This window comes from Actinoplanes lobatus, from assembly GCF_014205215.1.
Classification (GTDB): domain Bacteria; phylum Actinomycetota; class Actinomycetes; order Mycobacteriales; family Micromonosporaceae; genus Actinoplanes; species Actinoplanes lobatus.
In genome coordinates, this window is sequence record NZ_JACHNC010000001.1 from 3,637,755 (window position 1) to 3,694,228 (window position 56,474).

54 protein-coding genes, 1 tRNA gene and 1 other RNA gene (2 of these 56 cut by a window edge) are annotated in these 56,474 nt (G+C 70.4%); 31 read left to right on the forward strand and 25 right to left on the reverse strand.

The window, feature by feature from the left end; genetic code table 11:
• Positions 1–284: the start of a PucR family transcriptional regulator gene (locus tag BJ964_RS17145; protein WP_188126997.1), read on the reverse strand. The gene continues 871 nt to the left of window position 1, outside the view; 284 of the gene's 1,155 nt are visible here — the first part of the coding sequence; it begins with the start codon at positions 282–284; the stop codon falls past the left edge of the window.
• 325 nt (positions 285–609) lie between these two features.
• Between BJ964_RS17145 and BJ964_RS17150 the strand changes: the two genes are divergently transcribed.
• Both BJ964_RS17150 and BJ964_RS17155 read left to right on the forward strand, forming a co-directional pair.
• Positions 610–834, forward strand: coding sequence for a hypothetical protein (locus BJ964_RS17150; RefSeq protein ID WP_188121593.1), 225 nt, complete (start codon positions 610–612; stop codon positions 832–834).
• A gap of 68 nt (positions 835–902) precedes the next feature.
• Positions 903–1,499 (forward strand): TetR/AcrR family transcriptional regulator, encoded by a 597-nt coding sequence (locus BJ964_RS17155; RefSeq protein ID WP_188121594.1) that lies wholly within the window; start codon positions 903–905, stop codon positions 1,497–1,499.
• Here BJ964_RS17155 and BJ964_RS17160 read toward each other — a convergent pair.
• From BJ964_RS17160 to BJ964_RS17175, 4 genes are all read right to left on the reverse strand, one after another.
• Complete coding sequence (locus tag BJ964_RS17160; RefSeq protein ID WP_188121595.1) at positions 1,480–2,142, reverse strand: hypothetical protein; 663 nt, start codon at positions 2,140–2,142, stop codon at positions 1,480–1,482. The genes BJ964_RS17155 and BJ964_RS17160 overlap by 20 nt on opposite strands.
• Positions 2,143–2,438: 296 nt before the next feature.
• Complete coding sequence (gltX, locus tag BJ964_RS17165) at positions 2,439–3,848, reverse strand: glutamate--tRNA ligase (protein ID WP_188121596.1); 1,410 nt, start codon at positions 3,846–3,848, stop codon at positions 2,439–2,441.
• A gap of 77 nt (positions 3,849–3,925) precedes the next feature.
• Complete coding sequence (gene aceE / locus BJ964_RS17170) at positions 3,926–6,664, reverse strand: pyruvate dehydrogenase (acetyl-transferring), homodimeric type (protein ID WP_188121597.1); 2,739 nt, start codon at positions 6,662–6,664, stop codon at positions 3,926–3,928.
• A 169-nt stretch (positions 6,665–6,833) separates the two neighbouring features.
• Positions 6,834–7,238, reverse strand: coding sequence for a secondary thiamine-phosphate synthase enzyme YjbQ (locus BJ964_RS17175; protein ID WP_188121598.1), 405 nt, complete (start codon positions 7,236–7,238; stop codon positions 6,834–6,836).
• 186 nt (positions 7,239–7,424) lie between these two features.
• On the opposite strand from BJ964_RS17175, the gene BJ964_RS17180 reads away from it, so the two are divergent.
• From BJ964_RS17180 to BJ964_RS17195, 4 genes are all read left to right on the forward strand, one after another.
• Positions 7,425–9,668, forward strand: a complete 2,244-nt coding sequence (locus BJ964_RS17180) for a transketolase C-terminal domain-containing protein (protein ID WP_188121599.1) — start codon at positions 7,425–7,427, stop codon at positions 9,666–9,668.
• A 99-nt stretch (positions 9,669–9,767) separates the two neighbouring features.
• Positions 9,768–10,199: a DUF3052 domain-containing protein gene (locus tag BJ964_RS17185; protein WP_188121600.1), complete on the forward strand. Its 432-nt coding sequence runs from the start codon at positions 9,768–9,770 to the stop codon at positions 10,197–10,199.
• Between the two features lie 79 nt (positions 10,200–10,278).
• Positions 10,279–10,743: a peroxiredoxin gene (locus BJ964_RS17190; RefSeq protein WP_188121601.1), complete on the forward strand. Its 465-nt coding sequence runs from the start codon at positions 10,279–10,281 to the stop codon at positions 10,741–10,743.
• Between the two features lie 42 nt (positions 10,744–10,785).
• Positions 10,786–10,860 (forward strand) — tRNA-Val (locus BJ964_RS17195).
• A gap of 73 nt (positions 10,861–10,933) precedes the next feature.
• Here BJ964_RS17195 and BJ964_RS17200 read toward each other — a convergent pair.
• From BJ964_RS17200 to BJ964_RS17210, 3 genes are all read right to left on the reverse strand, one after another.
• Positions 10,934–11,407, reverse strand: a complete 474-nt coding sequence (locus BJ964_RS17200; protein ID WP_229807108.1) for a tyrosine-type recombinase/integrase — start codon at positions 11,405–11,407, stop codon at positions 10,934–10,936.
• Between the two features lie 46 nt (positions 11,408–11,453).
• On the reverse strand, positions 11,454–12,053 hold the full coding sequence (locus BJ964_RS17205) for a hypothetical protein (protein ID WP_188121603.1): 600 nt from the start codon (positions 12,051–12,053) through the stop codon (positions 11,454–11,456).
• Positions 12,054–12,506: 453 nt separating this feature from the next.
• Positions 12,507–13,424: a hypothetical protein gene (locus BJ964_RS17210; RefSeq protein WP_188121604.1), complete on the reverse strand. Its 918-nt coding sequence runs from the start codon at positions 13,422–13,424 to the stop codon at positions 12,507–12,509.
• 89 nt (positions 13,425–13,513) lie between these two features.
• Between BJ964_RS17210 and BJ964_RS17215 the strand changes: the two genes are divergently transcribed.
• Positions 13,514–14,050, forward strand: coding sequence for an NUDIX hydrolase (locus BJ964_RS17215; protein ID WP_188121605.1), 537 nt, complete (start codon positions 13,514–13,516; stop codon positions 14,048–14,050).
• A 62-nt stretch (positions 14,051–14,112) separates the two neighbouring features.
• Here the strand turns inward: BJ964_RS17215 and BJ964_RS17220 are convergent, their stop codons facing one another.
• A complete protein-coding gene (locus BJ964_RS17220) occupies positions 14,113–14,637 on the reverse strand; it encodes a DUF402 domain-containing protein (protein WP_188121606.1) in 525 nt (174 codons plus the stop codon).
• A gap of 288 nt (positions 14,638–14,925) precedes the next feature.
• The gene (locus BJ964_RS17225) at positions 14,926–15,561 is read right to left on the reverse strand and encodes a bifunctional DNA primase/polymerase (protein WP_188121607.1); all 636 of its coding nucleotides are present in this window, start codon (positions 15,559–15,561) and stop codon (positions 14,926–14,928) included.
• Positions 15,562–15,783: 222 nt separating this feature from the next.
• Here BJ964_RS17225 and BJ964_RS17230 point away from each other — a divergent pair, with 222 nt between their 5' ends.
• The 8 genes from BJ964_RS17230 (at position 15,784) to mctP (ending at position 23,724) form a co-directional block, all read left to right on the forward strand.
• A complete protein-coding gene (locus BJ964_RS17230; protein WP_188121608.1) occupies positions 15,784–17,010 on the forward strand; it encodes a helix-turn-helix domain-containing protein in 1,227 nt (408 codons plus the stop codon).
• Between the two features lie 16 nt (positions 17,011–17,026).
• Entirely contained in the window at positions 17,027–17,605 is a 579-nt protein-coding gene (locus BJ964_RS17235; protein ID WP_188121609.1) for a flavoprotein, read from the forward strand.
• 19 nt (positions 17,606–17,624) lie between these two features.
• The gene (locus BJ964_RS17240; protein WP_188121610.1) at positions 17,625–18,464 is read left to right on the forward strand and encodes a Nif3-like dinuclear metal center hexameric protein; all 840 of its coding nucleotides are present in this window, start codon (positions 17,625–17,627) and stop codon (positions 18,462–18,464) included.
• The gene (locus BJ964_RS17245) at positions 18,461–19,195 is read left to right on the forward strand and encodes a zinc ribbon domain-containing protein (RefSeq protein WP_188121611.1); all 735 of its coding nucleotides are present in this window, start codon (positions 18,461–18,463) and stop codon (positions 19,193–19,195) included. Before BJ964_RS17240 ends, BJ964_RS17245 begins: the two co-directional genes overlap by 4 nt.
• Before the next feature lie 73 nt (positions 19,196–19,268).
• Positions 19,269–20,369: a bifunctional RNase H/acid phosphatase gene (locus tag BJ964_RS17250; RefSeq protein WP_188121612.1), complete on the forward strand. Its 1,101-nt coding sequence runs from the start codon at positions 19,269–19,271 to the stop codon at positions 20,367–20,369.
• 80 nt (positions 20,370–20,449) lie between these two features.
• A complete protein-coding gene (locus tag BJ964_RS17255) occupies positions 20,450–21,736 on the forward strand; it encodes a glycoside hydrolase family 18 protein (protein WP_188121613.1) in 1,287 nt (428 codons plus the stop codon).
• Positions 21,737–21,865: 129 nt separating this feature from the next.
• Entirely contained in the window at positions 21,866–22,081 is a 216-nt protein-coding gene (locus tag BJ964_RS17260) for a DUF3311 domain-containing protein (protein WP_188121614.1), read from the forward strand.
• Positions 22,078–23,724 carry a monocarboxylate uptake permease MctP gene (mctP, locus tag BJ964_RS17265; RefSeq protein WP_188121615.1) on the forward strand — a complete coding sequence of 549 codons (1,647 nt, stop codon included), beginning with the start codon at positions 22,078–22,080 and terminating at the stop codon, positions 23,722–23,724. The genes BJ964_RS17260 and mctP overlap by 4 nt, the downstream gene beginning before the upstream one ends.
• A 6-nt stretch (positions 23,725–23,730) precedes the next feature.
• Here the strand turns inward: mctP and BJ964_RS17270 are convergent, their stop codons facing one another.
• Entirely contained in the window at positions 23,731–24,474 is a 744-nt protein-coding gene (locus BJ964_RS17270; protein ID WP_188121616.1) for a DUF6301 family protein, read from the reverse strand.
• Between the two features lie 605 nt (positions 24,475–25,079).
• On the opposite strand from BJ964_RS17270, the gene BJ964_RS17275 reads away from it, so the two are divergent.
• Positions 25,080–25,865 (forward strand): GntR family transcriptional regulator, encoded by a 786-nt coding sequence (locus BJ964_RS17275; RefSeq protein ID WP_188126998.1) that lies wholly within the window; start codon positions 25,080–25,082, stop codon positions 25,863–25,865.
• Positions 25,862–26,614: a PP2C family protein-serine/threonine phosphatase gene (locus tag BJ964_RS17280; protein WP_188121617.1), complete on the forward strand. Its 753-nt coding sequence runs from the start codon at positions 25,862–25,864 to the stop codon at positions 26,612–26,614. The genes BJ964_RS17275 and BJ964_RS17280 overlap by 4 nt, the downstream gene beginning before the upstream one ends.
• A gap of 411 nt (positions 26,615–27,025) precedes the next feature.
• On the opposite strand, the gene rnpB is transcribed toward BJ964_RS17280, so the two are convergent.
• Positions 27,026–27,429: RNase P RNA component class A (gene rnpB / locus BJ964_RS17285), an RNA gene on the reverse strand.
• Between the two features lie 199 nt (positions 27,430–27,628).
• Between rnpB and BJ964_RS17290 the strand changes: the two genes are divergently transcribed.
• A complete protein-coding gene (locus tag BJ964_RS17290) occupies positions 27,629–28,396 on the forward strand; it encodes a sulfite exporter TauE/SafE family protein (RefSeq protein ID WP_183226106.1) in 768 nt (255 codons plus the stop codon).
• Between the two features lie 129 nt (positions 28,397–28,525).
• Here the strand turns inward: BJ964_RS17290 and BJ964_RS17295 are convergent, their stop codons facing one another.
• Positions 28,526–28,924 (reverse strand): toll/interleukin-1 receptor domain-containing protein, encoded by a 399-nt coding sequence (locus tag BJ964_RS17295; RefSeq protein ID WP_188121618.1) that lies wholly within the window; start codon positions 28,922–28,924, stop codon positions 28,526–28,528.
• A gap of 205 nt (positions 28,925–29,129) precedes the next feature.
• Between BJ964_RS17295 and BJ964_RS17300 the strand changes: the two genes are divergently transcribed.
• The 4 genes from BJ964_RS17300 to BJ964_RS17315 all read left to right on the forward strand — a co-directional run bounded on the left by BJ964_RS17300 (position 29,130) and on the right by BJ964_RS17315 (position 32,431).
• Positions 29,130–30,188 (forward strand): type I glyceraldehyde-3-phosphate dehydrogenase, encoded by a 1,059-nt coding sequence (locus tag BJ964_RS17300; RefSeq protein ID WP_188121619.1) that lies wholly within the window; start codon positions 29,130–29,132, stop codon positions 30,186–30,188.
• Between the two features lie 9 nt (positions 30,189–30,197).
• Complete coding sequence (locus BJ964_RS17305; RefSeq protein ID WP_188121620.1) at positions 30,198–31,097, forward strand: serine/threonine dehydratase; 900 nt, start codon at positions 30,198–30,200, stop codon at positions 31,095–31,097.
• Positions 31,098–31,198: 101 nt separating this feature from the next.
• The gene (locus BJ964_RS17310) at positions 31,199–31,807 is read left to right on the forward strand and encodes a GTP cyclohydrolase II (protein ID WP_188121621.1); all 609 of its coding nucleotides are present in this window, start codon (positions 31,199–31,201) and stop codon (positions 31,805–31,807) included.
• Between the two features lie 42 nt (positions 31,808–31,849).
• The gene (locus BJ964_RS17315; RefSeq protein ID WP_188121622.1) at positions 31,850–32,431 is read left to right on the forward strand and encodes a M15 family metallopeptidase; all 582 of its coding nucleotides are present in this window, start codon (positions 31,850–31,852) and stop codon (positions 32,429–32,431) included.
• A gap of 15 nt (positions 32,432–32,446) precedes the next feature.
• Here the strand turns inward: BJ964_RS17315 and BJ964_RS17320 are convergent, their stop codons facing one another.
• Positions 32,447–33,244 (reverse strand): class I SAM-dependent methyltransferase, encoded by a 798-nt coding sequence (locus BJ964_RS17320; RefSeq protein ID WP_188121623.1) that lies wholly within the window; start codon positions 33,242–33,244, stop codon positions 32,447–32,449.
• A 102-nt stretch (positions 33,245–33,346) separates the two neighbouring features.
• On the opposite strand from BJ964_RS17320, the gene BJ964_RS17325 reads away from it, so the two are divergent.
• Entirely contained in the window at positions 33,347–34,372 is a 1,026-nt protein-coding gene (locus BJ964_RS17325; RefSeq protein WP_188121624.1) for an aspartate-semialdehyde dehydrogenase, read from the forward strand.
• A 131-nt stretch (positions 34,373–34,503) separates the two neighbouring features.
• Complete coding sequence (locus tag BJ964_RS17330; protein ID WP_188121625.1) at positions 34,504–34,707, forward strand: hypothetical protein; 204 nt, start codon at positions 34,504–34,506, stop codon at positions 34,705–34,707.
• Between the two features lie 566 nt (positions 34,708–35,273).
• On the opposite strand, the gene BJ964_RS49525 is transcribed toward BJ964_RS17330, so the two are convergent.
• Positions 35,274–37,094, reverse strand: a complete 1,821-nt coding sequence (locus BJ964_RS49525) for a pentapeptide repeat-containing protein (protein ID WP_407650845.1) — start codon at positions 37,092–37,094, stop codon at positions 35,274–35,276.
• Positions 37,095–38,408: 1,314 nt separating this feature from the next.
• Here BJ964_RS49525 and BJ964_RS17340 point away from each other — a divergent pair.
• Positions 38,409–39,911, forward strand: a complete 1,503-nt coding sequence (locus BJ964_RS17340) for an RNB domain-containing ribonuclease (protein ID WP_188121626.1) — start codon at positions 38,409–38,411, stop codon at positions 39,909–39,911.
• Positions 39,912–40,004: 93 nt separating this feature from the next.
• Here BJ964_RS17340 and panB read toward each other — a convergent pair whose 3' ends face one another.
• Entirely contained in the window at positions 40,005–40,835 is an 831-nt protein-coding gene (gene panB / locus BJ964_RS17345; protein ID WP_188121627.1) for a 3-methyl-2-oxobutanoate hydroxymethyltransferase, read from the reverse strand.
• A gap of 61 nt (positions 40,836–40,896) precedes the next feature.
• Entirely contained in the window at positions 40,897–42,639 is a 1,743-nt protein-coding gene (locus tag BJ964_RS17350) for an NAD+ synthase (RefSeq protein WP_188121628.1), read from the reverse strand.
• A gap of 112 nt (positions 42,640–42,751) precedes the next feature.
• Here BJ964_RS17350 and BJ964_RS17355 point away from each other — a divergent pair, with 112 nt between their 5' ends.
• Entirely contained in the window at positions 42,752–44,104 is a 1,353-nt protein-coding gene (locus BJ964_RS17355; RefSeq protein ID WP_188121629.1) for a glutamine synthetase family protein, read from the forward strand.
• A 200-nt stretch (positions 44,105–44,304) separates the two neighbouring features.
• Here BJ964_RS17355 and BJ964_RS17360 read toward each other — a convergent pair whose 3' ends face one another.
• Both BJ964_RS17360 and BJ964_RS17365 read right to left on the reverse strand, forming a co-directional pair.
• Positions 44,305–45,036 carry a hypothetical protein gene (locus BJ964_RS17360; protein WP_188121630.1) on the reverse strand — a complete coding sequence of 244 codons (732 nt, stop codon included), beginning with the start codon at positions 45,034–45,036 and terminating at the stop codon, positions 44,305–44,307.
• Positions 45,033–45,668: an RNA polymerase sigma factor gene (locus tag BJ964_RS17365; RefSeq protein ID WP_188121631.1), complete on the reverse strand. Its 636-nt coding sequence runs from the start codon at positions 45,666–45,668 to the stop codon at positions 45,033–45,035. The genes BJ964_RS17360 and BJ964_RS17365 overlap by 4 nt, the downstream gene beginning before the upstream one ends.
• Before the next feature lie 167 nt (positions 45,669–45,835).
• Here BJ964_RS17365 and BJ964_RS17370 point away from each other — a divergent pair, with 167 nt between their 5' ends.
• Positions 45,836–46,261: a DUF350 domain-containing protein gene (locus BJ964_RS17370; RefSeq protein ID WP_188121632.1), complete on the forward strand. Its 426-nt coding sequence runs from the start codon at positions 45,836–45,838 to the stop codon at positions 46,259–46,261.
• Position 46,262: 1 nt separating this feature from the next.
• On the opposite strand, the gene BJ964_RS17375 is transcribed toward BJ964_RS17370, so the two are convergent.
• On the reverse strand, positions 46,263–47,414 hold the full coding sequence (locus tag BJ964_RS17375; protein WP_188121633.1) for a low temperature requirement protein A: 1,152 nt from the start codon (positions 47,412–47,414) through the stop codon (positions 46,263–46,265).
• Positions 47,415–47,472: 58 nt separating this feature from the next.
• Between BJ964_RS17375 and BJ964_RS17380 the strand changes: the two genes are divergently transcribed.
• Positions 47,473–48,189 (forward strand): helix-turn-helix transcriptional regulator, encoded by a 717-nt coding sequence (locus BJ964_RS17380; RefSeq protein WP_203832535.1) that lies wholly within the window; start codon positions 47,473–47,475, stop codon positions 48,187–48,189.
• On the opposite strand, the gene BJ964_RS17385 is transcribed toward BJ964_RS17380, so the two are convergent.
• Positions 48,170–48,538 carry a VOC family protein gene (locus BJ964_RS17385; RefSeq protein ID WP_188121635.1) on the reverse strand — a complete coding sequence of 123 codons (369 nt, stop codon included), beginning with the start codon at positions 48,536–48,538 and terminating at the stop codon, positions 48,170–48,172. The two genes, BJ964_RS17380 and BJ964_RS17385, sit on opposite strands and share 20 nt — an antisense overlap.
• Before the next feature lie 107 nt (positions 48,539–48,645).
• Between BJ964_RS17385 and BJ964_RS17390 the strand changes: the two genes are divergently transcribed.
• Positions 48,646–49,431, forward strand: coding sequence for a type 1 glutamine amidotransferase (locus BJ964_RS17390; RefSeq protein ID WP_188121636.1), 786 nt, complete (start codon positions 48,646–48,648; stop codon positions 49,429–49,431).
• Positions 49,431–52,385: a bifunctional [glutamine synthetase] adenylyltransferase/[glutamine synthetase]-adenylyl-L-tyrosine phosphorylase gene (locus BJ964_RS17395; protein ID WP_188121637.1), complete on the forward strand. Its 2,955-nt coding sequence runs from the start codon at positions 49,431–49,433 to the stop codon at positions 52,383–52,385. The genes BJ964_RS17390 and BJ964_RS17395 overlap by 1 nt, the downstream gene beginning before the upstream one ends.
• Here the strand turns inward: BJ964_RS17395 and BJ964_RS17400 are convergent, their stop codons facing one another.
• Positions 52,386–53,123, reverse strand: a complete 738-nt coding sequence (locus BJ964_RS17400) for a hypothetical protein (protein ID WP_188121638.1) — start codon at positions 53,121–53,123, stop codon at positions 52,386–52,388.
• Positions 53,124–53,178: 55 nt separating this feature from the next.
• Positions 53,179–53,619 carry a MarR family winged helix-turn-helix transcriptional regulator gene (locus BJ964_RS17405; protein ID WP_188121639.1) on the reverse strand — a complete coding sequence of 147 codons (441 nt, stop codon included), beginning with the start codon at positions 53,617–53,619 and terminating at the stop codon, positions 53,179–53,181.
• A 65-nt stretch (positions 53,620–53,684) separates the two neighbouring features.
• Between BJ964_RS17405 and BJ964_RS17410 the strand changes: the two genes are divergently transcribed.
• Positions 53,685–53,918: a hypothetical protein gene (locus BJ964_RS17410; protein WP_188121640.1), complete on the forward strand. Its 234-nt coding sequence runs from the start codon at positions 53,685–53,687 to the stop codon at positions 53,916–53,918.
• Here BJ964_RS17410 and BJ964_RS17415 read toward each other — a convergent pair.
• Entirely contained in the window at positions 53,834–55,873 is a 2,040-nt protein-coding gene (locus tag BJ964_RS17415; protein ID WP_188121641.1) for a HEAT repeat domain-containing protein, read from the reverse strand. The genes BJ964_RS17410 and BJ964_RS17415 overlap by 85 nt on opposite strands.
• 9 nt (positions 55,874–55,882) lie before the next feature.
• A protein-coding gene (locus tag BJ964_RS17420) for a hypothetical protein (RefSeq protein WP_188126999.1) crosses the window boundary here: on the reverse strand, positions 55,883–56,474 show its end. The gene runs 1,196 nt beyond the window's last position; only the last 592 of its 1,788 coding nucleotides appear in the window; its start codon lies beyond the right edge, outside the window — the gene reads right to left on this strand; the stop codon is at positions 55,883–55,885.

The window sequence follows — 56,474 nt, forward strand, 5'->3', positions numbered from 1 at the left end:
TTGATCAGCTGGACGGTGTGGGTCAGCGTGATCACCCGGGCCAGCGCCCGGGGCGCGGCGGCGAACACCTCGTCGGAGATCTCGGTGCTGGCGGCGACCGTGCCGCCGGAGCGCAGCCACTCGACGAGCGACCGGACGCCGGCCTGTGCGACGAGCATCACCCAGGAGCGCTGGTCGGCCGGGAGCGCCCGGAACCACGGCAGCGTCTCATCCATGCGGGCCACGGCGGCGCTGGCGAGCGCGCCGGCGTGCCGTTCGATCCGGCGCAGAGTGCCGGGGAGCAGCGGATTCCCCGGCGTCTCCGGTCGCCCCGAAGGCGCGGGAGTGGCGCCGGTCTCAGTTTCTGCCACGGGCACAGCGTGCCACGGCGCCCCGGGTGTCCGGCATCCGGATGACAGGTGACGGAAGCGGAGACGGCATGCATCTTAGGGGTTTTTATGACATTTGACCGGCGTAGCGGTGCGCCTCTCCCCCGATTTCGGTCGGTGACCTGGCAAGGTGTCGGACTAGTGCGCTCCGGGCCGGGGTTAACGCCGGGCGTCACAGTGCCGATGAGGAAGCGGTGCCGGGAGCAGCCCGGCGCCGTGGGTATGTGATCGAGGAGGCGAGATGATGGAACGGGACGACGCGTTCGCGTACACCGACAGGGATCCCGCCCTCGACGACCTGCCGGCAGTGCCGCCGGCCGACGAGGAGCAGATCATCGACCCGGGCACGGGACGGGTCGGATGCCGTACCGAGCTGCGCGGCTGGGCCGGGGCCCACCTGCACGGCGCGGTCCGCCCACGCCGCCGGGCCGCCGGGCGGGGACGCCCACCGGGCCGCTGGTGCTGAGTCTCGTACGGGTGAGTGGCGGGCGCGTTTCCCCGTCCTGAGGGCCCCGGCCTGGTCAGGTGGAAACGGTGGACGACAAGAGACGGCAGATCCTCGACCAGGCCCTCGCGCTGGTCGACGAGCGCGGGCTGGCCGCCATGTCGATGCGGGCGGTGGCCGAACGGGTCGGGCTCACCTCGATGGCGCTCTACCCGTACGTCGGGGGGAAGGACGCCCTCCTCGACGGGCTGGTGGATCTGCTGCACCTGGAACTGGGTGCGGCGTTCGGCGACGACCTCGCGAGCATCGGCTGGCGGCAGCGGCTGTGCGCGCTGGGCCGGGCGGTCCGCTCGCTGGCGCGGGCCCATCCCAGCGCCTTCCCCCTGCTGCTGAACCGCTCCGCGGCCGGCCCGTCGGCGGCCTGGCTCACCGGAGCGCTCCAGGGCGTCCTGAGCGACGCCGGGGTGCCCGGGCCGGACGTGCCCCGGATCGCCCGGATGATCTGCGCCTTCCTGCTCGGCTACACGACCGGCGAGGTCACCGGCGGGCTGCCCGGATCGACCCCGGAAATGCTGGAGGGCGCCGCCGAGTTCGACGCCGACCTGGAGGACCTGGTCCGCCTGGTGGAGAACTCGGCAGCGCCCGCCACCGTTCAGGAGAGCGCGATCACACTCGGCGGCGAATGAGGAACGCCATGCCCGCCAGACCGGTCAGGATGACCAGCAGGACCGCGCCGTTGAGCAGGAACAGCCGGCGCATCTCGGTGAACATCTCGGACATCTCCTCGACCGGGTTCACCTCGGCCCGGAGATCCTCCCCGACACCGCCGCCGATGCCGCCGTGCACCACGTCCGGTTTGGTCTCCAGCGGGGCGCCGCCGAGCCGCAGCGCCTCCGGCATGGACATCCGGCCGTAGAACCAGCCCTCGGCCTTCTTCCCGGACGGCTGCTTGGCCGGCCGGTGCGCCCGTGGGCCGCCGGCGGCCAGCGGGTACAGGTGGTAGATCTGGTTCGGCGCGTCCTTGACCAGCAGGGTCACCGTGTATTTCGGCCCCAGCTTCGCCGCCTTCGGCGCCGACGTCGACGCCGTGGCCGTGGCGAGCCAGCCGACCTCGCTGACCAGCATCTCGAAGAGCTTCGGCCGCTCGTCCTCGCGGACCAGGATCGGCTCCGGGATGTCCGTGCCGGTGAGCTGCAGCGCCGTCGGCTTCGGTGGCGCCTTCGGCGCGGCCCGCACCGCGCCCGGTGCCGCCCCGACCGCCAGCGCGAGCGCCACGGCAATCGCCGTCGCCGCTGACGCCAGCCTCCTGATCGTCGTCCCCCGCACCATCCGACCTCCCCGCCCGTGGATGGACATGGCCCCACTCAACCTGCTGCTCGTGCCCGGCGGTGGAACCGCGCACGGCCCAGGCCTCCAGCCTTCCCGGACACCGGCCCGGCCGCATCTCGAGGCAGGGTGAATTGGAGCCATGTGGGGGATGGCCGCGGAGACGGAACGGCCGTTGATCAGCGGCCGAATAGTACCCACCCCGCGCAAACGGCGGGGGTGGTGGTCACCCTCGTGACGGAGAGCATCACCGATTTCGGCGACCGCCTGTGGCAGCCGGCCGCCGAATACGGTAGGCGTCAGCTCAGGCGTGCACGAGCTGCGGAGATGCGAGCCAGCGTACGCTCGCGGCCGAGCAGCTCGATCGACTCGAACAGCGGCAGGCCGACCGTGCGGCCGGTCACCGCCACCCGTACCGGTGCCTGAGTCTTGCCCAATTTGAGACCTCGCGCCTCACCGACCTGCTCGAGCGTGGTCTTGAGCGCCTCGGCCGACCAGTCGGGCAGGGCGGCGAAGGCGGCCGCCGTGCCGTCCAGGATGTCGTCCGCGCCGTCCTTCATCGCCTTCGCCCAGGACGCCTCGTCGTGCACCGGCTCGTCGAGGAAGAGGAAGTCGACGTTGTCGACGATCTCGGCGAGCACCCCGATCCGGGTCTGGGCGAGTGGGGCGATCGTGGCGAACACGCTCGCGTCGAAGGCGGCCGGCGACCACGGCGGGGCCGGGATCGTCTCGGTGCCGGTCAGCCACGGCGCGCACACCTGGGTGAACTCGCTCACGGTCAGGGCCCGGATGTACTCCCCGTTGAAGGCGCGCAGCTTCTTGACGTCGTAGAAGGCCGGGGCGTGGTTGACGTCCTCGATCCGGAACTCCTCCTCGATCACCGACCACGGGACGATCTCCCGGTCGCCGGTGGGCGCCCAGCCGAGCAGCATCAGGTAGTTGCGCATGGCGGCGGCCAGGTAGCCCTCGTCCCGGTACTGCTCGAGAGCGACCTTGTCGCGGCGCTTGGACAGCTTCTGCCGCTTCTCGTTGACGATCACCGGGACGTGGCCCCAGACCGGCGGCGTGGCGCCCAGCGCCTCCCACAGCAGCTGCTGCTTCGGGGTGTTGGGCAGGTGCTCCTCGGCGCGGAACACGTGGGTGATGCCCAGGCTCATGTCGTCGACCACGTTGGCCAGCAGGAAGACCGCCGAGCCGTCGCTGCGGGCGATGACGAAGTCCTCGATCAGCCGGTTCTCGAAGGTGGGCTTGCCGCGGACCAGGTCCTCGACCACCGTCTCGCCCTCGTCGGGGGTACGGAAACGCAGCGCGCGGCCCTCGCCCGGGCCGAGTGCCCGCTCCCGGCAGAAGCCGTCGTAGCCGGTGTGCTTGTTGCCCGAGCGGGCCACCACGTCGTCGCGGGTGCAGTCGCAGTAGTACGCCCGGCCCTCGCCGTACAGCCGGGTGGCGGCGGCGGTGTGATCGGCCGCGTAGGAGGACTGGAAGTGGGGACCCTCGTACGCCCCGCGTTCGATGCCGATCCAGTCGAGCGCCGAGATGATGCCCTCGGTCCACTCGGGCCGGTTACGGGCTGCGTCGGTGTCCTCGATCCGGAGCACGAAGACACCGCCGTGCTGCTGGGCGTAGATCCAGTTCTGCAGCGCGGTGCGGGCGCCGCCCACGTGGAACATGCCGGTCGGAGAGGGAGCGAAGCGTACGCGAACAGTCACCGCCCCAGACTACCGACGTGGACGAGTGAGTTACGGGGAAGGGCCCGCGCTCGGAGCCGAACGCGGGCCCGGCCCTCTTAGGAGTCGCCGCCGGTCTCGCCGACCGGAGCCGCGTTGACGTCGTCGATCGCGTACTTCTTGGCCGCCTCGGCCGGAACGTGCGCCGGCACCAGGCCACGCAGCGCCAGCTCGCGCAGCGTCGCCACGGTGACCGACTCGCCGTCCACGTGGAAATGGCGGCGCAGGGCGTGCCGGGTGTCGCTCATGCCGAACCCGTCGGTGCCCAGCGAGGTGTAGCCGTTCGGCACCCAGCGGGCGATCAGGTCGGGCACCGCCCGCATCCAGTCGCTGACCGCCACCGACGGACCCTCGGTCGCCTCCAGCTTCTGCTGGATGTACGGCTTGCGCGGGGTGTCGCCCGGGTGCAGCAGGTTGTGCTCCTCGGCCTCGATGGCGTCGCGGCGCAGCTCGGTCCAGGAGGTGACCGACCAGACGTCGGCGCTCACCCCCCAGTCCTGGGCGAGCAGCTCCTGAGCCTTGAGTGCCCACCGCATGCCGGTGCCGGAGGCGAGCAGCTGCGCCTTCGGGCCGTCCTCGAGCGAGCTCTCGTTGAACCGGTAGATGCCCTTGAGCAGGCCCTCGGTGTCGAGGCCGGCGGGTTCGGCGGGCTGGATCGCCGGCTCGTTGTAGATGGTGAGGTAGTAGAAGATGTTCTCCTGCTTCTCGCCGTACATGCGGTGCAGGCCGTGCTCCATGATGTGGGCGATCTCGAACCCGAACGCGGGGTCGTAGGCCACCACGGCCGGGTTGGTCGCCGCGATCAGCAGCGAGTGCCCGTCCTCGTGCTGGAGGCCCTCACCGTTGAGCGTGGTCCGGCCGGCGGTGGCGCCGAGCAGGAAGCCGCGGGTCATCTGGTCGGCGGCCGCCCACAGCTCGTCGGCGGTGCGCTGGAACCCGAACATCGAATAGAAGATGTACAGCGGGATCATCGGCTCGTCGTGCGTCGCGTACGACGTGCCGGCCGCGATGAAGCTCGCCGTGGAGCCCGCCTCGTTGATGCCCTCGTGCAGGATCTGGCCGTCCGTCGACTCCTTGTAGGACAGGAACAGCTCCCGGTCCACGGAGGTGTAGGTCTGGCCGTGCGGCGAGTAGATCTTCTTGGTCGGGAAGAGCGAGTCCATGCCGAAGGTCCGGGCCTCGTCCGGGATGATCGGCACCCAGCGGGCCCCGAACTCCTTGTCCCGCATGAGGTCCTTGAGCAGGCGGACGAACGCCATCGTGGTGGCGATCTTCTGCTTGCCGCTGCCGCCCTTGAGGCCGCTGAACGCCTTCGACTCCGGGATCGCCAGCGACTTCGCCTTGGTCCGCCGGGTCGGGATCGACCCGCCCAGCTCACGGCGGCGCTCGATCATGTACTGGTACTCGTCGGACTTCTCGCCGGGGTGGTAGTACGGCGGGAGGTACGGGTTCTCCTCGAGCTGCTTGTCGCTGATGTCGAGGTAGAGGCGGTCCCGGAAGCCCTTCAGGTCCTCCAGGGTCAGCTTCTTCATCTGGTGGGTGGCGTTGCGGGCCTCGAAGTGCGACCCGAGCGTCCAGCCCTTGACCGTCTTGGCCAGGATCACGGTCGGCTGGCCGGTGTGCTCGGTGGCCGCCTTGTACGCCGCGTACAGCTTGCGGTAGTCGTGCCCGCCGCGCTTCAGGTTCCAGATCTCGTCGTCGGTCATGCCGTCGACGAGCTTGCGGGTCCGCGGGTCGCGGCCGAAGAAGTGCTCCCGCACATAGGCCCCGGACTCGCCCTTGTAGGTCTGGTAGTCGCCGTCGGGCGTCACGTTCATCAGGTTGACCAGCGCGCCGTCGGTGTCACCGGCGAGCAGGCCGTCCCACTCGCGGCCCCAGACCACCTTGATCACATTCCATCCGGCGCCGCGGAAGAAGGCCTCCAGCTCCTGGATGACCTTGCCGTTGCCGCGCACCGGGCCGTCGAGGCGCTGGAGGTTGCAGTTGACCACGAAGGTGAGGTTGTCCAGCTCCTCGCGGGCGGCCAGGCCGATCGCGCCGAGCGACTCGACCTCGTCCATCTCGCCGTCGCCGAGGAACGCCCAGACGCGCTGCTGGCTGGTGTCCTTGATGCCGCGGTTGTGCAGGTAGCGGTTGTACCGGGCCTGGTAGATCGCGTTCAGCGGGCCGAGACCCATGCTGACCGTCGGGAACTCCCAGAAGTTCGGCATGAGGCGCGGATGCGGGTACGACGGGAGGCCGCCACCCGGGTGCGACAGCTCCTGCCGGAAACCGTCGAGCTGGTGGGTGGTGAGCCGGCCCTCGAGATAGGCCCGCGCATACATACCCGGGGAGGCGTGGCCCTGGTAGAAGATGTGGTCGCCACCGCCCGGGTGGTCCTTGCCCCGGAAGAAGTGGTTCATGCCGACCTCGTAGAGGCTGGCGCTCGACGCGTACGTCGAGATGTGACCGCCGACGCCGATCTCCGGGCGCTGCGCCCGGTGCACCAGCATCGCCGCGTTCCACCGGATGTAGGCCCGGATCCGCCGCTCGACGAACTCGTCGCCGGGGAACCAGGGCTCACGCTCCGGCGGGATGGTGTTGATGTAGTCGGTGGACGTCAGTGGCGGAACGCCGACCTGTCGCTCCCGGGCCTTCTCGAGAAGGCGCAACATCACATAACGGGCTCTTTTCGCGCCTCGTTCGTCGATGACTCCGTTGAGCGACTCGACCCATTCGTTGGTCTCTTCAGGGTCGATGTCGGGAAGCTGGCTCGGCAGGCCATCGCTGATCACCGGGCGCTTGCGCTCCGTGGCCACAGGCAATCCTCTAGGTGTGAGTGACGGGATCCGTGCGACCCAAGGTGGCGAATCGCTCGGAATAGGTCTCCATCCTGCCCCCTCACGGTGTGACTCGTCACGCCTACCGGCCGTCTCAGCGATGCTCGACACAGGTACTGACCAGTAACTTTGTGACCCGGCGGGGACGTCAGCCCTTGACGAACGAGAAACGCACCTGACGGGACGGATTGTCGCCGTTCGGGTCGACCAGGCAGATCGACTGCCACGTGCCGAGCGCGATCTGGCCGTCGATCACCGGCAGGGTGGCGTACGGCGCGATCCACGCCGGAAGGACATGGTCCCGGCCGTGACCCGGAGAGCCGTGCCGGTGCTGCCACCTGTCGTCGGTGGGCAGCAGTTCGCCGATCGCGGTCAGCAGGTCGTCGTCCGAGCCGGCCCCGGTCTCGATGATCGCCACGCCGGCGGTCGCGTGCGGGACGAAGACGTGCAGCAGGCCGTCCTTCTCGGACTGGACGAACCGGGCCGCCTCCCGGGTGATGTCCGTGACGGTGGGCGAGCGGCCGGTCCGGACGGTGATCACTTCGGTGCGCATCCGCCGAGCCTAGGTGTAAAGATCGAGCACCAGGAACACCGCCGCCGTGCAGAGCAGCCAGCCCATGCATCGGGCGGCGGCCAGGGCGGCGGCCGACAAGATCATGTCACTGAGTACACCATCGGGTGACGCCATGTGTGCGTAGATCGAACTTTCTCGCAGTGGCACGGCTGGCGCGGGTCGGGAATGCTGAACTCCGTGACCACTCCGCAAAGCCTCGACGAGCGGTTCCGCGATGCGGTCTCGGCCCTTCGGCCACCGGAGTCCGGGCGTGCCCCCGGCGATCCGGTCCGCGACGGCAGCACCCTGACCGGCGCCCGTGCCCGGGACCTCTTCGACGCCCAGCTCACCAGCCGCCACCTCGACCTCGCCGCGCGCTGGCTGCGCAGCTTCAACGAGGGCTTCCACACCGGCGGGTCGGCCGGCCACGAGGGCAACGCCGCGGTCGCCGCGGCGCTGCGCGCCGACGATCCGGCCCTCCTGCACCATCGATCATCGGCCTTCTATTGCGTACGGGCGGCGAGCACCGCCGGGGGAGGCCCCCCGGACGCGTCCCGGCGGCTCGAGGAAGCCGCCCGCGACATCCTGCGGGGTGTGGTCGCCTCGGTCCGCGACCCGATCACCGGCGGCCGCGACAAGATCTTCGGCAACCCGGCGCTGCACCTCATCCCGGCGCTCTCGGCCGGCGGCGGCCACCTGCCCCGGGCGGCCGGGCTGGCGCACGCCCTCACCCGGCCCGGAGGAACCGCCCCGTGGCCGGAGGACGCCATCGTGGTGGCCTCCTTCGGCGACGGCGCGACGGCCCGCCCCGGCGCGTCGGTCGCCCTCGACACGGCCGGCCGGCTCGGGCACGCCGGGCAGCCGGCGCCACTGCTGCTGATCTGCGAGGACGACGCCCCCGGCGGGGCCGGCCCGGACGGCTGGGTGGCCGGCGTGCTGCGCGGCCGACCAGGCCTGCGGTACTCGTTCGCCGACGGATGCGACCTGGCGGCGGCGTACGACGCGGCGGCCGAGGCGACCGAGTTCGTCCGCCGCGAGCGCCGCCCCGCCGTGCTGCACCTGGCCACCCTGCACCTGCTCGGCCTGCCCGGCGACCCCGATCCCGGCGACAGCCTGGACCGCGACCCGCTGATCGGCACCGCCCGGCTGCTCGTCGAGGCCGGCCTGCTCGGCCCGGACGAGGTGATCACCCGGTACGACGAGGTCGGCTGGCAGGTCCGCAAAGCCGCCGAGGAGGTGCTCGGCGAACCGAAACTCGCCTCGACGGGTGAGGTCGTCGCCTCGCTCGCGCCGCGCCGTCCGCTGCGGGTCGCGCACGCCGTCGCCGAGGCGGCCGGGCACGCCCTCGGCGCCGGGGTGCCCACCCGCCTGCGCGCCTTCGGCGGCCGCCTCCCCGAGGACGCCGGGCCGATGACCCTGGCACAGGCCATCGGCGCCACCCTCACCGACGCCCTGCTGGCCGGCCCCGGCACGCTGGTCTTCGGCCCCACGGTCACCCGCGGCGGACGGCACGGCGTCACCACCGGCCTCTCCGAGCACGCCGCCGACCGGGTCTTCGACAGCCCGCCGGACGCCACCACGATCCTCGGGCTGGCCCTCGGCGCCGGGCTCGCCGGGCAACTGCCGGTGCCCGAGCTCGACGGCCTGGCCGCCCTGCACAGCGCCATGGAGCAGCTGCGGTCCGAGGCGGCCACCATGGCGTACCTGTCGGCCGGCGCCTACCGCAACCCGCTGGTGCTGCGCGTGCCCGGGCTCGCCCAGCCGTACGGGATCGGGGGTCACCTGGACAACGACAACGCGCTCGCCGCGCTCCGGGAGATCCCCGGTCTCGTGGTCGCGGCCCCCGCGCGGGCCGCCGACGCGGCGCCGATGCTGCGCTCCTGCATCGCCGCGGCGGAGGTCGACGGCAGCGTCTGCGTCTTCCTCGAGCCGGCCGCCCTCTACCAGACGAGGGACCTCTATCAACAAGGCGACAACGAGTGGCTGGCGCCCTATCCGGCCCCCGGCGGATGGGCCGAGGAGCACGTGCCGATCGGCCGCGCGCGGATCTACGGGCTGGGCACCGCGCAGGACCTGACCATCGTGACGTACGGCAACGGCGTCCGGATGTCGCTGCGGGTCGCCGCACAGCTGGCCGCCGAGGGGTACGGCTCCCGGGTCGTCGACCTCCGGTGGCTGAACCCGCTGCCCACGGCCGATCTGCTGCGTGAGGCCGCGGCCACCGGGCGGGTGCTCATCGCCGACGAGACACGGCGCTCCGGAGGGGTCGGCGAGGGGGTGCTGGCAGCCCTGGTCGATGGGGCTTTTGTCGGTTCCGTACGCCGGGTGGCGGCCGCCGACGTGCCGGTTCCGCTAGGTCCCGCCGCCCAGCAGGTCTTGGTAGGAGAGGATGCCATCACACAGGGTGCCCACGCCCTGCTGGCACGGTAAATTGCCACACACTCGGTGCGCCACTTGCGTACCGGCCCCGGAATGTGTGGACTACCCCCAGGTTCCGGAACATTTTTGACGGCTAGGAGGATTTGGACAGTGAGCGCGACCGCGGGTCAGGCCGACGGCGTACGTAGCCTGGCGGACCGGTTCGGCTTCGAGCCGAACATGGTGGTCATGGAGATGGGTTACGACGAGGACGTCGATGACGATCTCCGTGACGCCCTGACCGAACGCGTCGGAGAGCTGGTCGACGAGGACACCGACGAGGTCGTCGACGCGGTGCTGTTGTGGTACCGCGACGGCGACGACGACCTTTTCGAAATCTTGACCGACGCACTCGGCCCCCTCGCCGACAACGGCGTGGTGTGGCTGTTGACCCCGAAGGCCGGGCGTGACGGGCACGTCGAGCCGAGCGAGATCAGCGAGGCGGCCCCCACCGCGGGCCTCCAGCAGACCTCGACGGTGAACGCCGGCAAGGACTGGACAGGCGCACGCCTGGTCTCCCCACGGGGCGCCAAGAAGAAGTAGCTCACTGCCTTCTCCCCATCTCTGGTCGGCGCCCGGCGGGCGCCGACCATGCGGCGTTCGCCTGGTCTAGGCTGGGCGGATGCCGATCGAGCTGGGCGTGCCGGCGCCGGACTTCGTCCTCAAGGACCAGAACAACCAGGAGGTCCGCCTCAGCGACTTCCACGGTCGCAAGGCGGTCCTGCTGGTGTTCTACCCGCTGGCGTTCAGCCGCCGCTGCCACGGCGAGCTCACCGAGATCCAGGAGAACCTTCCGGCGTACGCGAACGACCACGTCCAGGTGCTGACGGTGAGCGTCGACTCGGTCTACGGTCACAAGGTCTGGGCCGAGCAGGAGGGCTTCGACTTCCCGCTGCTCGCCGACTTCTGGCCGCACGGCGAGGTGGCCCGCGCCTACGGTGTCTTCGACGACGAGCGCGGCTTCGCCAACCGCGGCACCTTCCTGGTCGACCCGGCGGGCCGGATCACCTTCGCCGAGATGAACGGCCCCGGCGAGGTCCGCGACCAGGCCCCCTGGCGCGCCGCCGTCGCCACCCTGAGCCGCTGATCCCCGGCAGGGTACGATGGCGACTCCGGCTTTCGCCGAGCCGGGCGCGTAGCTCAGTGGGAGAGCACTCGCCTTACAAGCGAGGGGTCGTAGGTTCGAAACCTACCGCGCCCACCACGATAACCAGCGGAGACGCTGGCCACATGATCCAGCGGGCGACCGTTGACAGCAACGGTGACAGCTACGGCGCTCACGACAGCCGCCCGTCGAGTTTCCCGAGGGCCTGGCGCATCGCTTCGAGGTTGGTGTGCGAGTACACCTTGAGAGTGATCTTCACGTCCGCGTGCCGGGCGATCGCCTGGACCACATGCGGCGGGACGCCGAGGTCCATCAGGATGGACACGACGGTGTGACGGAAGTCATGTAGCCGGACCTCGGGAAGGCCGGCTGATACGCGGAGCCGGGCGAAGTGGCGGTTGAGGTTGCGGGGCTCCATCGGAGTTCCGAGTTCGGACGGGAAGACCAGGCCGTGGTCGGTCCAGACCTCCGTGAGCTTGGTACGTTCCCGGGCCTGGGCTTCCTGGTGCTCCAGCAGGACCAGCCAGGTCCAATCCGGCAACGGCAGAACACTCTCCGAGTCCTCCGTCTTCGCGCCAGCCACGACAAGCTGTCCACCGACGCGCTGAACGGTCTGCTCGACCGAGAGTGTGACGGCACGTGTCAAGACGAGATTGACACGTGCCACACACAGCTGAGTGAACACTCAATATCTAGTCCTCGGCCAGGATGTTCGCCACCACGCCACCGAATCCGATATATAGATGACTCAAGCCTCCGACCGCCTCCAAAAATCTAAGCTGGTTCCAGGCAGAGTCGAATTCAGTCCTACCGAGCGCACTCAATTCTTGACGTTTGCTTCCCCAATGGATTAGATCACCATAGTTGTACGTTGAAATAATCTCTTCAGGATACGGAGGCCCATCGCCAGGAACTCCAATAGCACCGCGATCTGGAAATAGCTTCTCGCTGGAAAGAACCTTCAAAGGTTTTGCGCGAAGCTTACCGTGAGCCGCTCGCCACTGCGCCAGAGCCTGCCAATTCTCGTCGTCACCCCACTGCGGCCGGGCCTGCCGAGCAACTGCGTTATACGCTTTGAGGAAAGATGCAGATTCGCCCGGCTCATAGAGTTGCCGAAATGCCACGGCAAATCCGCGCGTGACTTCCCGTGAAACAAAGTCGGTAGTAAGTGTCTCTTCTTGGGTACCGTCAGGAAGGGTCTGCACCTGAATTGTCAACCCTCCTGAATCATTGAGCAATGAGCTTGTGGCCAGCTCCGCCGCCTCTTCAACGTATCGATCCAAGATCTCCACGTCGCTACCGAATGAGGCCCTAGGGATTCTCGGGAGGACCGCAGGGTCCGTCAAAGGGAAAACAAATGTCAGCAAACGCCACCAGAACTCGAATCCTTCCCGGCTGCTGGACCGCTCAATAAATGGAGGCGTGAAGGGCAAATTTGCTGCCCAACTTGACGACGTCAAATCCCACTCCGGCACACTTGTAACCAATCACCCGGGTTAAGTACGGGCTCAGACCATCTAACCGCACCTAGAGCACAAGCCGAAGGCCAATTATGCCCAGGTGCTACTGGGGGACCGTGCCTGACCGACGGAGCCACACCGGTCATCAGCGGGCAACAACGCGCCTCCGAACCCTGCCCCATCAGGCTATGGACGGCTTAAACGTACTGGTCCCAGGACTCCAGCAGGAAGTCTCCCGGGCGGCTGGTGATCATCTTCCAAACTGATCACGCCAGCTTCGACGGTTCAGCTTACGACGGATAGTTGAGGCGCTGGTGACGGACTGCTCGGAGAGGATGGGGCTCCGCTCGGAGCCGAACTCGAAGGGCTCGGCAGCGGGCCCAGTTTCTTCTCGTTATCCAGAAGCGGGCATGGAGGCAAGCTGCGAACCTTATTTTTGAATATGGGGGCTACCGTGCGTAGAGTGCAGTATTGCCTTTCGGTGATTCGTGCCTTGTCGACTCTAATTACTGCTGATTCGGCTGGAAAATAGGCGACGAATTCCTTTTCGGAGCTGTTAAGGACGAAGGCCTGTCTCTTCTGTCCGTCGACAACAAGTTGCTCTGCTGGAAGCCAGGACTGTGTGGAAGCGACCATCGACCAGATCGCCGAGAGACTGAGCGCCAGGGCAACCCTGCGGTTCTCGGCCCGAGACTGCTCAGTTGACCTGCCCCGGTCGATTCGCCCAAAAATCCATATTGCGACGAGTGGAAAAATGGCAATAGGGAAAAGTTCGAACCAGCTGCGTACCATGGTAGCGCCGATAAATGATATCAATAAGATCAGAAAGATGTTCCGGCCTCTATTGGTGGATTCAGGGCTGGCGGCGTCCATGGCCAGAAAGATGTTGGTGATATATAGCCATGTTGGAATCGCTAGTAGGAAGAACGCGACGGCTAGGCTTCCGATGGCGGAATTGGATATTATCGCCAAAGCTGTGGTCTGGTTCCAGTTGGCAACCGCCAGCATGCGGATCGCCACAAAAGGAACTGACAAAATGCCTACCACTCCGGCAATCTCAATGAATGGCTTTACCGATGCTGCCGTTTGTGTAGCGCTAGCGACGATAGGGATCTGCGCCTGAGTGCCCGCAGGTGCCGATGGCGGCACGTCGGCCGCCTTGCGTCTGGGCTGGATCCGCGCCTGCCTCTTGATGCGTTCCACGCGAACAGAGCCTAGGCGCTCGTGAAGCGTGGCGAAGCACCTGAAAGGATGATCTACGCGAGACGGTCTTAGCGGTGTATCGATGAGCCATGCCTGCGAATAACGAAGATCAGGCGGTCGTCGCAGCCATCGTTGTCCAGAGCGGCCGAGTTTTGTTGATCCGACGTGCCGTAGTGGAGGGCCGGCTCTCGTGGCAGTTCCCAGCTGGGAAGGTCGAAGTTGGCGAGCGCACCGACGAGGCCGCGGTGCGGGAGACACTTGAGGAGACCGGGCTTGCGGTGCGGGTCGTTGATGACCTCGGAATGCGAATACACCCGGACACGGGTCGGACCATGTTCTACCTCGCGTGCGAAGTCGAGGGCGGGAACGCCTATCCGGCAAGCCGGGCGGAGGTGGCGGAGGTGGCATGGTGTGACCGACAGACCGTCGCCGTGCTTGTTCCTTACCCGCTCTACAGTCCGGTCCAGCGGTACTTGGATGATCGTCTCGAACGCGGGCAGGCCAGTAGAACGATGGCCGAGCTGACAGCAACGCTGACAGCAACCGGGGCAGATGATCTCGATCGGAGCGGTCTTGCGCCGGACGATGTTCCGAGGTCGCAGCCTTGTACGGACGAGGCCGGATGAGCCGCCCGGAACTTACAAGCGAGGGGTCGTAGGTTCGAAACCTACCGCGCCCACCAGTCAATTCACGTTCGTGGCGGCGTTGCGCCCAGGCGGGTCATCCAGGTCAGGGCATGTGTGCCGAAGGGCTCGTCCGCTCCGGTCAGCGCGTCGCGTAGGTGGGTCGCCGCGGCGGTGGCCTGCGTGACCACCTCGGGTGGGTAACCGAGTTCCCGGCGGTGGGCTTCGAACTCGTCCTCGTCCTCGATCAGGACCCGGCCGTCGGGGCGGGAGCGGGTCACGTCGATGTCCAGGTCGACGACCGTGATGCGGCCGGGGGAGTGTTCGGCCGGGGTGGTCACGTCGCAGTAGACCTCCTGGGCGGAGGGCTCGGCCAGGAACATCGCCATCCACCAGCCGTCGTGCGGGATCAGGCGGACCGCGTCGTGGCGGGTGTGCTCGACCGGGCTGGCGCCGTAGCTGAAGCGGACCACGCTGCCCCTGGGGGTGCCGATCCAGGTGCCGTGCTCGTCGTCGCCGAGCAGCAGGCCGGTGACGCTGCGGTGCGGGCGGCCGTCGTATTTGCGCAGCACCAGCTCGACCCTGTCCACGAGGGCAGAGACTAGCCGCAACCGGGGCGCAACGGGGTGGGCGCTCAACCGGGGGCGGGCCGGACCGATCACTGTTGGTGTCCGCGGGGAACACCCGCGGTGGGCGGGTCCCGGCCGGTTTCCCCTTGGCGGCCAGGGCCCGCCCGGACGTACCAAAGGCCGTGATCATGGCCTGCCGGGATGTCGCCATCTGAATTCATTCACGAGTCTCACCCCTTCGGGGGACGCGCGGATCACCCCGGTTCGGGATAGGGTTGTCGGGTGACATGTGTACCCGTGCAAAGACCTTCAGGCGGCCCGGCGAGCGGTGGACAGCTGCCGGGGGATGTCCGGTTGTCCCGGCCGGCGAGCCGGGCCCAGTGCGATCACCAGTCGCTCCTGCACCCGGGCCGAGTCCGGCAGACGCCACTGTGACCGGCCGGGCGGCACTTCCCAGCGGACCGGTCCGTCGGCCGTGCGGCTGGGCGGCACCGGGATCCACGAGCCGGTTCCGTGCCGCACCACGTCGAGGCGCCGCTCCAGTTCGGGTCGCAGTGCGGTGCCCGGCTGGACGAGGAACATCCAGCTCCCGGCCGGGGTCACGGCGACCGGTCCGGCGTCCGGGCCGTGCCGGCCCAGCGACGCGGGCACCTCCAGGACGTCGAAGGCCGTTCCCGTGGTGAGGAGAACGGTGTAGGGGTGCCGCCGCCACCAGTCGGTGATCCGGGCCGGATCGTCGGTGGCAGAGGTGACCCAGGAGTCGATCGCCGGATGGCATCCGGTGATGGGACAACCCGGCCGTCCGCAGTCGAACCGGTTTCCGGTCAGGTACGAGCCGGGCATCACGGGCCACCCGTGTGCCGCATACCGCAGGGCGGCGCGGCGCAGGAGTGGCCGGTCGAGGATTGACGGTGGGACGAACGGCTGACGGCTGGTCCACTGCATAGCTCGATACCCCCGGGATCGGGCGGGAGTGCCGTTACCCGTCACGACAACCATCGTTGGGCTCGGCGGATCCACCCTTTGCAACTTGCAAGAAAACTACGAGCATCGGTGAGCAGGCGATCACACACGCTGTGCGATCTGTGCACACGTGAGCGGTCCACACTGCGAGTGACACCGGATGGCTCGCCGGCGGAAAGACCGCCGGTTGAGTGGGGAGGCACCGTGGACGAGCTGCCGATCGGCCGTCGCGTCGCCTACTGGCGGGGCCGACGCAAAATGTCCCAGCAGGTCTTCGCGGACCGGCTGGGTAAATCGAAGAGCTGGGTCGACAAGGTGGAACGCGGGGTTCGCCGGCTCGACAAGTTCTCAGTGGTGTACGACATCGCCGACGTGCTCCAGGTCGACGTCCAGCTGTTGCTGGGCAAAGAGGTGGAGCGTAAGCCGGAGACCCAGAACTGCATCGACCAGGTCGAGGTCGAGGAGATCCGCGCCGCTCTCGAGCGGTACGACCAGATGAGCGCGTTCTTCCAGGCGGTGCCGCACTCACCGCCGCTCGCGGAGATGCGCAAGGCCGTCAGCCACGCCTGGCTGACCTATCAGCACGCCAAGTACGGGGTCCTGGCGCGCGCCCTGCCCAAGCTGCTCCGCGACGCCCAGGCGGCGGACAGCGCCCACGCCAACAGCGACGAGGCGTCGCACGCCGCGCACCTGCTCGGCCAGGTCTACCAGATCGCCTCGTCGGCGCTGCGCAAGGTCGGCGAGCACGAGCTGTCCTGGCTGGCCGCGGACCGTTCGATCGCGGTCTCCCAGCGGGCCGGCGACCAGTTGCTGGCCGGGCTGGCCAGTTACCGGGTCGGCAGCGCCCTGCTCGCGCTGGGCCGGGTCCGGCCGTCGCTCGAAGTGAACGTCAACATCGCCAACCGGCTGGCGCCCGGCCCGGAGCGGCCGCGTGCCGAGCAGCTCTCGGTCTACGGGATGCTGCTGCTCAACGGGGCCATGGCGGCCGCCCGGATCGGGGACAGCGCGACCGTCCGTGATCTGCTCTGCGGGGCCGACCAGGCGTCACTGGAGCTGGGTGGCGACTTCAACCACTACTGGACCAGCTTCGGGCCGACCAACGTGCAGCTGCACCGCTGCGCGACCGCGGTCGAGCTCGGGGACGGGAAGCTGGCGGTGGAGACACATCTGGGCATGGACCAGAACGGGTTCCACGCCATGCTCCCGGAGCGGCGGGCACACCACTTCCTCGACATCGCGCGCGGTTACACGCAGATCGGCGATGTGGAGAAGGCGGGCGAGATGCTGCTGGAGGGCGACCGGCTCGCCCCTTCCGAGATCCGGTGCCGGCCACTCGCCCACGAAGTCCTTTCCGACGTGCTCCGGCGGACCCGGGGCACGCCGCCCGCTCCGATCGCGGAGCTGGCTGAACAGATGGGAGTCGGTGTATGAGGTGGGTCTGCGAGTGATGACGGGTAACCCCTCACCCGGTGTGCTGTACGTGTTGGTGTGCGGCTCACCGATGGCCCGGGACGTCGGGATCCTCGTCACCCTCGCCCAGAACGAGGGCTGGGACGTGTGCGTGATCACCTCGCCGGACGGCCGCAAGTTCGTTGACGTGGCGGCTCTCCAGGCGCAGACCGGACATCCGGTTCGATCCGCGTACAAGAGTCCCGGCGACCCGGACACGTTGCCGCCGGCGGACGCGATGATCGTCGCGCCCGCCACGGTCAACACGGTCAACAAGTGGGCCGCCGGGATCACCGACACGCTGGTGCTGGGCCTTCTCGTCGAGGCGTACGGCTACGGCGTCCCGATCGCCGTGGTGCCGTACACCAACAAGGTGATGGCACTGCATCCGGCGCTGCACGAGAGCCTCGCGAAACTCCGCGACTGGGGGGTGCACGTCCTCTACGGGGAGGACGTGTGCCGTCTCGGCGGCCCCGGGCAGACCGACCGCTACCGGGGGCAGTTCCCCTGGCGGCGGGCCCTCCAGGCGGTCAGCAACCCGGTCGCCGCCCGAGTCGAGCCGGGGGCGGTCACCTAGCGGTATAGGCTCAGCCCTCGTGACCGACTCAACCGTCCGGACCGTGGTGGACGCCCTAGACACGCGATACCCGCGGAGCTGGGCGGAGCCCTGGGACCGGGTCGGGTTGGTGCTCGGCGAATTCGACCACCCCGTCGCCCGGGTCCTCTGCGTCGTCGACTGCGTGCCGGAGACCGTGGAGCAGGCCGTCGACCTCGGCGCCGACCTGATCGTGGCGCACCATCCGCTGTTCCTGAAGCCGGTGTCGTCGATCGCCCCGGACACATTCAAGGGCCGCATCGTGCACCGGCTGATCCGTGCCGGTGTGGCGCTCTACACCGCGCACACCAACGCCGACGTGGCCAACCCCGGCGTCTCCGACGCCCTCGCCGCCCGTCTCGGCCTGACCGACCTGCGCCCGCTGGCGCCCGCCGAGGGCGCGGCCGCCGGCGAGGGGCGCGGCCTGGGCCGGATCGGCGTGCTGCCCGAGCCGCTCACGCTGGCGGAGCTGACCCGGCTCGCGGCCGAGCGGCTGCCGGCCACCTCGGCCGGTGTGCGTTCCGCCGGTGACCCGGACCGCCCGATCCGTACGGTCGCCGTCTGCGGTGGCGCGGGTGACTCGTTCCTGCCGGACGCGACCCGCGCCGGCGTCGACGCGTACCTCTGCGCGGACCTGCGGCATCATCCGGTGAGCGAGCATCTCGCGGCCGGTGGCCCGGCGCTGCTCGACGTCGCGCACTGGGCGAGCGAACGCCCCTGGCTCGACGACGTGGCGGCCTGGCTGCGCGAGGTCTTTCCCGTTGATGTGGTGGTGTCAGACGTGGACACCGACCCCTGGACCGTCCATGCGAACCGCGACGATTTGGAGATCCGCCCGTGAAGGCCGCCCCGGAAGCCCAGCGCCGTCTGCTCGACCTGCAGGCCGTCGACACCACCCTGGCCCAGCTCGCGCACCGGCGTAAGTCGCTGCCCGAGCTGGCCGAGATCGACGCGGTCGCGCGGGAGATCTCCGCGCTGGAGGACGAGCGGGTCCGCGCCCAGGTGGTCGTCGACGACCTGGACCGGGACATCGCCCGCCTGGAGAAGGACATCGACCAGGTCCGGCAGCGCAAGGACAAGGACCAGAAGCGGCTGGACGCGGGTGGTTCGCTGCGTGAGGTCGAGGGCCTCCAGCACGAGCTGGCCACGCTGAACCGGCGGCAGTCCGAGCTGGAGGACGCCGAGCTGGAGCTGATGGAGCAGAAGGAGACGGCGGAGGCCACCCTGGCCGAGGTGCAGGGCCGGCTGTCGGCCGCGGTCGGCCGGCGCACCGACGCCGAGCGCCGCCGCGACGAGGCGAACGCGGAGATCGCCAAGGAGCTGGAGTTCAAGACCCAGGCCCGGGTGCCGCTCGCCGCGGACCTGCCGTCCGACCTGGTCGCCCTGTACGACAAGATCCGCACCGAGACCGGGATGGGCGCGGCCCTGGTGTACGCCGGGCGGTGCGGCGCCTGCCGGATCGAGCTGTACGGCGCCGACCTGAACCGGGTGAAGTCGTCCCCCAAGGACGACGTGGTCCGCTGTGAGGAGTGCCGCCGGATCATGGTGCGCACGTCGGAGTCCGGCCTATGAGCGAGCTTGCGAGCGAATCATTCGGCTCAGTTTTGAACTCATGGCGACGCCGGAGCGAAGCGGAGGTGGCGTCATGAGCGGATTGCGGGTGGTCGTCGAGGCCGATGGGGGTTCCCGCGGCAACCCGGGCCCGGCCGGGTTCGGCGCGGTGGTCCGGGACGCCGTGACCGGCGAGGTCCTGGCCGAGCGGTACGACTCCCTCGGTGTCACCACCAACAACGTGGCGGAGTACTCGGGCCTGATCGCGGGTCTCGCGGCGGCCGCCGAGCTGAACGCCGAGCGGGTCGCCGTCAAGATGGACTCCAAGCTGGTCATCGAGCAGATGTCCGGCCGCTGGCAGATCAAGAACGCGGGTTTGCGCCCGCTCGCCGCCGAGGCCGCGGCCCTGGTCGGCAAGTTCGCCGGGGTGACCTACGAGTGGATCCCGCGGGAGCGCAACAAGGCGGCGGACGAGCTGGCCAACCGGGCGATGGACGAGGCGGCCGGCGCTCCGGTGAAGCAGGCCCCGGTCAAGGCGGAGTCGCCCAAGTCGTGGGCGCCGCCGGCCAGCCTGGAGGACGCCACCCGGATCATCCTGGTCCGGCACGGCGCCACCCCGTTGACCGCTCAGGGCCGCTATTCGGGGCGTGGCGACGTGCCGCTCACCGACGAGGGCGAGGCGCAGGCGATGGCCGCGGCCGGGCGGGTGGCGGGTATTTCCCGTGACGTCGCGGCGGTGCTGTCGTCACCCCTTTCCCGGTGTGTGCGTACCGCTGAGCTGATCGCGGCCGAGGCCGGTGGGTTGCCGGTGACCGTGATGGACGACCTGATCGAGTGCGACTTCGGCCAGTGGGAGGCGAAGACCTTCGCCGAGGTGCAGGAGCGGTGGCCGGACGAGATGGCCGCGTGGCTGGCGTCGACGAGTGTGGCGCCGCCGGGCGGGGAGTCGTTCCAGGCGGTGGCGAAGCGAGTGCGTGGTGCTCTTGCGGCGGTGCTCAGCGCGTACCCGGGAAAGGTTGTCGTTCTTGTCTCTCATGTGTCGCCGATCAAGTTGATCCTGCGGGACGCGCTGGCGGCGGGGGATGCCTTCCTGCACCGGTTGTTCCTGGACGCGGCGGGTGTGTCGATGATGGACGTGTGGCCGGACGGGAACATCGCGGTCAGATCGGTCAACGAGACCGCCCATCTTCGATGAGCAGATATTGACCCTCGCAGGGCGGACGTTTAGCTTCCTCGATTAGGAAACTTTCTTCAACGTTTCGCCCTGGAGGGCTCATGCGCGGTTTCACCCGCCGCCTCGTCGCCGGGGTGGCTGTAGCCTCGGCCGTCGTGGCCGCAGCACCCGCTCCCGCACAGGCACATCCGGACGACTCATATGCCAAGGTCGCGTACTTCACCCAGTGGGGTATCTACGGCCGTAACTTCCAGCTCGCCGACGTGCAGAGCTCCGGTGCGGCCGCCCGGCTGACCCACCTCAACTACGCGTTCGGCCCGGTCACCGCGGACGGCGTCTGCGCCTCCGCCGACCCGTGGGCCGACTGGCAGACGCCGTTCGCCGCGGAGAACAGTGTGGACGGTGTCGCCGACGTGGCGGGCCAGCCGTTCGCCGGGAACCTCAACCAGATCGCCGAGATCAAGGCGAAGAACCCGAAGCTCAAGGCGCTCATCTCGCTCGGCGGCTGGTCCGGCTCCCGGTACTTCTCCGACGCGGCCCTCACCGACGCCTCCCGGAAGAAGCTGGTCAGCTCCTGCCTCGACCTGTGGATCAAGGGCAACCTGACCGGCCTGCCCGAGGGCGTGGCGGCCGGTGTCTTCGACGGCGTCGACCTGGACTGGGAGTGGCCCGGCTCGAACGGCGAGGTGGGCAACGTCATCCGGCCCGAGGACAAGCAGAACTTCACCCTGCTGGCCGCGGAGTTCCGGGCACAGCTCGACAAGCTCGGCAAGGCCAACCGGAAGAAGTACCTGCTCACGGCGTTCGTTCCGGCGGCGCCCGCGAAGATCGCAGCCGGTTTCGAGGTCGACAAGATCTTCAAGTACCTGGACTTCGCCACCGTGCAGGGCTACGACTTCCACGGCACCTGGGAGCCGGTCACCAACCAGCAGTCGGCGCTGCGCGTACCGGCCGGTGCGCCGGACAACCCGGACTTCTCGGCCGAGAACACGATCAACGCCTGGATCGCCGGTGGCGCCCCGAAGCGCAAGCTGGTGCTCGGCGTGCCCTACTACTCGCAGGGATGGACCGGGGTCACCGGCACCGGCAACGGCCTGTTCCAGCCGGCCGCCGGCCCGGCGCCGGGCGTCTTCGCCAACGGCACCGAGGACTGGAAGACGCTCAAGAAGCTGCCCGCACAAGGCTTCACGGTGCACCGGGACCTGCGCAACGGTCACGCCTGGCTGTTCGACGGCACCACCTTCTGGACGTACGACGACCCGGCCGTGATGGTGCAGAAGGCGCTCTACATCCGGGCCAAGGGCCTGGGCGGCGCGATGATGTGGTCGCTCGACGGTGACGACGAGAACGCGTCACTCACCAAGGCCATCTCGGCCGGCCTCCGCTAGCGGGACCGAGGAGGTGCGCCCCTTTCGGCGCACCTCCTCGCCCGTTCGGCGCATAGGGGATCGCCCGATCTTCCGACGTCTCGTTAGCGTGACGTAACGCACACGCAACGGAAGTGACAGAGGTGACCCATGGCTGAGCCGGAACGTCCCCGAACCGATAGAAGTCCCTGGAACTGGCTGCTCCTGGTGCCCATCGTGGTGCCGCTGCTGACCTTCCTCTACAACCACGACGAGCCGCGGATCGCCGGATTCCCGCTCTTCTACTGGCTGCAGCTCTCCTTCATCCTGCTCGGCGTCGGCACCACGACCCTCGTCTACCAGATGACCAAGCGGGGCCGGTCATGAGCGATCACATCACCGAGATCGTCATCTTCACGGCCCTGTTCCTGCTGGTCAGCGGGATGGGCTTCGTCGCCTCCCGGTGGCGGGCGCCGCAGGACATGGCCCACCTCGACGAGTGGGGGCTGGGCGGCCGCAGCTTCGGCGGCTGGATCACCTGGTTCCTGGTCGGTGGGGACCTCTACACGGCGTACACCTTCGTGGCGGTGCCCGCGCTGATGTTCGGCGCCGGAGCGGCCGGGTTCTTCGCGGTGCCCTACACCGTGATCATCTACCCGCTGTTCTTCCTCATCCTGATCCGGCTCTGGTCGGTGTCGCACCGGCACGGCTTCGTGACGCCGGCCGACTTCGTCCGCACCCGGTTCGGCTCGCCGACGCTGGCCCTGGTGGTCGCGATCACCGGGATCGTGGCGACCATGCCGTACATCGCCCTCCAGCTGATCGGCATCGAAGCGGTGCTCAAGACGATGGGCGTCACCGGCGAGAGCGCCCTGGCCCGGCACCTGCCGATCATCATCGCGTTCGCGATCCTGGCCGCCTACACCTACCAGTCCGGACTGCGGGCGCCCGCACTGATCGCCTTCGTCAAGGACACGATGATCTACATCGTGATCCTGGTGGCGGTGCTGTGGCTGCCGTACAAGCTGGGCGGCTGGAACGCCATCTTCGACGCGGCCGACGCCAAGTTCCAGGCGTCACCGGCACCCAACGACGGCATCCTCCTGAACGCCAACAACCAGGTGCAGTACTTCACCCTGGCGCTCGGGTCGGCGCTCGCGCTGTTCCTCTACCCGCACAGCATCACCGGTGTGCTGGCCAGCCGGAACCGGGGCGTGATCAAGCGCAACATGTCCGCGCTCCCGGCGTACAGCCTGCTGCTCGGCCTGATCGCGCTGCTCGGCTACATGGCCATCGCGGCCGGGGTGAAGCCGCTGCCCGGCGCCAAACCCGGCAGTGTGGACAGCAACACGGTCGTGCCGATCCTCTTCGACCAGCAGTTCCCGGCCTGGTTCACCGGTGTCGCGTTCGCCGCCATCGGCATCGGCGCGCTGGTCCCGGCCGCGATCATGTCGATCGCCGCGGCCAACCTGTTCACCCGCAACATCTACAAGGAGTACCTGCGCAAGGACGCCACCCACGCGCAGGAGGCGAGCGTCGCCAAGATCACCTCGCTGGTGGTGAAGATCGGGGCGGTGGCCTGCATCGTCTTCCTCGACCCGCAGTTCTCCATCGACCTCCAGCTGATCGGCGGCGTGATCATCCTCCAGACCGCGCCCGCCGTGGTCCTCGGCCTCTACACCCGGTGGCTGCACCGGGGCGCGCTCGTCGCGGGCTGGGCGGCCGGCATGGGACTCGGCTTCTGGATGCTCTGGCAGATCCCCAACGTGGCGACCGGGCGCAAACACTTCGGCGGCTCGGCGTTCCCGCTGTCCGAATTCGGGTTCGACAGCACGAAGACGATCTATGTGGGCTTCGTGGCGGTGCTGGTCAACGCGCTGGTAGCGGTGCTCGTGACACTCGCCCTGCGGGCCGCCAAGGTTGCCGAGGGCGTCGACGGCACCCAGCCCGACGACTACCTCGCCGACGAGGGCGACCCCCGCATCGAACGGGAACGCGCCGGCACGGTCGACAACATCTCGTCGACCTGACCCTTTCTAGGCTCGCGGCAGCGGCAGATGCGGGACCGGAAGGTCCGATCGGTAGCTGAGCTCGCCGGCCTCGTCACCCCAGCGGTTGGCGAGGCCGGCGGCCAATTCCCGGTACGCCGTCCCGGCGGCCGGCCAGGGAAGAACCATCTCGTCGCCGCCGGCGGTCACGGTGAGGGTGCCGTCCGTCTGCCGCAACTCCGCCCGCACCCCGCCCCGCGCGTCCAGCACGGTCACCACCGCACCGGCCGGAAGCGACGCCGCGGCGGCGGCCAGCCCCACCGCCAGGGCCGTCCCGTCCGCGACCGGGGCCACCAGGGGAGGCGGCATCCGGCGCGGCGCCGGCCGCAGCCACAGATCCAGCACACCCGGCCGGTCCACGATCTCCAGCATCCCGGCCGCCACCCGCCAGCCGGCGCTCGGATCCGGGCCCGGACACCGTGCCTGCGGCGGCCCGAGCAGCTCCGCCACCTGATCGACGGCGGCCCGGAACCCGTCCCGCCGGGCCAGCACCGCCTCCGGCCCGGCCGCCTCGTCCCGCTCGGCCAGACTCAGGTACAGCGCGGTCACCTCGGCGCCGAACAGAAACGCGCCCGCGTTGCCCGGATCCGCGTCGAAACGGCAGCTCACCGTCCCCTCCGACGGGGTACGCCACACCCAGCCGACAGCCGCGACCAGATCCGGCAGCTCGTCCACCGACCAGCTCCAGCCGATCCGGGCGAGCGCGGCCACGGTCCGCGCCAGAACGCTCACCACGACCCCCGTTCCACCAGCACCGGCGGTCATTCTCGCGCATCAAGGTCACATAGTCGCGCAGCGCTCACCCTGATCGCTCAAGCTCGGCGGGCCCAGCTCAGAAAGCGGGTATGGAGGTTCGCGGGAATCTCGCTCCGTGCGGTGAGATCCTCGGACGCCTGCCAGTGCTGGGCGGCCAGATAGATCATCAGCAGGGACCGGAAATCCCGGTATTCGTGCAGGAGATCGGTCTTGGCGGGTGGGCACGGCCAGGGTTCGCCGCAACGTCGGCAGAGCCATGCCGGTCGCTCCGGTAGGTGTTCCCCGGAGGCGGTCATCGTCGCGGAGGGCAGGCGGAGGGCCCTCGGCCGTGAACCGGGCAATCGAGGGTGACGCCGCAGATGCCGTACCGGAGTCGCGCCTTGTGGAAGGCCAGGCCGGTCCCGAGGCCGATGAGGAAGCCGATTGTCATCGCAAGCATCCTTGACCCCTAGGGCTTGATCGATTGCGGCACCGTTTGCGACATTGTCTTGGGATAGTTGGCTGTCGATAGTCTGGGGATAATCATGAGGCGTGTCAAGGATTGTCTTGGGACAATCACGGAAGGTGGGTGCTGAGTGCCCGTGCATTCGCGTTACCTGGACATCGCCGGAAAGATCCGTACGCGGATCGAGGCCGGCGAGTGGGAGCCGGGTGCGCGGCTGCCCCGCCTCGATGATTTCGCCGCCGAGTACGGCGCCAACCGGGACACCGTGGCGCGAGCGATCGCGGTGCTCGAAGCCGAAGGTTATGTGTGGGCCGTTCAAGGCCGGGGCATCGCCGTTCGCTACGGCACGATGCGCCCGCGCCGACCGCGCGGTGATCTGGTCAAGCGCAATGAGCACGCCACCGGATACTCGTTTCCGTCAGCGAGCGGGCAGGAAGTGTGGGTTCGGCACGGTGCGGCGATCAACGCGCCCGCTCGGCTGGACGATCCGCGGATCGCGAAACTGCTCGGCGTCGAACCGGGCGCTCAGGTGCTGCGCCGTTTCCGGGTGACCGGGCCCGCCTCCGAGGCGCCGTTCCAGATCAACATCTCGTGGATCCATCCGCGGGTAGCCGACATCGTCGCCGACGTGGACGCGGATCCGGCGGCAGGCGAGTGGCTGTACCGCATCGAGCGGGCGGGCCACTGGCCGATCAGCTGGATGGAGATCCACCGCGCCCGGGTGCCCAGCAAGGAGGAAGCGGATGTGCTCGGCATCCCGGCCAGCCTGCCAGTGCTGGAGATCGTCCGAGTCGGCAGTTCGGGGAGCGACGGCAAACCGGTCGAGGTGACCGAATTCGTGGTCGCGAGTGATCGCGTCGAGACGGTTCACGTCCTGCACCGGGATCCGGGCGCACAACAGCCGTGGGCCGACCCGGTATGACGTCGCCGCTCCAGATCACGGCCGCCGCCGGAACGCACGTCGGGCTGGTCCGCCGCCGCAACGAGGACAGCCACTACCTGGGTGACTTCCTCGTCGCGGTGGCGGACGGGCTGGGTGGGCACGTCGCCGGCGACCTTGCCAGCGGTACGGCGATCGAGGCGCTGAAGCCCTACGACCGGGAAGTGGATCCGGCTGACCTCGCGGACACACTCGGTACGGCCGTCGCCTCCGCCGACCGGGCGTTGCGCCGGAAGGTGCGGGAACAGCCGGACGCCGCCGGCATGGGCACGACGATGGTCGCGCTGCTCCGATCCGGGACGGCAGCCGTGGTCGCCAACGTCGGGGACTCCCGGGCCTACCTCATGCGTGCCTTTCGGTCAGGCGGTGATGCTTCGCTGCTCCGGATCACCGAGGACCACACCTACCAGCATCTGGTTGCCGCCGCCGACACCTTCCCCGAGCTACCGGGCAAGCTGGCCCGATTCCTCGACGGCAGAAAGGACGGCCGATCACCAGACCTGACCGCGGTGAGACTCAGCCCGGGCGACCGCATCCTGCTCTGCACCGATGGGTTGAGCTCCTACGTCCCGGAGCCGGTGATACAGAAGGTGCTCGGGTCCGCGGGATCACCCGACCAGGTCACCGAGGCACTCATCGCCAGCGCGCTCGATCGAGGCGCTCCGGACAACGTGACGGTTCTGGTCCTCGAAATCCGGGGCGGAGCGGCAACCGATGCGGCCGCGAGCTGACGTCGCGGTCACATCAGGCCGCGCCTTCGATATTCGGCAAGGCGGCGGCCTCGGCGTCGGTTCGGCGCAGATCGGTTGAGGTCTGAACTGAAATTCCTGGGCTCAAAGTAGGGGCGTCCTCACCGGACGGGATGGCTCCCAGGATGACGGAAACGCCATTCAGTCACAGGAAGTGAAGGTTCTGGGTTGGTCCGGGGTCACCGGATGACCCCTCGGGTAGGGGAGTGCCGGGGCGTCTCTGGGGCGTTTGACGGCGACCCGCGTCGCCCGATGTCGACCAACAGCCCGATCAGCTCACTGGCGTGTACAAGAACATGACGCGCGGCGTCGTCGCACTCGTCTTCCGGGCGCATGTTGTCGGCGGCCCGGCCGGCGGCCGGGCGCGCCACCCCGGAGGGACCTTGAGGGCGGCGGACGAGTCGGCCTGTACGCCGGATTCTGTGGCCGGTGACCCTGGGGTCGCCGGTGGCGGCCATCCATCTAGGCCTGCCGTTGCCGGCAGGCTCGAGCAGCCTACCCGCAGGCTCGGGCGAGCAGCCCTCGAACGCCTGCGCCGGCCACCGCCTTGCGGCAGTGGCCTTGCTTGGCCTTGCTCCGGGTGGGGTTTACCGAGCCACCCCGGTCACCCGGGGTGCTGGTGAGCTCTTACCTCACCGTTTCACCCTTACCCTCCCCGAAGGGAGGGCGGTCTGTTTTCTGTGGCACTTTCCCGCGGGTCGCCCCGGGTTGCCGTTAACAACCACCCTGCTCTGCGGAGTCCGGACGTTCCTCGGCGACGCCCCTGCGGGCGCCGACGCGGCCGCCCAGCCGACTCGTCCGTCGCGCCGCAATCTTACGTCCCGGTCCGGTCACGGCCGGATCGGGGCGTCCGCGGATCAAGAGCATCGGGCCGGGGCGCCGGCGGATCGGGGCGTCCGGATCAAGAGCATCGGGCCGGGTGCCGGCGGATCGGGGTGTCCGCGGTGCAAGATCACCGGGCCGGGTGGGTGGGAAGCACGTAGATTCACTCCCACCATGGATTTCACGCACATTTTGCTTCTCGCCGCGGCCGGCGTCGCGGCCGGGGCGGTGAACGCGATCGCCGGTGGTGGGTCGCTGATCACCTTTCCGAGCCTGATCGCGACCGGGCTGCCGACGGTGGACGCGAATGTCACCAACTCGGTCTCGGTCTTTCCGGGGTACGTGTCGAGCGTCGTGGGCAGCCGGGCCGACCTGGCCGGACAGGGGCGGCGGGTGCGGGCCGCGCTGCCGGCCGCGGTCCTCGGATCGGCCGCCGGGTGTGCGCTGCTGCTGCTCACGCCGGCGCGGGCGTTCGAGATCGTGGTGCCGTTCCTGGTGCTGGGGGCGGCGGCGACGCTGGCGTTCCAGGAGCGGCTGCGCGGGCTGGTCGGGCATCCGCGGGCGATGTCACCGCGGCGGGCCGCGGTCACCTTACCGACCGTGGTGTTCGCCGGTGCTGTCTACGGTGGGTATTTCGGCGCCGCGCTCGGGGTGATGTATGTGGCGGTGCTGGCGCTGATCCTCGACGAGTCGCTGAAGCGGATCAACGCGCTGAAGAACGTGTTGTCGGCGACGGTCGGGTTCGTGACGCTGGTGGTGTTCGCCGCGTTCGCGGACGTGGACTGGGGTGCGGTGGCGATTCTGGCGCCGGCCGCGATCGTCGGGGGTTACGTTGGGGCGCGGCTCGCACGGCGTCTGCCGCAGCGGGTGCTGAAATACGTCATCGTCACGTTCGGTACGACGGTGGGCCTCATTCTGCTCTACCGTGCCGTCACCGGCTGACCGTCGGTCACAGCCAACGCCTGGACCGGGGGCCTTCGTCGACCGGGGGCGGTGGAGAGGCGTCCAGGATCGCGCGGGATGGGTGCTTCGGCCGTACAAAATGGGGGTTGGAAAGAGGGTGACCGGAAATCACCAGCCGGCGGCGCGCGGGAACTGATGGCGGCGGATGCCGCCGGCCAGGTTGAGCAGCAGCTCCAGAGCGTCCTCCTCGTCGAGGCCGTGCAGGCTGCGGCAGGGGAGGGCGCGTAGCGCGCGAGGGAGTTCGGCGGCGTCGAGTCGCAGAACGATCAGCCGGCCGACGATCGCCGGCGCCCGCAGCAGGGTGGCCCAGTCGGCGGTGGTGGCCCGGTGTTCGGCGGAGATCAGCAGGAGTACCGGGTCGGTGCCGCCGAGGCCGCCGGCGAGGCGGCGCACGAAGCCGGGGCCGGCCGGGTCGAGGTGGACGTCGTGGCCGGCGGCGCGCAGTTCCAGAGCGATCCACTGTGCCCAGGGTTCGTCGGCGACGGCGTGGGAGACGAATACGGGCACGCCCCCAGAATGCCGGACCGGGGTCCACAGTGCTGGCCGTGGTTCGACGTCGATCGTTGGAGGGGTGTGAGAATGTCGTCCGTTGACGTGCAACTTGCACAACTCATAGTGTCGAAGCCGTGACTGCGGGTGGATCCTGGGGGAAACAGGTGAGCCTGGTCACGGGGGAAATCCTGGCAAAGCATCCGAAATCGAGGAGCGCTCGATGACTGTCGCGATCGGGATCAATGGGCTCGGGCGGATCGGCCGAAGTGTCACCCGGATCGTGGCTTCCGCCTCGAACCCGGGCGTGCAGATCGCCGCGGTCAACGACGTCGCGTCGACCGACAAACTGGCCTACGGGCTGCGCCGGGACAGTGTCCGCGGCGCCTTTCCGGGGACGGTGACCGCGAGCGGGGACTACCTCGTGGTGAACGACCACGCCATTCGGGCATTCCACCACGAGCGTCCCGAGCGGATTCCCTGGGCGGAGGAGGGCGTCGACGTGGTCATCGAGGCCACCGGCCGGTTCCGCGCCGGTTCGGCGGCCCGTTTTCACATCACCCACGGTGGCGCCCGCAAGGTGGTGATCAGCGCCTCCGCCGACGACCCGGACGCGTTCCTGGTGGTCGGCGCGAACCACAAGAGCTACGACCCGGCACTGCACGACGTCGTCTCCCCGGCCTCGTGCGGGGTGAACGCGCTCACCGTGATGGCGAAGGTGCTGCTCGACCGGTTCGGGCTGCGGTCGGTGAACACGTCGGTGATGCTGGCCGCCCAGAGCTGGCAGCGGGTGCAGGACTCGCTGGTCGGCACGTCCCGGGAGGATCCGCGGCTGGGCCGGGCCGCCGGCGAGAGCATCATCCCGCACAACTATGTGGTCGGTGACCTGGTCCGGGTGGCGCTGCCGGAGATCGGCGAGATGCGGTACAGCTACTACTGCGTACCCACTCCGATCGGGTCGCTCGCCGAGCTGTCCGGGCAGACCGACCGGCCGGTGACCGCCGACGAGGTCAACCGGGCGATGGCCGAGGCGGCGGCCGGGCCGCTGCGCGGCATCCTGGCGTACGACCCGGACCCGACCGTGTCGATCGACGTGAAGAACAATCCGGCGTCCTGCCTGTTCGATCCCTCCGGCACGCAGACCACCGCGGACGGCGGGGTGAAGGTGCGCGGCTGGTTCGACAACGAGTGGGGCTTCTCCAACCGGTTGCTGGATCTGGCGAGGCTGGTGGGCGACCGTTTACCGGTTCCGTCCAGCCGGGTGACGTGGAGCGTCGCCTAGGCTTTCCTCGTGATCGATCTGTCTGACGTGCGGGCCGCGGCGAAACGCGTCGAGGGCCGGGTCCGGCGCACCCCGGTGCTCGCGGCCGGGCCGGACCTCTGGTTCAAGCTGGAGTTCCTCCAGCACGCCGGGTCGTTCAAGACCCGGGGCATGTTCAACCGGATCGTCGATCCGCCGGCGGCCGGGATCGTCGCGGCCTCCGGCGGCAACGCGGGCCTCGCCGCCGCCTGGGCGGCCCGCGAGCTCGGCGTCGCGGCCGAGGTGTTCGTGCCGGTCACCGCCCCGGCGGTCAAGGTGGCGAAGCTCGGCAAGCTGGGCGCGCGGGTGGTCCAGGAGGGCGGGGAGTACGCGGAGGCGTACGCCGCGGCGACGATCCGTGCCGGGGAGACCGGCGCCCTGTTCTGCCACGCCTATGACGGTCCGGAGATGGTGGCCGGGAACGGAACCATCGCGTTGGAGCTGCTGTCGCAGGTGCCGGACGGGTTCGACACCGTGCTGGTGGCGGTGGGCGGCGGTGGCCTGATCGGCGGGCTTCGTGCCGCTCTTTCGCGAGATATCCGGATCGTCGGGGTGGAGCCGGTCACCTCGTGTGCCTTCCACGCCGCGCAGCAGGCCGGCCACCCGGTGGACGTGCCGGTCTCGGGCGTGGCGGCGGACTCGCTGGGCGCCCGGCGAATCGGGGATGTCGGGTTCGCCCTGGCACGTGACGCGACCTCCGTGCTGGTCGGGGACGACGCCATCATCGACGCCCGCCGGAGACTGTGGGACGACTACCGGATCGTGGTCGAGCACGGCACCGCCGCCGCGTACGCCGCCCTGCTCACCAAGGCATATCAGCCGGAACCGGGCGAGCGCGTGGTGGTGCTGCTCTGCGGGGCCAACACCGATCCGGCCGATCTGGCCACCTGATCGGCCCTGTGATCCGCGACCCACAGGCAAGCATGGTCACCTCATGAACCGGCGCGTACGGTCGATCCGTACTTGAAGTGTCAAGTGCACAGGGAGAGGGCATGCCGGTTCGTACGCGCGTCACCGTTCCGCTGGAGTTCCCCGACGGGTACCGCACCACCGCCGAGGTGATCACCTTCACCGGTCTAGCCGACGGGAAGGAGCACCTCGCGCTCGCCCTCGGCGACATCGCGGAGTCCGGGGTGCCGCTCGTCCGCATGCACTCCGAGTGCATGACCGGGGACGTTTTCGGCTCGCAGCGCTGCGACTGCGGCCCACAGCTGCGGGAGGCCGTGGAACAGATCGCCGAGACCGGCGGCTACCTGCTCTACCTGCGCCAGGAGGGCCGCGGCATCGGGCTGTACGCGAAACTCGACGCGTACGCCCTCCAAGACCTCGGGATGGACACGTACGAGGCGAACCGGGCACTCGGCCACGGCGACGACGAGCGGGACTACACCGCCGCCGCGCAGATGCTCCAGGCACTCGGCGCGCCCGCCGTCGACCTGCTCACCAACAACCCGGACAAGTCCCGCCAACTGCGGGAACTCGGTGTCGAGGTGCGGGCGGTCCGGCGTACCGGGGTGCACGCCTCCCCGGTGAACGTCCGCTACCTCCAGGCGAAGGTGACGCACACCCAGCACACGATCGATCTGGCCCCGGCGTCCTGAGGTTTTCCCTCAGTTTTCCCCGGGCCCGCCGAACCAGGGAACGTGGGAATCGAGGGATTGAACTCGCGCATCGCGGAGATCCAGAGCCGGATCATCGCCTTGCAGACTCAGCAGACGGCGACCACGTCGGCGAGGGCCACGTCCGCCCAGGGCACCTTCGCCAGCCACCTCCAGGGCGCGATGGCGTCCACCGCACCGACCGGCCAGGCCTACAAACTCAACAGCAAGGGCATTCCGGAAGATCTTGCCGCGTACGGGAACGGCCAGATCCCGGAGACCGCCCTGGGCCGGGTCGGCAACACCGGGCACAAGCTCTGGGCCCCGGCGGCCGAGGCGCTGAACGGCATGATCGAGGACGCCCGCCGGGACGGTGTGGAGATCGGCATCACCGACTCCTACCGCCCCTACGCCGAGCAGGTCGACCTGGCCCAGCGTAAGGGCCTCTACTCGCAGGGTGGTCTGGCGGCCAAGCCCGGCACCAGCGAACACGGCTGGGGCATGGCCACCGACCTGGACCTCAACGCCAAGGCGCTCTCCTGGATGCGGAAGAACGCCGGCAACTACGGCTTCGTGGAGAACGTGGCACGGGAGTCGTGGCACTGGGCGTACCGTCCCCGTACCTGATCTCAGGCGCGGTTTTCAGGCGCGACAGATGATCTCGCCGTGCGGGATGATCAGCCACCCGTCCGGATCGCCGGCCCACTGCCGCCAGCCGGCGGAGATCCGTTCCAGATCGGCCTCGGTGGCCGCCCCGGTGCGCAGCGCCGTGGCGGCCATCTCCGACTTCAGCACCCGCTCCTCCCACATGCCGCCCCACCACTGCCGGTCCTCGTCGTCGGCGAAGCACCACACGCTCGCTGTCGCCGTGACGTCGGTGAACCCGGCCGCCCGCGCCCAGGACAGCAGCCGCCGCCCGGCGTCCGGCTCGCCGCCGTTGCCGCGGGCCACCCGCTGATAGAGGTCCAGCCACTCGTCCAGCTCGGGCACCAGCGGGAACCAGGTGAAGGCCGCGTAGTCGCTGTCCCGGGCCGCGACCACGCCACCCGGCCTGGTCACCCGGCGCATCTCACGCAGCGCCTGAACCGGGTCGGCCACGTGCTGGAGCACCTGGTGGGCGTGCACCACGTCGAAGCTGTCGTCCGGGAAGTCCAGGGCGTGCACGTCGCCGACGGCGAAGTCGACGTTAGCCAGACCGCGCCGCGCGATCTCGGCGCGGGCCAGGCCCAGCGCCTCGCCGGTCTGTTCGAGGGCGGTCACCCGGCCGGGCGCCACCAGCTCCGCCAGCTCGGCCGAGATGGTGCCCGGGCCGCATCCGACGTCCAACAGGGAAATTCCGGAGGAAAGATGCGGCAGCAGGTACGCCGCCGAATTCTCTGCGGTGCGCCAGCGGTGCGAGCGCAAGACCGACTCGTGGTGTCCATGGGTGTAGGTCGCCATGGACCTCACGCTAGGCCTGTCGTCCGATAATGTGGGACAGTCATCCCATATATTGAGCAATGGGATTTTAAGATCAGCAGTTCAGAACGTATTTTGGTGGCCATGAGGATCGGTATCGTCGGTGCGACGGGGCAGGTCGGTGGCGTCATGCGCCGCATCCTGGCCGAGCGCCAGTTCCCTTTGACCCAGCTCCGGCTTTTCGCCTCCGCGCGCAGCGCGGGCCGCACGATTCCGTGGGGCGACGGCGAGGTGACCGTCGAGGACACCGCCACGGCCGACTATTCCGGCCTCGACATCGTGCTCTTCTCCGCAGGCAAGGGCGGCTCGAAGGAGTTCGCGCCGCGCTTCGCCGAGGCCGGCGCGGTCATCGTCGACAACTCGTCGGCGTACCGGATGGATCCGGACGTCCCGCTCGTCGTCGCCGAGGTCAACCCGGATGCCGCCCGCGTCCGCCCGAAGGGCATCATCGCCAACCCCAACTGCACCACCATGGCGGCCATGCCGGTGCTGCGGCCGCTGCACGACGAAGCCGGGCTGGTGTCCTTCATCGCCACCACGTACCAGGCGGTCGGCGGCGCCGGCCTCGCCGGTGTGGCCGAGCTCGACGAGCAGATCAAGAAGGTCGCCGACCGGGCCACCGAGCTCACCCACGACGGCTCGGCGGTCGAGTTCCCCGAGTCCAAGGTCTTCCCGAAGCCGATCGCGTTCAACGTGATCCCGCAGGCCGGCTCGTTCGTCGACGACGGCAGCTTCGAGACCGACGAGGAGCAGAAGCTCCGCAACGAGAGCCGCAAGATCCTCGACCTGCCCGAGCTGCTGGTCTCCGGCACCTGCGTGCGCGTACCCGTCTTCACCGGGCACTCCATCCAGGTGAACGCCCGGTTCGCGCGGCCGCTCGGCGTCGCCCGCGCCCGGGAGATCCTGGCCACCGCGGCCGGAGTCGAGCTGTCCGACGTACCCACCCCGCTCCAGGCGGCCGGTCGCGATCCGTCCTACGTGGGCCGTTTCCGGGTCGACCCCACCGCGGAGAACGGGCTGTCGTTCTTCATCTCCAACGACAACCTGCGCAAGGGCGCCGCGCTCAACGCCGTCCAGATCGCCGAGCTGGTCGCCGCCGAGCTTCGCTGACGACCCGCTTTCTCGAACCACACCGCCCCGGCCGAACCCTCGGCCGGGGCGGTCTTTCTTCCACAATGGAAATCCGGGACATTTTGCCCGAATCGGTAGCGCTTGGCCGGTTTAAGCGGCACAGTGATGGAATGAACAGTGGGCTGGGCGGATCAGGCTACTTCTGGTGCCTCCGCGACCACCGGGTGGAGAGCGGCGACGACGTGTGCCCCGCTCAATACCGGCTCGGTCCCTACGCCACGGCTGACGAAGCGACGCGGGCACTCGAGACGGTCGAGAAGCGCAATGCCGAGTGGGATGCCGAGGACGCCCGCTGGACAGGGGAAACCAGCTGACGTCAAGCGCCGTACCGCGCGGCTGCAGTCATTCCGCAAGGAGGAACACCTCGATGCCCGCTGCCAAAAAAAAGGCCTCAAACCCCAAACCCCCATCCGGTACGGGCAATCGCACAGCCACCGGCACCACCCGATCCACGACGGCACCCGGGTCCGCCGCGGCCGCGGGTTCTGCCCGGGCGGCGAAGAGCCCGGCCGGGACCGCGGCTGCCGTGGGCAAGGAGTCCGGTCGGGCGGTCGCGGCGATCAAGACCGCGTCGGGGCCGGTGGTTACGGCTCGCGCCACGATCAAGACCTCAGACGCTCAGCCGGCCGCCGCGGCGGGAAAGACGCCGGGGGCGAAGAGCGCGGCGTCCGGCGCCCGGAACACTGGCACGGCCAAGGCGCGTGCGACGAAGAACGCCGGCGGGGGCAAGACGGTGGTGGCCAAGATTCCCGGCGTGGGGAAGACGCCCGGAGTTGAGGGCGTCGGCGTGGCGAAGACGGTCGCGGTCAAACTTGCCGACGCGGCGAAGGCGGACAAGGGCGCCGGCGCGAGGAAAGTGGTTGCGGCCAAGGGAGCCGGCTCAGGGAAGACGTCGGGGGCCGGTGAAGTGAAAGCCGTTGCCGGTGGCCGGGGATCCGGCGAAGAGGCTGCGGGCCGTGCGACGGTTTCCCCGCGGGCGGGCTCCGCTACGGCGGCCGCGCAGCGTGCGGCCGGGGTGACGGTTCCGATCCGCGCGGCGGGCGACAGTGGTGGACGGGGCCGTCCGACGGGTACGCGGCGGGTCGCCGCCGCCCTGGGCAACTTCCCGAAGAACCAGGTGACCGTTTCCACGGGGAAGGGCGACGACCGGGACGGGGAATACCCGGAGGACCCGGCACGTGGCCAAGGCGACCTGCCGGTCGATGAGGTGCCGTTCGTCGGCAACTGGTTCCGGCCGGACACCGGCCCCGCCCAGCCCGCACGGGACTCCGACCAGTGGGGCGCCGACCGCCCCGACCTGGAGGCACTCGGCACCCAGACCAGACCGGGCCGAACCGAACCCAGCTCTACACGAACCGGACCTGGCACCGAACCCGGCAGCGAGATCAGCTCCGGGCGAACCGGACCTGGCACCGAATCCGGCAGCGAGGTCGGCTCCGGGCGAACCGGACCGGGCATCGAACCCGGCAGCGAGGTCGGCTCCGCACGAAACGGATTCGGCAACGAGGACGACTCCGACGATGCGGCCGGGGGTGCCGCGGGCAGCGGCTTCGCCGGACCCACCGATCCGATCGGGGCCGGCTGGGTCTCCAGACTCGCCCGGCTCTCCGGCGCGGACGTTCGAGAGCATGTCCCCGCTCACCGGGCCGATGACGAGTTTCAGGACCGGGACGACGACGCACTCACCCCGGCGGCGGGCGCCGCCTCCGAACTCGCTGAGGTGACGGACCGCCCGGTCAGCGAGCCGCCAACCGGGGCAGGCGCCAAGTCGGCTGCGGCCAAGCCGGCTGAACGTAAGGCGGCTGGGGCCAGGACGGCAGTCGCTAAGACGGCAGCCGCTAAGACGGCAGCCGCTAAGACGGCAGCCGCTAAGACGGCAGCCGCTAAGACGACAGCCGCTAAGACGACAGGCAAGAGCAGTCCCGCCAAAGGCGCTGCCGTCGGCAAGGCGACCGCTGCCAAGACCGCGGGTGCGACGGTGATGGGGAAGGCGACCGGAGCCAAGCCGGTCGCTGGGAAGAAGGCGAGTGCCGGCACTTCGCGAGCAGCGGGTGCGGCCGAGGCCGGGATGACGAGGACCGGCGCCGCGACGGCAGCCGCCCCGAAGAAGACTGTCGCCAAGACGGCGGCCAAGTCCGTCGGTAAGAAGGCGGTTGGAACAGCCAAGACGACCGGTGCCAAGGCTGCGGGGACAGCGACGGCCAAGAAGGTCGGCGCGGCGAAGGCCACTCCGGCCAGGGGCGGAGCGGCCTTCGAGGCGACTGCGGCAAAGGCTGCCAAGGCCACGAAGAAGGCCGCAGCCGTCAAGGCCACCCCCGCCAAGACGGCACCGGCCAAGGCGACCGCAGCGAAGACCGCGGCCAAGAAATCCACAGTGGCGAAGTCGGCCGCCACGAAATCCACAGCGGCCAAGACCGCAGGCGCCAAAGCTACCGGAGCCAAGGCCGGAGGTACGAAGGCCACTGCAGCAAAGGCCACCGCGGCGAAGGCCGGTGCGAAGGCCCCAGCGCCCAAGGCTGCTGCGAAGGCCACCGCGGTGAAGGCGGTTGGCGCCAGGGCGACCGCGGCGAAGGCTGCTGCGAAGGCCCCTGCGGCGAAGGCTGCTGCGAAGGCCACTACGGCCAGGGCCGCCGGTGCTAAGGCCACAGCGGTGAAAGCTGGTGCTAAAGCCACTGTGGCGAAGGCCATTGGGACGAAACAGGCCGTGACCAGGACCGCTGGAGCGAAAGCCAGCGGGTCCAAGGCAGCGGGCACCAGGACGGCGGCAGGAACTAAGGCCAGCGGGACGAGGGCAACTGGGGCGAAGGCCGCTCCGGCCAAGTCGACGGCAGTCAAGTCAACAGCGGTCAAGTCGACGGCGGTCAAGTCAACAGCGGTCAAGCCGAGGGCAGTCAAGTCGACGGCGGTCAAGTCAACAGCGGTCAAGCCGAGGGCAGTCAAGTCAACAGCGGTCAAGCCGAGGGCAGTCAAGTCAACAGCGGTCAAGTCGACGGCGGTCAAGTCGACGGCGGTCAAGTCGACGGCAGTCAAGTCAACGGCGGTCAAGTCGACGGCAGCTAAATCAGCGGCCGCCAAGTCGACGGCGGCCAAAACGACTGCGACCAAAGCCGCTGCGGGCAGGGCGGCTGGGTCTACGGGCACCAAGGCGTCGGCTACCAAGGCCGCCGCCAAGACGACGGCGGGCAGGGCGGCCAAGGCAACCGGGGTGAAGGCCACGGCGGGCAGGGCGGCCAAGGCAACCGGGGTGAAGGCTACGGCGGGCAGGGCGGCCAAAGCTACCGCGGTGAAGGCCACGGCGGGCAAAGCCGGTGGCACAGCTGGTTCCGGGAGGTCGGCGGCGGCCAGGACCGCGGCCGCGAAGGTGTCGGCGGGCGGAGTGGGGACGGCTCGGACAGCCGGTACCCGGGCCGCCGCCGGGAAGACAGCGGGAGGATCCTCCACCCGGGCAGGGGCGGCTTCGGCCGGGGGAGCGGTGACGGCGGGTCGCTCCGCCGGTGCGAAGGCCACGACTACGAAGGCTGCCAAGAGGATCAACGAAGCGGGTACGACCGGAGCGGGTCGAGCTACCGGGAACGCGGCCAAGGCGACGCGGATGTCCCGTACTTCCGGGGCCAACTCGGTGGCGGACGGCGCCCCAGGTGGCGGCCGGAGTGCTCGCAACACGGCCAAGGCCGTACCGGCGACAGCCTCGCGAGCGGGCACCCGCCGCCGGTGAGCGAAACGCGGGTCACGCCGATCGGCGTGACCCGCGTCATTTCAGCAATCCATAAGGCGGGAACCTCGGCCGTTCATTCATGGGCGGGTAGTTGAACCCTTCCCTTGTGTCCGCGCCCTGGTCGGTCCGCTGCCGGGGGACAGACGGCTGCGCCGGGGTGGGGTGGGCTGTCGTGGGGTGGGCGGATCCAGGGATCTCCGGCGTGGGATGGGCAGGGCGGGGGTATGGGCTTGGCGGGGCTTCGTCGCGGGGGAGCGGTGGAGCCGGGCTTGAGGATCGCCGGCCTGATAGGAATGTCGCGTGCCGATCAAAGTGGTGGTGGCTCCGCAGATCGACTTCTCGGGGCTGCGGCGGGAGCTGGGGTTGCCGGGCGGGTTCCCGGCGGCTGTGCTGTCCGAGGCTGAGGAGAGCGCGCGGGTCACACCGCTGCCGGGGGTGGATCGGACCGGGGTGGAGTTCGTGACTCTTGATCCGGCCTCCTCCCTGGATCTTGATCAGGCGGTTCATCTGAGCCGGCGGGCCGGGGGCGGCTATCGGGTGCGGTATGCGATCGCCGATGTGGCGGCGTATGTGCGGTCCGGTGGGGTGCTGGAGGCGGAGAGCTGGGCTCGGGGGCAGACCGTCTATCTGCCGGACGGGCGGATTCCGCTGCATCCGCCGGTGCTCAGCGAGGGCGCGGTGAGCCTGCTGCCGGAGGGGGAGCGGGCGGCCGTGGTCTGGACGATCGACCTGGACGGTGACGGGGAGACGGTCGCGGTCGAGGTGGAGCGGGCCCGGGTTCGCAGCCGCGCCAAACTGGACTATGTGACGGTGCAGCGGCAGATCGGCGCGGGCACCGTGCCCGAGCCGCTGGCGTTGCTGCCGGAGATCGGCACCCTGCTGGCCCGGCGGGCCGCTGAGCGGGGTGCGGTGAATCTGCCGCTGCCCTCGCAGGAGGTGGAGCGGGACGGCGACGGCTGGCGGCTGGTGCTGCGGGCGCCGCTGCCGGTCGAGGAGCACAACGCGCAGATCTCGCTGCTCACCGGTATGGCCGCGGCCCGGATCATGCTGGCCGGCGGGATCGGGCTGCTGCGTACCATGCCGGCGCCGAAACCGGAGGCCGTGCGGACGTTGCGGGCCGCCGCCGGGCCGCTCGGCGTGACGTGGCCGGCCGGCGCCTCGGTGGGTGAGGTGGTCGCGTCGGTGGACCCGTCCGGCCCGCGCGGGGCCGCCTTCCTGGACCAGGCCGCCGACCTGCTGCGCGGCGCCGCCTACACCGCCTTCGGAGCTGACACGCCGTCGGCGCCCGGCAGCGGAGCCGGCGCGCGCCCCGAAGCCGGGGACGGTGGGTCGCGGGGTGGCCAGGGAGGAGCGGGTGTGCCCGCGGAGACCGGGCACGGCGGGGTGGGCGCGCCGTATGCGCATGTCACGGCGCCGTTGCGGCGGCTCGCGGATCGGTATGCCACGGAGATCTGTCTCGCGCTGTACGCCGGAAGGACTGTCCCGGACTGGGCGATGGAGGCTCTGCCCCGGCTGCCGAAGGCGATGTCGTCCACGGACCGGGTCGCCTCGGCGGCCGACCGGGGCGCGATCGATCTGGCCGAGGCGGTTCTGCTGGAGGGGCGGGTCGGCGAGGTCTTCGAGGCTGCGGTGCTGGACCGGGACGAGCCGTCCGGCAAGCGCCCGGCCGGTGGCACGATCGCGCTGGACGATCCGGCGGTCCGGGCCAAGTGCCTGGGTGATCTGCCGCTCGGCAGCCGGATCGACGTGCGGCTCACCGCGGCCGACCCGGCGTCCCGCACGATCCGTTTCGAGCGCGCGTGACAGGACGGGTTCCGCGACCGGGAAGGCGGGCGTGACAGGACGGGGCCCGCGGCCGGAAACGCGCGCGGACCCCGTACCGGAAATGGGTTTGATCTAGAAGGTGTGCTCCACGGCCGGGAACTCGCCGCCGCGGACCTCGGCGGCGAATTGTCGCGTGGCCTCGGTGAGGGCGCCGGCCAGGTCGGCGTAGCGTTTGACGAAGCGCGGCGCCTTGCCGGTGCGGAGGCCGGCCATGTCCTGCCAGACCAGCACCTGGGCGTCGGTGTCGGGGCCGGCGCCGATGCCGACCGTGGGGATCGGGAGTTCCTTGGTGACCTGCTTGGCGACGTCGCCGGGGACCATCTCCAGGACCACGGCGAAGGCGCCCGCGTCGGTGACCGCGCGGGCGTCGGCGAGGACCTCGGCGCCCTCGTTCTCCCGGCCCTGGACGCGGTAGCCGCCGATGGCGTGCTCGCGTTGCGGGGTGAAGCCGATGTGCGCCATCACCGGGATGCCGGCGCCGGTGATCGCCTCGATCTGCGGGGCCATCCGGCGGCCGCCCTCGAGCTTGACGGCGTGGCAGCCGCCCTCCTTCATGAACCGGACGGCGGTGCGCAGGGCCTGGGTGGGGCCCTCCTCGTAGCTGCCGAACGGCAGGTCGCCGACGATCAGGGCGGTCTTGGTGGCCCGGACGACGGCGCGGACCAGCGGCAACAGCTCGTCGATGGTGACCGGGACGGTGGTTTCGTACCCGAAGACGTTGTTGGCCGCCGAGTCACCGACGAGCAGGACCGGTACGCCGGACTGGTCGAAGATCTGTGCGGTGTACATGTCGTAGGACGTGAGCATCGGCCAGCGGTCGCCGCGGACCTTGGCGTTGAGCAGGTCGCGGGTGCGGACCCGGCGGGTGGGCGGGCCGCCGTACAGGGTCGGAATCTCCGACATCGTTCAACTCCTCCCTCGAGGCCGCGTGGATGCGGTCCCCGGGTCCGCACATCCTCGCACTTCAGCTGCCCTCGCGAAACAGGTTGGTAATAGGTAGGCGACGATCACGGCCGAACGCCTTTCCGGAGATCTTGGTGCCGGGGGCGGACTGGCGCCGTTTGTACTCCGCGAGGTCGATCATGCGGAGTGTCCGGTCGACCAGGGCCGGGTCGTTGCCGGCCGCGATCAGCTCGTCGCGGCCCAGGTCGCGGTCCACGTACCCTTTGATGATCGGATCGAGGATCTCGTAGTCGGGCAGCGAGTCGGAGTCCTTCTGGCCGGGGCGCAGCTCGGCGCTCGGCGCCTTGGTGATCGAGTTCTCCGGGATCGGGGGCGTGCCGGGCTGGGTGTTCCGCCATCGTGCGAGCTGCCACACCATGGTCTTCGGCACATCCTTGAGCGGATTGAACCCGCCGACCGAATCGCCGTAGAGGGTCGAGTAGCCGACCGCCAGTTCGCTCTTGTTCCCGGTGGTCAGGACCAGGTGGCCCTCCTGGTTGGAGAGCGCCATCAGGATCACGCCGCGGACCCGGGCCTGGAGGTTCTCCACCGCGAGGCCGGAGAGCGACATGTTCGCCAGGAAGCCGTCGACCATCGCCTGGATGGGCTCGGTGCGGTAGTCGAGGCCGGTGCGCTTGGCGAGGTCAGCGGCGTCGTCGCGGGAATGGTCCGACGAGTAGCCGCTGGGCAGTGAGACGCCGACCACCCGCTCCGGGCCGAGGGCGTCGACGGCGATGGCGGCGACCACCGCGGAGTCGATGCCGCCGGAGAGGCCGAGGATCACCGAGCGGAAGCGGTTCTTGTCGACGTAGTCGCGCAGGCCCAGGACCAGGGCGGACCAGATCTCGGCCGCGTCCTCGATCCGGCCGGCGATGCCGCCGCTGCGACGTTGGTGCGGAATGTCCGTCTTGAGGGCGACCTCCCGGCGGCCGATCCGCATCCCGTCGCCGTGCTCCGGGGCCGGCGGCCCATCGGCCGCCCGCGGAAGGTCCAGGTCGTGGACCAACAGCTCCTCGACGAACTGACCGGTACGGGCGAGCAGCTCCCCCTCCGCGGACACGATCATCGAGTCGCCGTCGAAGACCAGCTCGTCCTGCCCGCCGACCATGTTCACGAACGCGACCGTGGCGCCCGCCTCGACCGCCCGCCGCTGGACCAGCGCGAGCCGGACGTCGTCCTTGTTCAGCTCGTACGGCGAGGCGTTGATGTTGACGACCAGCCCGACGGCGGCCCGCCGTGCCGCGGTGAACGGCCCGCCGGCCTGCCAGATGTCCTCGCAGACGGTGAGCGCCACGTCCACCCCGCCGAGCCGGACCACGGTGAGCGTGTCGCCGGGTTCGAAATACCGGTCCTCGTCGAAGACGCCGTAGTTGGGCAGGTGGTGCTTGTAGTAGGTGGCCACCACCTCGCCGCGGTGCAGCAGCGCGGACGCGTCCCGCCGGCCCACGCCGGGCTCGGCGTCGGAGCTGATCGCGGCCGGGCCGTCGGCGTCCACGTAGCCGACCACGACGGCCACCTCGCCCAGCCCGTCGGCGGCGAGGTCGGCGGCCAGCGATCGCAGCGCCCGCCGGGAGGCCTCCACGAACGAGTTCCGGAAGACCAGGTCCTCGATGGGGTAGCCGGTCAGCATCATCTCCGGGAACGCCACCAGGTGCGCGCCGGCGCCGGCCGCCTCCCGTGTCCAGCGGCGCACCGCGGCCGCGTTTCCGGAGATGTCACCGACTGTCGAGTTCACCTGAGCGAGGGCGATGCGCAGCGTGGGCATGCCCTCATTCTTCCCTCCGAACCGGTGAATCGATCCTGACCCGGGCCGACGTCACAGGGCGCGCGCAGCGTAGTCTCACCTCGATAGGTAGACATCCGGACGAGGGGTGGCAGTGGACCGACAGCAGGAGTTCGTGCTTCGCACGCTCGAGGAGCGCGACATCCGTTTCGTCCGGCTCTGGTTCACCGATGTGCTGGGCACGCTGAAGAGCGTGTCGGTGGCTCCGGCCGAGCTCGAGTCCGCCTTCGAGGAGGGCATCGGCATCGACGGCTCGGCGATCGAGGGCTTCGCCCGGGTCTACGAGTCCGACATGATCGCCATGCCGGACCCCACCACGTTCCAGGTCTTCCCGTTCGAGGGCGGCTCCAGCGGCGAGAGCGCCCGGATGTTCTGCGACATCCTCATGCCGGACGGCAGCGCCGCCTGGGCCGACCCGCGCCACGTGCTGCGCCGCGCCCTGGCCAAGGCCGCCGAGAAGGGCTTCACCTTCTACACCCACCCCGAGGTCGAGTTCTTCCTGATCCAGGACGGGGCGAACGACGGCTCGGTGCCGATCCCGGTGGACAGCGGCGGCTACTTCGACCACACCACCCACGCGGTGGCCCGCGACTTCCGCCGCCAGGCCGTGCTGGCCCTGGAGCGGATCGGCATCTCGGTCGAGTTCAGCCACCACGAGGTCGCGCCCGGCCAGCAGGAGATCGATCTCCGGTACGCGGACGCGCTCACCACGGCCGACAACATCATGACGTTCCGGCACGTGGTCAAGGAGGTGGCGCTGTCGCAGGGCGTCAAGGCCACCTTCATGCCGAAGCCGTACACCGATCAGCCCGGCTCCGGCATGCACACCCACCTGTCGCTGATGGAGGGCGAGCGCAACGCCTTCTTCGACAGCGAGGACCCGCAGCGGCTGTCCAAGACGGCGCGCGCGTTCATCGCCGGTCTGCTGGTGCACGCCCGGGAGTACACCGCCATCACCAACCAGTGGGTGAACTCCTACAAGCGGCTCTTCCCGCTCCAGCTGCCGGACCGGATCACCGAGTCCCCGGCGTTCGTGAGCTGGGGTCACCTGAACCGGTCGGCGCTGGTCCGGGTGCCGGCGTTCGGCAAGCCCAGCTCGGCCCGGGTCGAGGTGCGGTCGATCGACTCCGCCGCGAACCCGTACCTGGCCTTCGCGGTCATGCTCGGCGCCGGCCTCAAGGGCATCGAGGAGGGGTATGAGCTGCCCCCCGGCGCCGAGGACGACGTCTGGTCGCTGTCGCCGGCCGAGCGCAAGGCCGCCGGGTACGACGCCCTTCCGGAGAACCTGTCCGAGGCGATCGAGGTGATGGCCGGCTCCGAGCTGGTCGCCGAGGTGCTCGGCGAGCACGTCTTCGACTTCTTTTTGCGTAACAAGCGCCAGGAGTGGGAGCAGTTCCGCCGCGAGGTCACGCCGTACGAGCGTCAGCGGTACCTGGGCGCCCTCTGAGCGTAGGAACGAGAGAAGGGCCGGGAGTGTGCGCTCCCGGCCCTTCTCTGTAGGCGCCAGACGGTGGCGGTGTCCGAGCCGCCGCCGTCTGACTGGTGCAGCCGCCGGGCGCAGGGTGGGGGCGACCCATAACCGGCAACTGACCTATAAGGCACCCGGTGGACCGCCCGTTCCCCAGATCCGGTCCACCGGGTGCCGGCTCATTCGCGGCGTGGCTCCATGCCGCCGCCCTCCATGCCGCCGCGCATCCTCGGCCGGCTCGGCGGCCTCCGGTCGCCCTCCCACGTGGGGCGGGCGCTGACCGAGCCGCTGGGCCGGATGCCGCAGAACCCCTCCACCCGGGCACGGTCCTTCTCGCCGGCCTGCCGGACCAGTTCGCGGAAGCGCTCGTCGTCCAGCGCGCGGCGGCGGTTCTCCCGGTCGCGGCCGGTGAACTCGCGGCAGAGGTCGGCGACCCGGTCCGGGCCGGCGCTCGGCGAACCGGACGACCGGGGGTGGGCCGACGCCGACGGCGTGTACGGCGTGGGCGGCGTGTACGGCGTGTACGGCGACGCCTTCGGCTCGGGCGCCACACTCGGCGAGACGGATGCCATCGGGGCGCTGACCGGGCCGGGAAGGGCGCCGTTGTTCGCGGCCAGGGCGACCCCGCCGACCGTCGCGGTCGTCGCGAACGCGGCCGCCGCCACCTTGACGGTGAGCAGCTTCGACAACGTCGACCAGAAGACCGGGAACCTGCGGGCGCGCCCGGCGGGGGACGCGGTGGCCACCCGGAACGCCGCCACGGCGGCGGCCTCACCGGCCAGCTCCCGGGCGGTGGCCGGGGCCTTCGCGGCGGCCAGCACCCGGTCCAGGGGCAGCCCGGTCCGGTCGCCGCGCAGCAGGCTCTCCGCGGTCGTCCGGTCCATCGGGGTCCACTCCTCGTCGCTGGTCATCTCATCTCCTTCAGCGCCGGGGCTGCCGAAGTCGTCACAGCGGGTTTCCGGGAGGGGGATCGGGGTGGTTCGGGTGGGTGTCGTGGGTCCCGCTGGGCGAGCTTGGCGGCGAGCTGGCGCAGCCCCCGGTACGCGGCGGTCCGGACCGCCCCGGCCCGGCGCCCGAGGATCTGGCCGGTGCTCGTGGCGTCCAGCCCGACGACCACCCGCAGCATCACCGCCTCGGCCATCTCCGGCGGCAGCGACGCGATCAGGGCCACCGCGTCGTCGGTGGTGACCAGCTCCAGGGCCCGGTCGGCGGTGTCGTCGCCGGCGCTCATCTCGGCCAGGAACTCGACCGGGACACTGGCCTGCGGCCGGCGTCGCTGGGCCCGCAGCAGATCCATGGCCCGGTGCCGGGCGATCGTCGCGGTCCAGCCCCGGAACCCGTCCCAGTCGCCGGAGAACTTCCGCAGGTCCCGGGCGATCTGCAACCACGACTCGGAGGCGACGTCCTCGGCGTCGTCGCCGACCAGCACCCGGAGGTAGCGCACCAGCGCCGGTTGCTGGGCCCGGTAGAGCCGGCGGAACGCCTCTTCGTCACCGGCCTGCGCCGCGGAGACGACGGCGTCGAGGTCTTCCGATGCCACCATCCAAAGACCTCCGAGCCTCTCGTCGGCCACACCCCGGCATGCGGCCTCCTCTGGTACAGCGCCCCCTGACCGAAAAACGTCACCACCATGATCGATTCGGCCGGTCGACGTGGTAGATCGGCTCCGATACGGTCTGGGTCGACGATTACGGGACAAGGGAGTTTGCCGTGCTGGAGGAACTGCTCGAGGGTGCTGGGCGCAGCATAGTGTTCGGGCTCATCGGCATCGGGTTGATGGCGGTCGGGTTCGTGTTGATCGATGTGCTCACGCCGGGCAAGCTGCGCGACCTGATCTGGGTGGAGAAGAACCCGAACGCCGCGCTGCTGCTGGCCTCGAATCAGCTCGGCATCGCCGCCATCGTCTTCACCTCGATCTTCACCACCTGGGACTCGTTCGGTGAGGGGCTGGCCTCGACCGCGCTGTTCGGCCTGGTCGGCATCGGCATCATGGGCCTGGCCTTCCTGGTGCTGGACTGGCTGACCCCGGGCAAGCTGGGCGAGGTCATCTGCACCCAGGAGAAGCACCCGGGGGCGCTGGTCAGCGCCGCGTCGCACTTCGGCGCCGCGGTCATCGTCTGCGCCTGCATCGCCTGACCTAGCCCGCGTTCCGGCCGAAGTCACCGATGGCTTCGGTCATGCCCAGACGACGGATCCGGGGCAGATCCTCCGCGATCGCCCCGGCCGCCATGATCAGCGGGATCGCGGCCAGCTGCGCCATCGCGACCAGATGGCCGAGCGGTGTCACCGCGAGCACCAGCGCGGCCCCGGCCACCCGGTGCCACACCCCGGACAGCCGCAGCAGCCGCAGGAAGGCGGCGTGCCCCAGCAGGTAGAGGGCCACGCCGCCGCTCAGCGCGAAGGCCGGCCCCCAGTGCAGCGGCTCGAACGCGTGCCCCACCGTCTTCTTGATGCCGACCGCCGTGACCACGATGCCGAGCAGCATCGGCACGTGCCCGTAGCCCCAGGCGTTCAGTGCCAGCCGGGCCCGGCGCAGCGGGTCGGACATGCCGGCCAGCACGTGCTCGGCCCGCTTGTCGTCGCCCGCGAAGTAGCACCACCACAGGTAGTAGGCGATGCCCAGGGCGAGGACCGCGACCAGGATCGCGCCACCGTCCAGGTGCACCTCCCGGAAGCCCAGCCCGATCGCGATGATCGACTCACCGATCGCGATGATCATGACGAGGCTGTGGCGTTCGGCGAAGTGGCCCGCGGAGATCGAGTGCATCTCGGCCGGATGCACGTAACCCGCCGTGATCTGCACCAGCGGCGCGGCGATCCAGCACAGGTGCCGCCACGGCTCCGGCAGCAGACCACCGGCCAGCACCAGGGCGGCGGCCAGCAGGTTGAGCGGGCCGAGCGTGCGCATCATCCGGACCGCCGCCGGGCCCGCTTGCAGGAACAGTACCGAGTGGACCACGTTCACCAGCAGGTAGCTGACCCCGAAGATCCAGCCGTACGCCCCGAACGCCTCCGGGATGGCCAGCGCCATCACCAGGAACCCGGCCATCCCGGCGAGCAGCAGGGTGCGCCGGGTGGTGGTGGTCGGCGCCACCGCGTTGGTGAGCCAGGCATATCCCGAGTACATCCACCAGACGACGGTCAGGATCAGGGTGGCGTCGATCAGGCCGCGCGGCGACAGATCGTGGGCGAGCGCGTCGGCGAGCTGGGTGACGGTGAAGACGAAGACCAGATCGAAGAACAACTCCAGTGTGGACACACGGATGCCGGCGGACTCGCTCGTCGTCATGCCCGGGGAGCCTAGGCGAGAACCGTTTCTGTCGTACCCCCGCTCTAGCGTGCGAGGGGTGAACCGAACGGATCGGCTGTACGCGCTCGTCGAGGAGCTGCGGGCGGTGGCGCCCCGCCCGCGCAGCGCCCGCTGGCTGGCGGAGCGCTTCGAGGTGAGCGTGCGCACGGTGGAGCGCGACATCTCGGCCCTCCAGCAGTCCGGCACCCCGGTCTACGCCGAGACCGGCCGCACCGGGGGCTACTGCCTGGACCGCTCGCACACGCTGCCCCCGGTCAACCTGACTCCGGAGGAGGCGGTCGCCATGGCCCTCGCCCTGCGCTCGATGGGCGGGACGCCGTTCCGGCAGCCCGCCGCGAGCGCGCTGCGCAAACTGGTCGCCGCCATGCGCCCGGAGGACGTGGCTGCCGCGCGCGCCCTGGCCGGGCGGATCCACCTGGCCGGCGACCCGCCACCGTCCCCGGTGCCACGGCTGGCCGGCCGGGCCGTCGGCGTGGACCGGGTGCTCCGGATCGGCTATTCCGACCGTCACGGCGCCGTGACCGAGCGGGAGGTGGAGCCGCTCGGTTACGCGGGCATCGGCGACCGCTGGTATCTGATCGCCTGGTGCCGGCTGCGGGACGCGGTGCGGGTGTTCCGGCCGGACCGGATCACCACGGCGACACCGACCCGGGAGGTGGTGCGGCACCGGCCGCTCAGCGAGACCGGCCTGGACATCCCGCACCACCTGTCCCCGTTCAGCCTGACCGGCGATCTCAGCCCGCGGGCGGGGTGAAGATCTGGAACTGGTTGCCCGACGGGTCGAGCAGGTGGGCGAGGGTCAGCCCGTCCGCCGTGGTGCGCTTGACCAGCACCTTGCCGCCGGCCGCCTCGGCCTGCCGGCAGGTGGCCTCGGTGTCGGCCACCACCACCGAGAAGACCGCGTGGTTCGGGCCCCGGCCCTCGGTGTTCGCGAGTCCGCCCTGGAGGCCGCCCTCACCCGGCGTGGTGATGATCCGGTAGGCGGCGCCGGCCGTCTCGTCGTCGGCGAACGCCCATCCGAACAGCTCGCCGTAGAACCGCTCGGCCGCCTCCGGTTGGTCGGTGCCGATCTGGAACCAGCCGATCTGGTTGACCGCTGTCATGGTTTTCTCCCTCGGAACTCGTTGTCGGAACCAGGGACCACTCTGGTGGAGCGTCACGACAGCGTCCTGTCGGTGTTTCCGCGGGCGGCAACGGTTAGCCTCGACGGGTGGCCACCGCACTAGTCATCGAGAACGACCCCAGTGACGACCCCCGGCGCCTCGGCGACTGGCTGACCGAAGCCGGCCTGGAGCTGACCGTGCTCCGGCCGCACGCCGGTGACCGGCTTCCCGAGACGCTCGACGGCTATCTCGCCCTGATCGTGCTGGGCGGCGAGCAGAACGCGTATTCGTCGGCCGACGGCACCCCCGGCGCCCCATGGTTCCCGGCCCTGGAGGGGCTGCTGCGCAAGGCGGTCCGGCACCGGGTGCCGACCCTCGGCGTGTGCCTCGGCGGGCAGTTGCTGGCCATCGCGCACGGCGGCCACGTCGAGCGCGGCACGGCCGGGCCGGAGATCGGTCCCGGGCTGGTCGGCAAGCGCGACGCCGCCGACAAGGACCCGCTGTTCAAGTGGGTGCCGCTGCTGCCCGACGTGACCCAGTGGCACCGTGACGAGATCACCGAGCTGCCGCTGAACGCGACCCTGCTGGCCGCCTCCTCCCGCTACCCGCACCAGGCGTTCCGGATCGGCGACCGGGCCTGGGGTCTCCAGTTCCACATCGAGTGCGACGCCGACATGATCGCCGACTGGGTGCGCGACGACAGCGACACCCTGGCCGAGCTCGGCTACGACCCGGAGGCCGTGGTGCTGGCCACCGCCGCGTCGCTCGCCGACGTGGAGGAGGTGTGGCAGCCGTTCGCGGTCCGCTTCGCCTCCCTGGCGCTCGGCACCCTGCCCGACGCCGACATCCCGAACCAGGTCGTCGGCCGGACCCTGCCACTGCTGGGGCAGTGATGACCAGGCCCACCCCCCGCCTGGCCCGGTACGGGTTCGCCGACAACGGCGCCCGGGCCACCGACCTGCTCGGCCCGGACGGGCTGCGGCTGTGGGACACCGAGGCGCAGGCGCCGGTCGACGAGCGGGCCGCCGGGCTGCTCGAGGCGCTCTCCAAGGCCGCCGACCCGAACCTCGCGCTGCGCCAGCTGCACCGCATCGTCGAGTCGGTGGAGCGGCGCGGCGACGATCCCGGCGAGCTGCTCGGGGCGCTGGCCGACGACCACGGTCTGCGGCGGCGGCTGCTCGCCGTGCTGGGCGCGTCGTCCACCCTCGGCGACCTGCTGGTGGCCAACCCGGGGGAGTGGCGGACGCTGTCCACCGGGACGAGCGGCGGGCCACCGGACGCCGACGGAGGGCTGGCCGACTTCACGGAGCTGACCGTTCCGGCCCTGCGTACCGCGTACCGGATCTCGCTTCTGAGAATCGCGGCAGCCGACCTGACCGGCGGCAGAGGGCTGGAACCCACCATGGCCGCCCTCTCCCGCCTGGCCGATGAGACGCTGGCCGCCGCCTACGCGATCGCGGTGGCCGCCCTGCCGGAGAGCGTGGCGGAGCCGCGTCTCGCGGTCGTCGCGATGGGCAAGTGCGGCGGCAACGAGCTGAACTACGTCTCCGACGTCGACGTGATCTTCGTGGCCGCGAGTGACGAGGACCTGAGCGCCGGCACCACGATCGCCGCCCGGATCATCGAGATCGGCGGCCAGGTGGCCTGGCCGGTGGACGCCGCGCTGCGCCCGGAGGGCAGCCGCGGCCCGCTCGTGCGCACCCTCGCCAGCCATCAGGCCTACTACCGGCGCTGGGCCCGGACGTGGGAGTTCCAGGCGCTGCTCAAGGCCCGTCCGGCGGCCGGCGACCTGGCCCTGGCGCAGGAGTGGATCGCCGATCTGGCGCCGCTGGTCTGGCACGCGGCCGAGCGGCCCGAGGCGGTCGCCGACGTCCGCGACATGCGCCGCAAGATCATCGACAACGTGCCGAAGAAGGAACTGGACCGGGAGATCAAACGCGGTCCGGGCGGGCTGCGTGACATCGAGTTCGCGGTGCAGCTGCTCCAGCTCGTGCACGGCCGGGTGGACGAGACGCTGCGCGGCGGCGGCACGCTCCCGGCGCTGCGCGCCCTGGTCGCCGGCGGCTACGTGGGCCGCGAGGACGGCGAGACGCTGCTGCGCGGCTACCGGTTCCTGCGCGGCGTCGAACATCGACTGCAACTTCAAAATCTTCGGCGTACGCACACCGTGCCGGACGATCCGGACGGGCTTCGCTGGCTCGCGGCCGCCCTGGGGTACACCGCCGTGCCCGGCCGGCACGCCGTCGAGGCCTTCCGGTCCGACTGGGTGGGGCACGCCGCCAACGTCCGCCGCCTGCACGTCAAGCTGCTCTACCGGCCGCTGCTGGAGGCGGTCGCCCGGGTGCCCGCCGAGGAGCTGCGGATGACCCCGGAGTCGGCCCGCCGCCGGCTGGAGATCCTCGGGTTCGCCGACCCGGTCGCCGCGCTACGGCACCTGGAGGCGCTGACCGGCGGCGTCACCCGGACCTCGGCGATCCAGCGCACCCTGCTGCCGATGCTGCTCCAGGACTTCGCCGACGCTCCGGAACCCGACCGTGGCCTGCTCAGCTACCGGCAGGTGTCGGACAAGCTGGGCAGCACGCCGTGGTATCTGCGGCTGCTGCGCGACGGCGGACCGGTGGCCCGTCGCCTGGCCCGGGTGCTGAGCCTCTCCCGGTACGCCACCGACCTGCTCACTCGCGACCCGGAGGCGCTGCGCCTGCTCGCCGAGGACTCTGAGCTCCAGCCCCGGCCGAGGGAGAAGCTGCTGGACGGGTTCGCGGCGGCCGGCGACCGGCACACCGACCCGGTGAAGGCCATCGGCGCGGTCCGCGCGCTGCGCCGCCGGGAGCTGTTCCGGCTGGCCAGCGCGGACATCCTGAGCCACGGCGGCGACCTGGCCCCGGACCGCCCGCTCGGCGTCGACGCCATCGGGGTGGCTCTCTCCGACGTCACCGACGCCACCCTGAACGCGGCGCTCCGGATCGCCCGGCGCGCCAAACCCGGCCCGGACGGGCTGCGGTTCGCGGTCATCGGCATGGGCCGGCTCGGCGGGTACGAGATGAGCTACCCCTCCGACGCCGACGTGCTGTTCGTCTACGAGCCGCCGGCCGGCTGCCCCGAGGGTGAGGCCAGTGCCGCGGCGCACGCCATCGCCGAGGAGATGCGCCGGCTGCTCAACGCCCCCGCCCCCGATCCGGCCCTGGGCGTCGACGCCGACCTGCGCCCGGAGGGCCGGCAGGGCCCGCTGGTGCGCAGCCTCCAGGCCTACCGGCAGTACTACGACCGCTGGTCGAAGGTGTGGGAGGCGCAGGCGCTGCTGCGGGCCCGGTTCGTCTGCGGCGACGTGGAACTGGGGCAGCGGTTCGAGACGCTGGCCGACCGGATGCGCTACCCGTCCGGCGGTCTCACCCGCGAGCAGGTGGTCGAGATCCGCCGGATCAAGGCCCGGGTGGAGACCGAGCGGCTGCCTCGCGGCGCCGACCCGAACACGCACACCAAACTCGGCCGGGGCGGTCTCGCCGACGTCGAGTGGGCGGTCCAGCTCACCCAGCTTCGGTACGCCCACGAGCTGCCCGGGCTACGCCGCACCCGGACCCTGGAGGCGCTGTCCGAGGCCGACGGGGCGGGCCTGGTCAGCGAGTCGGACGCGGCCGAGATGGCGGCCGGCTGGACGCTGGCGGCCCAGGTCCGCAACGCCCTCACCCTGGTCCGTGGCCGCCCCACCGACCAGCTGCCCCGGCACGGGGTCGAGCTGGCGGGCGCGGTGCTCCTGCTGGGCGGCGGCGACCCGGGTGAGTTCGTGGACCGGTACCTACGCTTGACCCGGCGGTCCCGGGCCGCGATGGAGCGGGTGCTGGAGTCCTGATCAGCACGGCTCGTTGGTGGCGTCCCCGCGCAGCATGCGGTAGGTGTTCCCGGTGGTGCTGAGCACGTAGACGGCCTGCCACCGGGTGCAGGTCTCGTCGAGCCGTTCCGGCGGCCCGTGCCCGTCCTTCTGTTCGCTGCGGAAGGTCACCTCGGCCCGCAGCCGCCCGGACGCCGCCTCGGCCAGCCGGACCAGGACGACGTCCGAGTCCCGGGTCGTCGACGTGCCCTCGGCGAACGCCGCCATCTGCCCGGCGTCCGTCGGGTCGATCTCACCGGCGGGGTCGAGCACCCCGGCGACGGCCCGGTAGTCCCGCTCGTTGATCCCGGTGAAGTACGTCTCCAGCATGTCCGCCACGTCGTCGGCCCGCGGATCGGTGACCGCCTCGGCCACGGTGACCAGGTCCACCGTGTCGTCCTCCAGGATCGGGGTGGTCGGCGCGGTGCTCGGGACCGGCGCCGCCCGTGGGGCGGGACGCTCCGGGCCCAGCAGTCGCGGCCCGCCCAGCACGGCGGCCGTCACCAGGGCCGCGATGAGGACGGCGATCGGCAGGGCGGGCAGTAGCCGGCTGCGCGACGGCGGCCCGGACGGCTCCGGATCGGCTGGTTCGGGAATCCAGAGCGGAGCCGGTTCGGGCGGCTCCCAGATGATGGCCCGCGCCGGGCGGGGGCGGTGACAGACCGCGCACTCGTCCGGCGTGCCGGAGTTCCGTTCCCCGCAGTCGATACAGACCCACATGCATGTGCCAACGAGCCCGGCCCATCCAGGGCCGCGGATGTCACGCGTGCGGGTGTCAGCCGGTCGCGGCCACAATCACTCTTGTCAGTGCGGCATGCACCTGACGAAGGTCCTCGATCGGCATGCCGAGCCGCTCGACCACCGCGGGCGGGATCCGCTCCGCCTCGGCCCGCAGCTCCCGGCCCCGCGCGGTCAGTGTGATCGCCAGGCTGCGCTCGTCGGCGCGGTCCCGCTCACGCCGCAGGTAGCCGATCGCCTCCAGCCGCTTGAGCAGCGGGGACAGCGTGCCCGGGTCGAGTTGCAGCAGCTCGCTGAGACGGCGTACGGAGAGCGGGGCGTGCTGCCAGAGGGCGAGCATCACCAGGTACTGAGGATGGGTCAGGCCCATCGGCTCCAGCAGCGGGCGGTAGATCGCCACGACACTGCGGGCGGCCACCGACAGCGCGAAGCAGACCTGCTGCTCCAGCGCCAACGGGTCTTCCACGGGTTCGCTCATCACGGCTACTCTAGCAATCGTTGGGGCACCAATCATTGGCCTGCAAACTGTTTGAGGAGCACGTCGTGTCGAGGTTCTCGGAGTGGTTCCACCGGACGTTCGACGACTGGGCCTTCCGGTCGTTCATCGGCCCGGCGCAGACCAGGGGCGCCGTCCAGGGGTGCGACGAACCCGCCCGCGAGCAGTGGAAACGCGACCTGGAGAACCGGAAGCGCTACACCCGCGAGCAGCGCGAGCGCAAACGCGCCGAGAGGGCCGCCCGGCACAGCTCCAGCAGCCGTTCGTCGTCGCTCACCTGACCCGACGACCACGAGTTCTCCCGGACGTTGTGCCGCCGGTCCGCCGCGACCTCGGCCCGCAGCAGCGGCTCCAGCGCCTCCGCGAGCGGACCCGCGGCCGCCTCGGCGATCCTCGGCCGGGTGAGCGGATTGCCCTGCCAGGCGGCGGCCAGCACCGGTGCGGCCCGCTCGGCGTCACCGTTGATCCGCCACAGCGCGAGAGCGGCCCGGGCCGGTGCCCACCAGTGTCCCTCCGGCGGCGCGTCCAGATACGTCGCGACCAGCGGCGCGGCCGCGGCGGCGGCCAACCCCATCGCGGCGATCTCCTCGAACGCGTCGGCGCCGGCCGGGCCGTCCAGCCGGGCGGTCAGCAGCGACAGAGCACCCGGGTCCCGGTCGATGCGCCACAGCGCCCCGGCCGAGGCCACCGCGAGGCGCGGGTCCTCGCCGGTCGCGGCCCGGCGCAGGGCGGGCAGCGCCGTCCCGGCCGCCGGCCCGATCCGGCCGAGCGTCGCGGCCGACCAGTCGTCCAACGGCGAGGCCAGCAGCCGGGGCACCGCCGGGGCGGCGGCCGGGCCGAAGGAGCGCAGCGCGGCCTGAAAGCCGTACCACTCGGTGGGTTTGCGTTCGCCGGGAGCGAGGACCGGGAACACGGACAGGATCTCCGGAACGATCCGGTCGGCCGACCCCGGGTAGGAGGCGAGCAGGTATCCCGAGGATTGCGGCCGCTGCGGCAGCCGCACGGCGGTGAGCAGCGCCGACAGGGCACGATCGTCGCCCAGCCCGGCGAGGATGTTGAGGTAGGGATGGAGTCCGGGCGAATCCGCGGAGTACCGGACGGTCCACTCCGGCAGGCCGTCGCGCCAGGGCAGCGCGTCGATCGCGGCGAACCGCCGGGCCACCGTCTCCACGGCGGGGGCGGCGACCGGTCCCCAGTCGGCGAGCATCTTCGCGGCCATCTCGGCGATCCGCGGTGGACGATCCAGCAGGTCGGCGACCAGGAGAACCACCGCGCGGTAATCGCCGCGCCACCGGTCGATGATCTTGTTGGCGGCGAACATCGCGTCACCGGCGAGATCGTCGTGCTTCGAGGCGAGCAGCGGGGCGACGATCGCGACCCGGTCCGCCACCCGGGGGCCGAGCGGGTCGGTGAGGTTTTCGATGATCCGCTCGCAGTGCGGCGCCCGCCGCCCCTGAGCGCTCTCCTCCCACATCTCCCGGATCGAGCCGATCAGCGTGTTCGTGGTGAACCCGGCCGGCTCGGCGGGAGCGCCGGGTTCGGCGTAGGCCCGCTCGAACAGGCCGGTCACGCCGTCGAGCGGAACCCGGTACGGATCGGTGTGCGCCACGGCCGCCAGCGCGGCCACCGCGGTGGAGGCCGGGCCGGTTCCGGCGAGCGCGAGCAGATGAGCGATCCCGGCGTCGTCGAGTTCCACGCCGCACAGCGCGTCGAGCAGGGCCCGGCGTACGGCGGGGTCGGCCTCCGTGTTCAGCAGGCCGGTGAGCAGGGCGGGCAGGTCCGGTACGGCCGGGCCGAGCGCGACCAGGAGCTTCGGCGCGGCGGCCCGCACCCGAGGGTCCGGGTCGGCGGCGAGGCCGGTCAACGGCGCCAGGGCCGCCACGGCCAGCGCGTTGGCCCGGACCGCCTGTCGCAGCATCTCGGCGCCGTCCTCGTCGAGTTTCTCCTCGTCCGGCCATTCGCGGAGGTCGGCGATACCCGCCAGCAGTTCGGCGATCCCGTCCCGGCCGGGCAGTTCCGGTGTGGTCACCGCCTCGATCAGGTACGGCATCGCCGCAACGGTGGAGTCGTAGACGTCGCCCTGGTGGTGGACGCAGCCGTACATGGCGTCCAGGGACTCCTCGCGGGTCGCCGGATCCGGATCGACCAGGCCGCGGATCCAGCCCGGCACGTCCTCGGCCGAGCCGTAGGCGTGCTCCAGCGAACCCCAGTCGATGTCATCGATGCCCGCGAACATCGACGCAGCCTAGATCAGGCTGCTGGTCAGCGTGTACCGGCCGGCGGCCGGGACCCGGACCCGGGTCCATTCGCCGTCGGCGGTCACGGTGGCGCCGCCGGAGGCGGTGAGCCAGCGGTGGTGCCGCACCCGGACGGGCACCTCGCCGGCCGCGGGCGCGTCGAAGACGATCGTCGCGCCGTCCTGCCGGACCAGTGTCGCCGGGGCGGCCACGATCGGGCGCGGATCGGCCACCTCGTACAGCCGCCAGTGGGCGTCGCTCCAGACCAGCGACAGATACGGCAGGCCGGCGGTGACCATCTCCGCCTCCGTCCGGCCGGGCCACGCCAGGTCCACGTCGGGGACGGCCACGAACTGGACCGCCTCGTTGTCCAGCCAGGCCCGGTAGGAGTCGGCGGTCAGCGGCACACCGGTTCCGGAAGCGCCCGGGACGGTGGTGAAGAACAGCGGGTTCCGGTCGATGTCGGCCTGCCGCAGCCAGCCGCGGGCCAGCGGGATCCCGCCCATCGAGGCGGCCTCCCAGTAGGACCGGGTGGTCGGGATCTCCACCCGTCCGGTCAGCGTCCCGGCCGCCAGCCGGTCCCGCAGCGGCCGGAAGTAG

What these genes read in the sequence shown, in the direction of transcription:
- BJ964_RS17180 (WP_188121599.1), top strand. Translation starts at nt 7,425, where the DNA reads ATGCTGAACTCCGTGACCACTCCGCAAAGCCTCGACGAGCGGTTCCGC.
- BJ964_RS17415 (WP_188121641.1), bottom strand. Translation starts at nt 55,873, where the DNA reads ATGTTCGCGGGCATCGATGACATCGACTGGGGTTCGCTGGAGCACGCC.
- BJ964_RS17225 (WP_188121607.1), bottom strand. Translation starts at nt 15,561, where the DNA reads ATGCAGTGGACCAGCCGTCAGCCGTTCGTCCCACCGTCAATCCTCGAC.
- BJ964_RS17310 (WP_188121621.1), top strand. Translation starts at nt 31,199, where the DNA reads ATGCCGGTTCGTACGCGCGTCACCGTTCCGCTGGAGTTCCCCGACGGG.
- BJ964_RS17375 (WP_188121633.1), bottom strand. Translation starts at nt 47,414, where the DNA reads ATGACGACGAGCGAGTCCGCCGGCATCCGTGTGTCCACACTGGAGTTG.
- BJ964_RS17280 (WP_188121617.1), top strand. Translation starts at nt 25,862, where the DNA reads ATGACGTCGCCGCTCCAGATCACGGCCGCCGCCGGAACGCACGTCGGG.
- BJ964_RS17235 (WP_188121609.1), top strand. Translation starts at nt 17,027, where the DNA reads ATGACGGGTAACCCCTCACCCGGTGTGCTGTACGTGTTGGTGTGCGGC.
- BJ964_RS17360 (WP_188121630.1), bottom strand. Translation starts at nt 45,036, where the DNA reads ATGACCAGCGACGAGGAGTGGACCCCGATGGACCGGACGACCGCGGAG.
- BJ964_RS17320 (WP_188121623.1), bottom strand. Translation starts at nt 33,244, where the DNA reads ATGGCGACCTACACCCATGGACACCACGAGTCGGTCTTGCGCTCGCAC.
- BJ964_RS17290 (WP_183226106.1), top strand. Translation starts at nt 27,629, where the DNA reads ATGGATTTCACGCACATTTTGCTTCTCGCCGCGGCCGGCGTCGCGGCC.
- mctP (WP_188121615.1), top strand. Translation starts at nt 22,078, where the DNA reads ATGAGCGATCACATCACCGAGATCGTCATCTTCACGGCCCTGTTCCTG.
- panB (WP_188121627.1), bottom strand. Translation starts at nt 40,835, where the DNA reads ATGTCGGAGATTCCGACCCTGTACGGCGGCCCGCCCACCCGCCGGGTC.
- BJ964_RS17330 (WP_188121625.1), top strand. Translation starts at nt 34,504, where the DNA reads ATGAACAGTGGGCTGGGCGGATCAGGCTACTTCTGGTGCCTCCGCGAC.
- BJ964_RS17255 (WP_188121613.1), top strand. Translation starts at nt 20,450, where the DNA reads ATGCGCGGTTTCACCCGCCGCCTCGTCGCCGGGGTGGCTGTAGCCTCG.
- BJ964_RS17385 (WP_188121635.1), bottom strand. Translation starts at nt 48,538, where the DNA reads ATGACAGCGGTCAACCAGATCGGCTGGTTCCAGATCGGCACCGACCAA.
- BJ964_RS17250 (WP_188121612.1), top strand. Translation starts at nt 19,269, where the DNA reads ATGAGCGGATTGCGGGTGGTCGTCGAGGCCGATGGGGGTTCCCGCGGC.
- BJ964_RS17260 (WP_188121614.1), top strand. Translation starts at nt 21,866, where the DNA reads ATGGCTGAGCCGGAACGTCCCCGAACCGATAGAAGTCCCTGGAACTGG.
- BJ964_RS17300 (WP_188121619.1), top strand. Translation starts at nt 29,130, where the DNA reads ATGACTGTCGCGATCGGGATCAATGGGCTCGGGCGGATCGGCCGAAGT.
- BJ964_RS17160 (WP_188121595.1), bottom strand. Translation starts at nt 2,142, where the DNA reads ATGGTGCGGGGGACGACGATCAGGAGGCTGGCGTCAGCGGCGACGGCG.
- BJ964_RS17405 (WP_188121639.1), bottom strand. Translation starts at nt 53,619, where the DNA reads ATGAGCGAACCCGTGGAAGACCCGTTGGCGCTGGAGCAGCAGGTCTGC.
- BJ964_RS17325 (WP_188121624.1), top strand. Translation starts at nt 33,347, where the DNA reads ATGAGGATCGGTATCGTCGGTGCGACGGGGCAGGTCGGTGGCGTCATG.
- BJ964_RS17175 (WP_188121598.1), bottom strand. Translation starts at nt 7,238, where the DNA reads ATGCGCACCGAAGTGATCACCGTCCGGACCGGCCGCTCGCCCACCGTC.
- BJ964_RS17215 (WP_188121605.1), top strand. Translation starts at nt 13,514, where the DNA reads ATGCCTGCGAATAACGAAGATCAGGCGGTCGTCGCAGCCATCGTTGTC.
- BJ964_RS17350 (WP_188121628.1), bottom strand. Translation starts at nt 42,639, where the DNA reads ATGCCCACGCTGCGCATCGCCCTCGCTCAGGTGAACTCGACAGTCGGT.
- BJ964_RS17190 (WP_188121601.1), top strand. Translation starts at nt 10,279, where the DNA reads ATGCCGATCGAGCTGGGCGTGCCGGCGCCGGACTTCGTCCTCAAGGAC.
- BJ964_RS17395 (WP_188121637.1), top strand. Translation starts at nt 49,431, where the DNA reads ATGACCAGGCCCACCCCCCGCCTGGCCCGGTACGGGTTCGCCGACAAC.
- BJ964_RS17400 (WP_188121638.1), bottom strand. Translation starts at nt 53,123, where the DNA reads ATGTGGGTCTGTATCGACTGCGGGGAACGGAACTCCGGCACGCCGGAC.
- BJ964_RS17150 (WP_188121593.1), top strand. Translation starts at nt 610, where the DNA reads ATGATGGAACGGGACGACGCGTTCGCGTACACCGACAGGGATCCCGCC.
- BJ964_RS17365 (WP_188121631.1), bottom strand. Translation starts at nt 45,668, where the DNA reads ATGGTGGCATCGGAAGACCTCGACGCCGTCGTCTCCGCGGCGCAGGCC.